38 protein-coding genes and 2 pseudogenes (1 of these 40 cut by a window edge) are annotated in these 43902 nt (G+C 73.8%); 21 read left to right on the forward strand and 19 right to left on the reverse strand.

All coding sequences use genetic code 11. The features are described 5' to 3' along the window. Nucleotides 1–393 carry the start of a S41 family peptidase gene (locus tag STBA_RS22235; RefSeq protein ID WP_077060930.1) on the reverse strand. The gene continues 3051 nt to the left of window position 1, outside the view, so 393 of the gene's 3444 nt are visible here — the first part of the coding sequence; it begins with the start codon at nt 391–393; its stop codon lies off the left edge, out of view. A gap of 182 nt (nt 394–575) precedes the next feature. Here STBA_RS22235 and STBA_RS22240 point away from each other — a divergent pair, with 182 nt between their 5' ends. Further along, nucleotides 576–2819, forward strand: coding sequence for an MMPL family transporter (locus STBA_RS22240; protein ID WP_077060931.1), 2244 nt, complete (start codon nt 576–578; stop codon nt 2817–2819). A gap of 186 nt (nt 2820–3005) precedes the next feature. After that, a complete protein-coding gene (locus tag STBA_RS22245) occupies nt 3006–3770 on the forward strand; it encodes a hypothetical protein (protein WP_143659550.1) in 765 nt (254 codons plus the stop codon). A 34-nt stretch (nt 3771–3804) separates the two neighbouring features. Here STBA_RS22245 and STBA_RS22250 read toward each other — a convergent pair whose 3' ends face one another. The 3 genes from STBA_RS22250 to STBA_RS22260 form a co-directional block, all read right to left on the reverse strand. Next, a complete protein-coding gene (locus tag STBA_RS22250) occupies nt 3805–4749 on the reverse strand; it encodes a ribose-phosphate pyrophosphokinase (protein WP_077060933.1) in 945 nt (314 codons plus the stop codon). Between the two features lie 97 nt (nt 4750–4846). Then, nucleotides 4847–6496, reverse strand: a complete 1650-nt coding sequence (locus STBA_RS22255) for a penicillin-binding transpeptidase domain-containing protein (RefSeq protein WP_107485096.1) — start codon at nt 6494–6496, stop codon at nt 4847–4849. A 140-nt stretch (nt 6497–6636) separates the two neighbouring features. Then, nucleotides 6637–8361, reverse strand: a complete 1725-nt coding sequence (locus tag STBA_RS22260; protein ID WP_077060934.1) for a phospholipid carrier-dependent glycosyltransferase — start codon at nt 8359–8361, stop codon at nt 6637–6639. Nucleotides 8362–8403: 42 nt separating this feature from the next. On the opposite strand from STBA_RS22260, the gene rsmI reads away from it, so the two are divergent. From rsmI to STBA_RS22315, 11 genes are all read left to right on the forward strand, one after another. After that, entirely contained in the window at nt 8404–9261 is an 858-nt protein-coding gene (gene rsmI / locus STBA_RS22265) for a 16S rRNA (cytidine(1402)-2'-O)-methyltransferase (protein WP_077060935.1), read from the forward strand. Between the two features lie 50 nt (nt 9262–9311). After that, a complete protein-coding gene (locus STBA_RS22270; protein WP_077060936.1) occupies nt 9312–10160 on the forward strand; it encodes a TatD family hydrolase in 849 nt (282 codons plus the stop codon). Beyond that, complete coding sequence (gene rsmA / locus STBA_RS22275; protein ID WP_077060937.1) at nt 10157–11041, forward strand: 16S rRNA (adenine(1518)-N(6)/adenine(1519)-N(6))-dimethyltransferase RsmA; 885 nt, start codon at nt 10157–10159, stop codon at nt 11039–11041. The genes STBA_RS22270 and rsmA overlap by 4 nt, the downstream gene beginning before the upstream one ends. Before the next feature lie 10 nt (nt 11042–11051). Continuing rightward, nucleotides 11052–11987, forward strand: coding sequence for a 4-(cytidine 5'-diphospho)-2-C-methyl-D-erythritol kinase (locus tag STBA_RS22280; protein WP_077060938.1), 936 nt, complete (start codon nt 11052–11054; stop codon nt 11985–11987). Further along, nucleotides 11980–13803: an ABC-F family ATP-binding cassette domain-containing protein gene (locus tag STBA_RS22285; RefSeq protein ID WP_077060939.1), complete on the forward strand. Its 1824-nt coding sequence runs from the start codon at nt 11980–11982 to the stop codon at nt 13801–13803. The genes STBA_RS22280 and STBA_RS22285 overlap by 8 nt, the downstream gene beginning before the upstream one ends. A 222-nt stretch (nt 13804–14025) precedes the next feature. Beyond that, nucleotides 14026–15906 (forward strand): PQQ-binding-like beta-propeller repeat protein, encoded by a 1881-nt coding sequence (locus STBA_RS39320; RefSeq protein WP_171987756.1) that lies wholly within the window; start codon nt 14026–14028, stop codon nt 15904–15906. Between the two features lie 36 nt (nt 15907–15942). Beyond that, complete coding sequence (locus STBA_RS22295; RefSeq protein ID WP_077060940.1) at nt 15943–16620, forward strand: response regulator transcription factor; 678 nt, start codon at nt 15943–15945, stop codon at nt 16618–16620. A gap of 99 nt (nt 16621–16719) precedes the next feature. Beyond that, nucleotides 16720–17772, forward strand: a complete 1053-nt coding sequence (galT, locus tag STBA_RS22300; protein ID WP_077060941.1) for a galactose-1-phosphate uridylyltransferase — start codon at nt 16720–16722, stop codon at nt 17770–17772. Continuing rightward, nucleotides 17769–18755, forward strand: a complete 987-nt coding sequence (galE, locus tag STBA_RS22305) for a UDP-glucose 4-epimerase GalE (protein ID WP_077060942.1) — start codon at nt 17769–17771, stop codon at nt 18753–18755. The genes galT and galE overlap by 4 nt, the downstream gene beginning before the upstream one ends. Continuing rightward, nucleotides 18752–19888, forward strand: coding sequence for a galactokinase (gene galK, locus STBA_RS22310; protein ID WP_077060943.1), 1137 nt, complete (start codon nt 18752–18754; stop codon nt 19886–19888). Before galE ends, galK begins: the two co-directional genes overlap by 4 nt. A 226-nt stretch (nt 19889–20114) precedes the next feature. After that, nucleotides 20115–20795 (forward strand): response regulator transcription factor, encoded by a 681-nt coding sequence (locus STBA_RS22315; protein WP_077060944.1) that lies wholly within the window; start codon nt 20115–20117, stop codon nt 20793–20795. A gap of 46 nt (nt 20796–20841) precedes the next feature. Here STBA_RS22315 and STBA_RS22320 read toward each other — a convergent pair whose 3' ends face one another. After that, nucleotides 20842–21339, reverse strand: coding sequence for a MarR family transcriptional regulator (locus STBA_RS22320; protein WP_077060945.1), 498 nt, complete (start codon nt 21337–21339; stop codon nt 20842–20844). A gap of 88 nt (nt 21340–21427) precedes the next feature. Here STBA_RS22320 and STBA_RS22325 point away from each other — a divergent pair, with 88 nt between their 5' ends. The 3 genes from STBA_RS22325 to STBA_RS22335 all read left to right on the forward strand — a co-directional run bounded on the left by STBA_RS22325 (nt 21428) and on the right by STBA_RS22335 (nt 23160). Continuing rightward, the gene (locus STBA_RS22325; RefSeq protein ID WP_077060946.1) at nt 21428–22258 is read left to right on the forward strand and encodes a trans-aconitate 2-methyltransferase; all 831 of its coding nucleotides are present in this window, start codon (nt 21428–21430) and stop codon (nt 22256–22258) included. 9 nt (nt 22259–22267) lie between these two features. Then, entirely contained in the window at nt 22268–22618 is a 351-nt protein-coding gene (locus tag STBA_RS22330; protein ID WP_077060947.1) for a glyoxalase, read from the forward strand. Nucleotides 22619–22755: 137 nt separating this feature from the next. Then, nucleotides 22756–23160: a rodlin gene (locus STBA_RS22335; RefSeq protein ID WP_077060948.1), complete on the forward strand. Its 405-nt coding sequence runs from the start codon at nt 22756–22758 to the stop codon at nt 23158–23160. Nucleotides 23161–23266: 106 nt separating this feature from the next. Here STBA_RS22335 and STBA_RS22340 read toward each other — a convergent pair whose 3' ends face one another. Continuing rightward, a complete protein-coding gene (locus tag STBA_RS22340) occupies nt 23267–23944 on the reverse strand; it encodes a TetR/AcrR family transcriptional regulator (protein WP_077060949.1) in 678 nt (225 codons plus the stop codon). A 7-nt stretch (nt 23945–23951) separates the two neighbouring features. After that, nucleotides 23952–24977 carry an acyl-CoA desaturase gene (locus tag STBA_RS22345; RefSeq protein ID WP_077060950.1) on the reverse strand — a complete coding sequence of 342 codons (1026 nt, stop codon included), beginning with the start codon at nt 24975–24977 and terminating at the stop codon, nt 23952–23954. A gap of 318 nt (nt 24978–25295) precedes the next feature. Between STBA_RS22345 and ppc the strand changes: the two genes are divergently transcribed. Beyond that, nucleotides 25296–27992, forward strand: coding sequence for a phosphoenolpyruvate carboxylase (gene ppc / locus STBA_RS22350; RefSeq protein WP_253195264.1), 2697 nt, complete (start codon nt 25296–25298; stop codon nt 27990–27992). Between the two features lie 30 nt (nt 27993–28022). On the opposite strand, the gene STBA_RS22355 is transcribed toward ppc, so the two are convergent. Continuing rightward, complete coding sequence (locus STBA_RS22355) at nt 28023–29045, reverse strand: helix-turn-helix domain-containing protein (RefSeq protein ID WP_077060952.1); 1023 nt, start codon at nt 29043–29045, stop codon at nt 28023–28025. 43 nt (nt 29046–29088) lie between these two features. On the opposite strand from STBA_RS22355, the gene STBA_RS22360 reads away from it, so the two are divergent. Then, nucleotides 29089–30387 (forward strand): MFS transporter, encoded by a 1299-nt coding sequence (locus STBA_RS22360; protein WP_077060953.1) that lies wholly within the window; start codon nt 29089–29091, stop codon nt 30385–30387. 13 nt (nt 30388–30400) lie between these two features. On the opposite strand, the gene STBA_RS22365 is transcribed toward STBA_RS22360, so the two are convergent. The 8 genes from STBA_RS22365 to STBA_RS22400 form a co-directional block, all read right to left on the reverse strand. Then, the gene (locus STBA_RS22365; protein ID WP_077060954.1) at nt 30401–30895 is read right to left on the reverse strand and encodes a hypothetical protein; all 495 of its coding nucleotides are present in this window, start codon (nt 30893–30895) and stop codon (nt 30401–30403) included. 42 nt (nt 30896–30937) lie between these two features. Continuing rightward, on the reverse strand, nt 30938–31525 hold the full coding sequence (gene pth / locus STBA_RS22370; RefSeq protein ID WP_171987758.1) for an aminoacyl-tRNA hydrolase: 588 nt from the start codon (nt 31523–31525) through the stop codon (nt 30938–30940). A gap of 34 nt (nt 31526–31559) precedes the next feature. Next, nucleotides 31560–32150 carry a 50S ribosomal protein L25/general stress protein Ctc gene (locus STBA_RS22375; protein WP_077060955.1) on the reverse strand — a complete coding sequence of 197 codons (591 nt, stop codon included), beginning with the start codon at nt 32148–32150 and terminating at the stop codon, nt 31560–31562. Nucleotides 32151–32368: 218 nt separating this feature from the next. Then, complete coding sequence (locus STBA_RS22380) at nt 32369–33346, reverse strand: ribose-phosphate diphosphokinase (RefSeq protein WP_077060956.1); 978 nt, start codon at nt 33344–33346, stop codon at nt 32369–32371. A 69-nt stretch (nt 33347–33415) separates the two neighbouring features. Continuing rightward, nucleotides 33416–34903 carry a bifunctional UDP-N-acetylglucosamine diphosphorylase/glucosamine-1-phosphate N-acetyltransferase GlmU gene (glmU, locus tag STBA_RS22385; protein WP_077060957.1) on the reverse strand — a complete coding sequence of 496 codons (1488 nt, stop codon included), beginning with the start codon at nt 34901–34903 and terminating at the stop codon, nt 33416–33418. A 98-nt stretch (nt 34904–35001) separates the two neighbouring features. After that, nucleotides 35002–35907: a hypothetical protein gene (locus tag STBA_RS22390; RefSeq protein ID WP_077060958.1), complete on the reverse strand. Its 906-nt coding sequence runs from the start codon at nt 35905–35907 to the stop codon at nt 35002–35004. Nucleotides 35908–36028: 121 nt separating this feature from the next. Further along, nucleotides 36029–38272, reverse strand: coding sequence for an SUKH-4 family immunity protein (locus tag STBA_RS22395; RefSeq protein ID WP_077060959.1), 2244 nt, complete (start codon nt 38270–38272; stop codon nt 36029–36031). Beyond that, nucleotides 38269–39243: an SMI1/KNR4 family protein gene (locus tag STBA_RS22400; RefSeq protein ID WP_077060960.1), complete on the reverse strand. Its 975-nt coding sequence runs from the start codon at nt 39241–39243 to the stop codon at nt 38269–38271. The genes STBA_RS22395 and STBA_RS22400 overlap by 4 nt, the downstream gene beginning before the upstream one ends. Nucleotides 39244–39395: 152 nt before the next feature. Between STBA_RS22400 and STBA_RS38935 the strand changes: the two are divergent. Further along, nucleotides 39396–39752 (forward strand): annotated as a pseudogene (locus STBA_RS38935) (YwqJ-related putative deaminase); the annotation flags it as partial. Between the two features lie 66 nt (nt 39753–39818). Continuing rightward, entirely contained in the window at nt 39819–40313 is a 495-nt protein-coding gene (locus STBA_RS38940; RefSeq protein ID WP_171987896.1) for an SUKH-3 domain-containing protein, read from the forward strand. A gap of 61 nt (nt 40314–40374) precedes the next feature. On the opposite strand, the gene STBA_RS22410 is transcribed toward STBA_RS38940, so the two are convergent. From STBA_RS22410 to STBA_RS22420, 3 genes are all read right to left on the reverse strand, one after another. Further along, on the reverse strand, nt 40375–41370 hold the full coding sequence (locus STBA_RS22410) for a MazG family protein (RefSeq protein WP_077060961.1): 996 nt from the start codon (nt 41368–41370) through the stop codon (nt 40375–40377). Next, nucleotides 41367–42041, reverse strand: coding sequence for a SurA N-terminal domain-containing protein (locus tag STBA_RS22415; protein ID WP_077060962.1), 675 nt, complete (start codon nt 42039–42041; stop codon nt 41367–41369). Before STBA_RS22415 ends, STBA_RS22410 begins: the two co-directional genes overlap by 4 nt. Before the next feature lie 62 nt (nt 42042–42103). Continuing rightward, a complete protein-coding gene (locus STBA_RS22420) occupies nt 42104–43396 on the reverse strand; it encodes a DUF6716 putative glycosyltransferase (protein WP_077060963.1) in 1293 nt (430 codons plus the stop codon). A 360-nt stretch (nt 43397–43756) separates the two neighbouring features. On the opposite strand from STBA_RS22420, the pseudogene STBA_RS38945 reads away from it, so the two are divergent. Further along, nucleotides 43757–43902, forward strand: a pseudogene (locus STBA_RS38945) (ABC transporter ATP-binding protein); the annotation flags it as partial.

The raw sequence follows: 43902 nt of genomic DNA on the forward strand, positions 1-43902 counted from the left end.
CGAGCCGACCGCGAGGATCCGGCTCTCGCCCGAGGCGTCCGGCGGGGTCCAGCCGCAGACCCTGGTGTCGTACGAGCCCCAGTGGCTGAGCTGGCGGACGGCGCCGCCGTCCACGGGCGCGAGGTGGATCTCCGGGTCCAGCGTGCGCCAGCTGGTGAACGCGATGTGCCGGCCGTCCGGGGAAAACCGGGGCGGTCCGGTCCGGGTACGATCGACAGTGAGCCGCCAGGCCCGGCCGGTCTGCCGGCCGTGGGCGGGCAAGGGGGCCAGCCAGAGATCATCTTCGGCGACAAAACACAGCAGTTCACCGTAAAGATGCGGGAATCGCAGATATCCGTCAGACTCCTGGGGTTGGCTCGGGGGTGCGGCAGATGAGTTGGGTTCGTCGCTCACGTCTCCATGCTTCGGCTCGCGGAATGCACCGGCAAGTCAGTCGCAAAGAGGCATGAAGTGTGATCTGAGCCACATTCCTCTCTCCGTGCTCATCCTGCTCGGCCCGCGCCGCGTCTCGGGGCATGAGCTGACACCTCACTTTTCATCGACTCCCATGACACCCGGACAGGAGAACCTGCCCCGTGGCTACGTTTCTGTACAAGCTCGGCCGCCTGTGCTTCAGGCGCCGCTGGTGGGCCGCGCTGCTCTGGGTCGCGCTGCTCTTCGGCATAGGTGCCGGCGCGGCCTCCTCCAGCGGGGCGGTGCCCGACGACTTCGCGCTGCCCGGCACCGAGTCGCAGGAAGCCTTCGACCTCATGGCGGAGGAGTTCCCCGAGGCGAACGCCGAATCGACCGAGAGCACCGTCGTCTTCCAGGCCCCCGACGGCGAGCAGCTCACCTCGGGCGCCAACCTTGAGGCCGTCCAGCAGGTGCTGGCGGAGCTCGAGACCGGCGACGAGGTCCTGACCGTCCTCGACCCGTTCGAGGTCGGCCAGGTCAGCGCCGACGAGTCCATCGCCTACACCACCATCGACTACGGCATCACGATGGGCGAGGCCACCGATGAGATGCACGAGCAGCTCATGGCGGCGCTGGACACCGGCCGGGACGCGGGCCTGACCGTCGAGGCCGCCGGCGAGGTCGCGCTCGGCCCGATGGAGATGGCCGGCGGCGAGATCATCGGCATCATCGTGGCCGCCATCGTGCTGGTGATCACCTTCGGCTCGCTGGTCGCGGCCGGTCTGCCGCTGCTCACCGCCCTGATCGGCGTCATGGTCGGCATGATGGGCATCACCGCCCTGAGCAGTGTGCTGGAGCTGTCCGAGACCACCGGCATCCTGGCCATGATGATCGGCCTGGCGGTCGGCATCGACTACGCACTGTTCATCGTCTCCAGGTACCGGGCCGAGCTGGTCGCGGGCCACAGTCACGAGGAGGCCGCGGGCCGGGCCACCGGCACCGCCGGCTCGGCCGTGGTCTTCGCCGGTCTCACCGTGATCATCGCGCTCGCCGGTCTCGCCGTCGTCAACGTGCCGATCCTCACCAAGATGGGCTTCGCCGCCGCCGCCAACGTGGCCGTGGCCGTGCTCGTCGCCCTGACCCTGGTGCCCGCCGCGCTCGGCATGGTCGGCAAGCGGATCTTCGGCCGCCGGCTGCGCAAGCAGAACCCGGAGACCGGCGTTCCCGCCTCGCTCAACAAGCCGGGCAAGGAGAACGGCGGCACCCGCTGGGCCCGTGCGGTCCTGCGCCGCCCGGCGCTCGTGCTCGGGGCTTCCGTCATCGGCCTCGGCATTCTCGCGGTGCCGGTGGCCAGCATGGAGATGGGTCTGCCCGACGACGGCACCCAGCCCGAGGACACCACGCAGCGCCAGACGTACGACCTGCTGAGCGAGGGCTTCGGCCCCGGGTTCAACGGTCCGCTGATGATGACGCTCGACGGCGGCGACGGCGTCGACCTCCAGAGTGCGGCGGAGACGGTGACCAACGAGCTGAGCACCCTTGAGGGGATCGCCGCCACGGCGCCGCCCAGCTTCAACCAGGACGGCACCATGGCCACGCTGCTGGCCTTCCCGACCACGGGTCCCTCCGACGCGGACACGGCCGACCTGGTCCACCACCTGAGGGACGATCTCGCCCCGCAGCTGGAGAGCCAGACCGGCGCCGACGTGCTCGTCACCGGCATGGCCGCGGCGAACATCGACTTCTCCCAGGTCATGACCGACGCGCTGGTGCCCTACCTGACGCTGGTGGTCGGGCTCGCGTTCATCCTGCTGATCCTCGTCTTCCGTTCGATCCTGGTGCCGCTGAAGGCCGCGCTCGGCTTCCTGCTTTCGGTGCTCGCCGCGCTCGGCGCCGTGGTCGCGGTCTTCCAGTGGGGCTGGGCGGCCAGCCTCATCGGGGTCGAGGAGACCGGGCCGATCATGAGCATGATGCCGATCTTCATGGTCGGCGTGATCTTCGGCCTCGCCATGGACTACGAGGTGTTCCTGGTGACCCGCATGCGGGAGGCCCACGTCCACGGCGAGGACCCGAAGCAGTCGATCGTCACCGGCTTCAACCTGAACGCCCGGGTGGTCGCCGCTGCTGCCGTCATCATGATCAGCGTGTTCGCGGGCTTCGCGGTCACCAGCACCGAGGCCATGGTCAAGATGATGGGCTTCGGCCTCGGCGCCGCCGTCCTGCTGGACGCGTTCGTGGTCCGCATGACCCTCGTGCCCGCCGTCATGGGCCTCCTCGGCGAACGGGCCTGGTGGCTGCCCAAGTGGCTGGACCGCATCATGCCGAACGTGGACGTCGAGGGCGAGTCGCTTGAGCGGTACCTCAAGGCCAACGGGAAGGGCCGGGAAGACGCTCGGCAGGAGCGTGAGCCCGCGTCCGTGAGTTGACCCCCGGCTCCGTGAGCCGCTCCGGGTGTCGTTGAGGGAAGCCCGGCGCAGGACCCCGTCAGGGGCCAGGCGCCGGGCTTCCGGCCGTCCGGGGGCCGCCGTGCCCGGTCTGGTCGGACCGCCGTCTTCCGGCTAATATGCGACGTCTTGCGCCATGTGGTCATATCGATAAATCGGGAGATGACGGTGCGACGCGGAGCAGTGCTGACGGCGGCGGCCCTCGTGGTGGCGACCGCCCTGACCCTGACCGGCGCCGCGGACGCGGACGCCGCCCCGGCCCCCGACGCCTGCGTTCCGGCGATCACCGTGGACACCGAGGCCGGCGCGGGCGACCTGCTCGCGCTGATCGACGGCCTGCGCACCGCGGGCGCGAGCCCCGCCGCGGTCGACGCCGCCCTGGCCGAACGGGCCTGCCTGACCCGCGGCGACGACCCGGGCCTGCCGCCCGCCGAGGACGTCGCCGTCGCCGCCCCCGACGTCTACTCGATCGGCGTGGTGAACGGCCGCGAACGCTGGGTCGCGATCACCACCTGGGAGTGGCAGGCCCTGCCCGGCGCACCGATGACCGGCAACCAGGCCGTCACCACCTGGTTCGACGCCCCGGTCAGCCCGGTGCTCCAGGTCGTCCACTACCAGGGCGCCACCGCCGAGTTCCCCAACACCAGCCGCGAGGACGCCGCCGCCGTCGGCCCGCACGGCGTCGGCTTCCTGCTCCCGCCGGAGAAGTCCGCCACCGACATGAACGTGGCAACCGGCCGCTCGGCGCTGGTCTTCGAGGGCACCGGCACCTGCACCGACCTGTCGGCGCACGGCGCGTTCGCGCACGCCTGGAACGACACCGGCGTCACCGGCCTCACCATCGACGCCGCCGGTGTGACGTTCGACTGGTCGCACACCGCCGACCGTGCCCTGGCCCGCAGCGAACCGGCCGAGGTGCCGGACGTCTGCTGACCGCCGCCCCCGCGCCGCGGCCCGGCGCCGCGCCTCACGCCTGGTCGAACAGGGCGCTGACGGACTCGCCGTTGTGGATGCGGCGCACCGCCTCGGCCAGGGCGGGGGCGATGGTCAGCACCCGCAGCTTGCCGGTGCGTTCGTCCGCCGGAATGGGCACCGTGTTGGTGCACACGATCTCCCGCACCCCAGGCTCCGCGCTCAGCCGCTTCAGCGCGTCGCCGGAGAACAGGCCGTGCGTACAGGCGATGCGCACCGAGGTCACGTCCATCTCCCGCAGCCGCCGCATCAGTTCGAGAACGGTGCTGCCCTTGGCGATCTCGTCGTCGAGCACGATCACGTCCTTGCCCGTGACATCGCCGATCACCGAGGTGATCGTCACCCGGTCGTCCGCGAACCGCTGCTTCGCGCCCGCCGCCACCGGTATGCCGAGGAGCCGCGCGAACGCCGCGGCCTCCTTCGCGTTCCCCAGATCGGGCGAGACCACGACGGCGTTGCTCAGGTCCTGGCCGCGGAAGTGCGCCGCCAGCTCGCGCAGCGCGTGCAGGTGGTCCACGGGAACGCTGAAGAAGCCGTGCACCTGCGGCGAGTGCAGCGTCATGGCGAGCACCCGGCTCGCGCCCGCCGTCACCATCAGGTCCGCGATCAGCCGCCCGCCGATGGAGATGCGCGGCGCGTCCTTCTTGTCGGACCGCGCGTAGGAGTAGTGCGGCATCACCACGGTGATGCGCCCCGCGGACGCGCCGCGCGCGGCGTCCAGCATCAGCAGCAGCTCGACCAGGTGCTCCTGAACGGGCCGGACCAGCGGCTGGATCAGGTAGACGTCGCGCTCACGGCAGTTGGCCTGCAACTGCACCTGAAGGCAGTCGTTGGCAAACCTGTCGACCCGCGCGGGCAGCAGCGGCACACCGAGGTGCGCGCAGACCTCCGCGGCCAGCTCGGGGTGGGCGCTGCCGCTGAAGACGGCGATCTCCCGCATGTCCGTTACCTCCTCGGCCGCCTCCCTGGCCGCCCGGGGCAACGTTACGGGGCGCCCCGCGCCGCGGCGCCGGGGTGCCCCGGCCGAACGACAGGGCCTAGGGGGCGGCGCGCAGCACGTCGGCCACCACGGGACCGGCGAACTCGCCGCCGTGGCCCGACTCAGGAACCACGGCCGCCACCGCCAGGTCGTTGCGGTAGCCGGTGAACCAGGCGTTCGGCTTCTCCTGCCCGTCGACCTCGGCCGAGCCGGTCTTCCCGCCGATGTCGCCGCCAAGACCTGACATCGCCTCGGCGGCGGTGCCACTGGTGGCGGTCCGGCTCATCAGGCCGCGCAGCTCGGCCGCGGCGTCCGCGGACAGGCCCTGCGGCGCCTGCGCGAGCTGCCGGTCGTCGAAGTCGGCGGGCACCAGGTAGGGCTGGCGGAACGTGCCGCTCTGCACGGTCGCGGAAACCGAGGCCATGGTCAGCGGGTTCATCCGGACGGCGCCCTGGCCGATCAGCGAGGCCGCCATCTGCGCGTCCGACTGGGTGGGCACCGTGCCGTCCATGGAGGTCACGCCGACCTGCCAGTCGAGGCCGAGGCCGAAGACGTCGCGGGCGTGGTTGCCCAGGTCCGCGTCGTCCAGCTCGGGCGCCTGGCTGATGAAGGCCGTGTTGCAGGAGGCGGCGAAGCTGTCGGCGAAGGTGCCGCCCTCGATGTCGAACTCGTCGAGGTTCTGGAACTTCCAGCCGCCGTGCTCGAAGAACTGCGGGCACGGGTGCGCGGCGCCGGCCGCGGCGAGGCCGCGGTCGATCAGCAGCGAGGCGGTGACGATCTTGAACGTTGAGCCGGGCGCGTAACTGCCCTCAAGGGCGGTGTCGAAGCCGTCCGCCGGGTTGTTGGCGATGGCCTGGATCGCGCCCGTGCTCGGCTGGACGGCGACCACGGCGGACTGGCCGCCCTCCGCGACGGCCGCCTCGGCGGCGCGCTGGATCTCCGGATCGATCGTCGTGGGCACCTGGCCCGCGGCGGGCTCGGACAGCTGGAGCAGCGAGGCGACGGTGCCGCCCTCCGCGTCCACGATCCTGGTCTCGGCGCCCGCGCTGCCACCGGCCTGCTCGCCGTACCGTTCGCCCAGCTCCGCGAACACCGGGGCGAGGGCGGGGAACTCCTCCGCGGTCAGCTCGGCCCCGTTGCGGTCGAGCACCTCCACCGGGGGCGCCTCGGCGAGCGGTCCCGTCTCGATCCGCAGGCCGTCCGCCAGGTCCGGGTGCATGACGGCCGGCTCCCAGGCCACGACGGGCTCCTCGGTGTCCGCGTCGCGGACGACGCTCAGCGCCGACTCCCAGGCCAGCTCGGCGGGCTCCTCCTCCTCGTAGGAGACGACCGCCTCCACCGCGAACGGCACCTGGTCGCCCGCCGGTTCGCCGGGCTCCAGGGTGAGGGCGGTGAACGCCGCGTCCGCGGACAGCGCTTCGAGGGCGGCCCGCGCCGCCTCCGGATCGTCGGTCAGCCGTGCGGCGTCCGCCGGCTCGCCGGCCGCCCACGCGGTGAGGAACGCCTCGGAAGCCGCGCGGATTTCCTCCTCGCTCGGCGGCCCCGCGGGCTCCTCGGTGTCGCCCGGCCTGCCGTCCGAGGCGGCGGGCGCGGTGCCCCGGCCGTCGTCCTGATCGTCGCCCAGCATGCTGTAGGCCCCGAAGCCGACGACCGAGACCACGGCCGCGCTGACGCCGGCCATGATCGCGATACGCTGCCCGTTCCGCATGTGCGCCTGCCCCCTTCGACCCCGCGACACGCTGCACCGCGCCGCTGTTTCCGCAGCCTACCGGCCACTCGGTGTATGGCCGACCGCTGCGGGCCGTCACCCGTGGGGCCGAAGGCAGCTGTAGCGAAACGGTGACACGGCTACACCCAGGTCCCCAGCCACATGCGGGCGCGCCAGCCGTCCAGGGGGATCTCCATGCCGGTGTAAATGGGGTAGAAGTAGATGAAGTTCCACGCGATCAGCAGCACCAGGACGCCCGCGCCGACGATGCCGGCCACGCGGCGGCGTTCCGAGCAGCCGGGCGGGCCGAGGATGGCGCCGATCATCATGGCCACCGCGAGGCACAGGAACGGCACCAGGATCACGGCGTAGAAGTAGAAGATCGTCCGCTCCTGGTACAGGAACCAGGGCAGGTACCCGGCCGCGACCGCGCACAGCACCGCCCCGGCCCGCCAGTCCCTGCGGAACAGCCAGCGGTAGCCCGCGTAGACGAGCGCGAAGCAGGCCGACCACCACAGCAGCGGCGTGCCCAGCGCGAGCACCTCGCGGGCGCAGCCGCTGGCGTGCTCGCAGCCGCCCTCGCCCGGCTCGCGCGAGGAGTAGAAGTAGGTGACGGGCCTGGTGGTGGCCAGCCAGGTCCACGGATTCGACTCGTAGTTGTGCTCCGAGGTCAGCTCCACGTGGAAGCTGTACACCTCCGAGGTGTAGTGCCACAGGCTGCGCAGCGGCCCTGGCAGCCAGGAGAACGAGCTGTCCGCGCCCGCCTCCTCGGCCCAGTCGCGGTAGTAGCCGCCCGAGGTGGCGAACCAGCCGCTCCAGCTGGCCAGATAGGCGCCCAGCGCGACCGGCACCATCGAGACGAACGCGGGCACCGCGTCGCGGCGCAGCATCGCCGGGTAGGCGCGGGGCGCCCCCGCGGTGCGGCGGGCGGCGGCGTCCCACAGGACGGTGAGGATGCCGAACGCGGCCAGCACGTACAGCGCGTTCCACTTCGTCGCGGCGGCCAGGCCCAGGCAGACGCCGGCCGCGATACGCCAGGGCCGCAGGCCGAGCCCGAGCCGTTCGCCGACGGCGACATCCGGGCGCAGCAGCCCGTCGCGGCCCACCGGGAGCGCGGCGGCCAGCCGCGCCCTGGCGGCGTCGCGGTCGATGAGCAGGCAGCCGAACGCGGCCAGCAGCCAGAACATCAGCACCAGGTCGAGCAGCGCGGTCCTGCTCATGACGAAGTGCAGCCCGTCGACGGCCATCAGCAGCCCGGCGAGGCAGCCGAGGACCGTGGAGCGGAGCAGGCGGCGGCCGATACGGCACAGCATCAGCACGGAGAGCGTGCCGAGCACCGCCACCATGAACCGCCAGCCGAACGGCGTCAGTCCGAAGAGCCACTCGCCCAGCGCGATGACCCACTTGCCGCCCGGCGGGTGGACGACGTAGGCCGCGCCCTCCGCCTCGGGTGTCTCGCCCGCCACGATCCGGTCGTTCGCGTTGTCAGGCCACTCGGTCTCGTAGCCGTGTTCCAGCAGCGACCAGGCGTCCTTCGCGTAGTACGTCTCGTCGAATATCACCGCATCCGGCGACCCGAGGTTGACGAAGCGCAGCACCCCGGCGAGCAGCGCGACCAGCAGCGGCCCGCCCCACGCGGACCAGCGGGCCAGCCGCCCGGCGGCGGCGGGGGACAGGCCGAAGTACTGCCACAGCTTTGCGCCCGGCTCCGGGTGCGGCGGCACCAGCCGCTCCCGGAGCCCGGCCCCGCGCCGCGGCGCGTAGCCGAAGCGCCGCAGGCGCTGCTCCCATGCGGGCGGCTCCCCGGCGGCCTGCTCCTGCGGTGCGTCGGTGACGGTCTGGCTGCTCTGGCTCATCCACGCCATCTTGGCATCCGGCCCCGGCCGCGCCGGGTGGCATGGGACAGGATGAGGGGCATGACAGGGACCCTCGTACTGGCCGGAACCCCGATCGGCGACCTCGCGGACGCCCCGCCGCGCCTGGGCGCGGAGCTTCTCGCGGCGGACGTCGTGGCCGCCGAGGACACGCGGCGGCTGCGCCGCCTCGCGCAGGGTCTCGGCGTACGGGTCGCGGGGCGCGTGGTGTCGTACTTCGAGGGGAACGAGGCGGCGCGCACGCCGGAGCTGGCGGAGGAACTCGCGCAGGGGGCGCGCGTTCTGCTGGTCACCGACGCGGGCATGCCGTCGGTGTCCGACCCCGGCTACCGGCTGGTCGCGGCGGCGGTGGCGGGCGGCGCCCGCGTGACGGTGGTGCCGGGGCCCTCCGCCGTCCTGACGGCGCTCGCGGTCTCGGGACTGCCGGTGGACCGGTTCTGCTTCGAGGGCTTCCTGCCCCGCAAGGCGGGGGAGCGGGCGGCCCGGCTCGCGGAGGCGGCGGACGAGCGGCGCACGCTGGTGTACTTCGAGGCGCCGCACCGGCTCGCGGCCTCGCTCTCGGCCATGGCGGACGTGTTCGGGCCCGACCGGCGGGCGGCCGTGTGCCGGGAGCTGACGAAGACCTACGAGGAAGTGCGGCGCGGGCCGCTCGCGGACCTCGCGGCCTGGGCGGACGAGGGCGTCCGCGGCGAGATCACGGTGGTGGTGGAGGGCGCCGCCCCGGCCGCCGCGCCCGCGGACCCGGCCGCTCTCGCCCGCCTGGTCGCGGAGCGCGAGGCGGCCGGGCAGCACCGCAAGGAGGCCATCGCCGAGGTGGCGCGGGCGGCCGGCGTCCCCAAACGCGAGGTCTTCGACGCCGTGGTGGCGGCGCGGACCGCGGACCGCACCTGAGCCGCGGACTGAGCCGATAAGACCGACAGGACAGGACCTAGGATCGGGGCATGCCCAAGTCCGCCAGGGCGAAGGCCCGGGAGACCGTCCCACCGCCGGTTCCCGAGCCGCTCGCCGTGCCCGTCGCCGATGCCCACACCCACCTCGACATGCAGGACACCGGCGTCGAGGAGGCGCTGGAGAAGGCCGCGGCGGCCGGCGTCACCCGCATCGTGCAGATCGGCTGCGACGTCGCCCGCGCCCACTGGGCCGCGAAGACCGCGGCCGAGCACGAGGCGATCTGGGCCGCCGTCGCCCTCCACCCGAACGAGGCGCCGCGCATCGAGCAGGAGGCGGGCCCGGCCGCGCTGGACGCGGCGCTCGCCGAGATCGTCGAGCTGGCCGCCCTGCCGCAGGTCCGCGCGATCGGCGAGACCGGACTCGACTACTTCCGCACCGGCCCCGAGGGCGTGCGGGCGCAGCAGCGCTCGTTCCGGCGGCATATCGAGCTGGCCAAGGAGCTGGACAAGGCGCTGGTCATCCACGACCGCGACGCGCACGAGGACGTGCTGCGCATCCTGGCGGCGGACGGCGCCCCGCGCCGTACCGTCTTCCACTGCTACTCGGGGGACGCGGCCATGGCCGAAGTCTGCGCCGCCGAGGGGTACTTCATGTCGTTCGCGGGCAATGTGACCTTTGCCGGCGCCCAGCCGCTGCGCGAGGCGCTGGCCGTCGCGCCGCCCGAACTGCTGCTCGTCGAGACCGACGCGCCGTTCCTGACGCCGGCCCCGTTCCGCGGCCGGCCCAACGCGCCCTACCTCATCCCGGTCACCCTGCGAGCCATGGCCGAGGTCAAGGGCATGGCAGAGGACGACCTCGCCCGGCACATCGCCGCCAACACCGAACGGGCCTTCGGGTGACGGCCGGCCCCGGCACGCTGCTCGGCCCCTCGGACGTGCGCGAGTTGGCCGCGGCGCTCGGGCTGCGCCCCACCAAGCAGCGCGGGCAGAACTTCGTGATCGACGCCAACACCGTGCGCCGCATCGTGCGGGCCGCGGACATCGGCGAGGACGACGCCGTCGTCGAGGTCGGCCCGGGCCTCGGCTCCCTCACGCTCGCGCTGCTCGACGGGGCCGGGCACGTCACCGCCGTCGAGATCGACGACGTGCTGGCCGCCGCCCTGCCCGCGACCATCGCCGCGCGCCTCCCGGCGCGGGCCGGCCGGTTCGCGCTGGTCCACGAGGACGCGATGCGCGTCACCGCGCTGCCGGGGCCGCCCCCGGACGCGCTCGTCGCCAACCTCCCCTACAACGTCGCGGTTCCGGTGCTGCTGCACATGCTCGCCACGTTCCCCAGCATCAGGCGCGGCCTGATCATGGTGCAGTCGGAGGTCGCCGACCGGCTCGCCGCCGCCCCCGGCTCGAAGGTGTACGGCGTGCCCTCGGTCAAGACCGCCTGGTACGCCGAGGCCCGCAGGGCCGGATCGATCGGCCGCAGCGTCTTCTGGCCCGCGCCCAACGTCGACTCGGGACTCGTCGCCCTCGTCCGCCGCGATCCGCCGCCCACCACCGCATCCCGCGCCGACGTCTTCGCCGTCGTCGACGCGGCCTTCGCCCAGCGCCGCAAGACGCTGCGCTCCGCGCTCGCGGGCTGGGCCGGTTCGCCCGCCGCCGCGGAGGCGGCCTGCGCCGCGGCCGGCGTCCCGTCCGGCGCCCGCGGCGAGGCGCTGAGCGTGGCGGACTTCGCGCGCCTCGCGGAGCACCGGCCGGTACGGAACGCGCCCTCGGCAGGCGGGTCCTAGAATCGGTCCGGTGTCAAAGCCCCAGCGGTCCGTCACCGTCCGCGTCCCCGCCAAGGTCAACGTCCAGCTCGCCGTGGGCCCGCCGCGGCCCGACGGCTTCCACGACCTGGCGAACGTCTTCCTCGCCGTCGACATCCACGACCGCGTGACCGCCACCCCGGGCGCCCCGGCCGCACCCGGCACCCCCCGCGTCAGCTGTACCGGGCCCGGCAGCGACCGCGTTCCCCTCGACGCGGGGAACCTGGCGGTACGCGCCGCCGTGCTGCTCGCGGCGCACCACGGCCGCGATCCCGACGTGCACCTGCACATCGACAAGGACATTCCCGTCGCGGGCGGCATGGCGGGCGGCAGCGCGGACGCCGCCGGGGCGCTGCTGGCCTGCGACGCCCTGTGGGGCACGGCGACCCCGCGCGCCGAACTGCTGGCCCTGTGCGCCGAGCTGGGCTCCGACGTGCCGTTCGCCCTGGTCGGCGGCGCCGCGCTCGGCCTCGGCCGCGGCGAGCGGCTGACCGGGCTGCCGGTCGGCGGCACGTTCCACTGGGTGTTCGCGCTCGCCGACGGCGGCCTCGCCACCCCCGACGTCTACCGCGCCTGCGACCGGCTGCGCGGCCGGTCGCCCGTGCCCGCGCCCGCCGCCGACCCGGCGCTGCTGGCCGCGCTGGAGGCGGGCGACGCGCGCGCCCTGGCCGCCGCGCTCACCAACGACCTCCAGCCCGCGGCCCTTTCGCTGCGCCCCGCGCTCGCGGACACCCTCGCGGCGGGCGAGAAGGCCGGGGCGCTGGCCGGCCTCGTCTCCGGCTCGGGTCCCACCTGCGCGTTCCTGGCCGCCGACGCGGCGGCCGCCGCGTCGCTCGCCGCGTCGCTGGCGGACAGCGGCACCTGCCGCACCGCCCGCGCGACGACGGGGGGGGTGGCCGGGGCGACTACCATCGAGTCCCATGCCTGAACCCGCCAAGCCCGCCAAGCCCGCCAGGAACCTGGCGAACCTGGAGTCCGTCCGGAAGGTGTACGGCACCCGCGCGGTCCTCGACGGCGTTTCGCTGGGTGTCGGCGAGGGCGACCGCATCGGCGTCGTGGGCCGCAACGGCGACGGCAAGTCGACGCTCGTGCGCGTCATCGCCGGTCAGGAGCCCCCGGACGAGGGCCGCGTCACGCTCTCCGGCGGCCTGCGGCCCGGCGTCCTCACCCAGTCGGACACCCTCGATCCCGCGGCCACGATCAGGCAGGAGGTCATCGGCGACCTCGCCGACCACGAGTGGGCGGGCAGCGCCGCCGTCAGGTCCGTGCTGACCGGCCTCTTCGGCGGTCTCGACCTGCCGGGCTTCCCCGACGGCCTCGACACGGTCATCGGGCCGCTGTCCGGCGGGGAGCGGCGGCGCATCGCGCTGGCCAAGCTGCTCATCGCCGAGCAGGAGCTGCTCGTGCTCGACGAGCCGACCAACCATCTCGACGTCGAGGGCATCGCGTGGCTGGCCGGCCACCTGCGGGCCCGCCGTTCCGCGCTGGTGGTCGTGACCCACGACCGGTGGTTCCTCGACCAGGTCTGCACCCGCATGTGGGACGTGCAGCGCGGGGCGGTGCACGCGTACGACGGCGGCTACAGCGACTACGTGTTCGCGCGCGCCGAGCGCGAACGCATCGCGGCGGGGGAGGAGGCCAGGCGGCAGAACCTGATGCGCAAGGAGCTGGCCTGGCTGCGGCGCGGCGCCCCGGCCCGCACCAGCAAGCCGAGGTTCCGCATCGAGGCCGCCAACGCGCTGATCGCCGACGTGCCGCCGCCGCGCGACGAAGCGGAGCTGACGCGCTTCGCGGGCGCGCGGCTCGGCAAGACGGTGTACGAGCTGGAGAACGTCACGGTCGCCGCCGGCGGCCGGGAGCTGCTGACCGGCCTGACGTGGCAGCTGGGACCGGGCGACCGCGTCGGGCTCGTCGGCGTCAACGGCGCGGGCAAGACCTCGCTGCTGCGCGCGTTGCGCGCGGGCAGCGCCGCGGCGGGCCGGATCACCGTCGGCAAGACGGTGCGGCTGGCGCACCTCTCCCAGGAGGTGGACGAGCTGGACGCGGACTGGCGCGTGCTCGAGGCCGTGGAGCGCGTCCGGGCCCGCGTCGACCTCGGCAAGGGCCGCGAGATGACGGCCTCGCAGCTGTGCGAGCGCTTCGGCTTCGGCAAGGAGCGGCAGTGGACCAGGATCGGTGACCTCTCCGGCGGCGAGCGGCGGCGGCTCCAGATTCTGCGGCTGCTGATGGACGAGCCGAACGTGCTGTTCCTCGACGAGCCGACGAACGACCTGGACATCGAGACCCTCACGCAGCTGGAGGACCTGCTCGACGGCTGGCCCGGTTCGCTCCTCGTCATCAGCCACGACCGCTACTTCCTGGAGCGCACCACGGACCAGGTGTACGCGCTGCTGGGCGACGGCGCGCTGCGGATGCTGCCGCGCGGCATCGACGAGTACCTGGAACGCCGCAGCGCGCGGCTGGCCGCGTCCGCACCCGCTCCCGCGCCGCCCGCCCGTTCCGCGTCGGCCGCGCCCCCGGCGGCGAAACCCGCGCAGCTGTCGCGCACGGCGCAGAAGGAGATCCAGCGCATCGAGCGGCAACTGGACCGCATCGGAGCGAAGGAAACGGAGTTGCACGCCGAAATGGCCCAGCACGCAACGGACTTCACGCGCATGGCGGATCTCGACGCCCGGCTACGCGAGCTGGCGGGGCAGCGGGACGACCTGGAGACCCGCTGGCTGGAGCTGGCGGAGGGCGCCTAGGAAGCGCCGCGGCGCCTCCGTTCCGCGCCCGTTCCGTGCCGCGTCCGGCGGGGGCGGAAGCGGAACCGGAGGAACCGCACCGGTGTCCGATGGTAGAAAGAGCTTCGCTCCAAAGGAGTAGCGGCCGCACACGCGCGGGCCGCGACCACCGACCACAGAACACCGACCATTGATCACCGGCCACGGGGTGCTGCTGCCGTGGCCGGCGGGCCAGGGGGATTCATGTCACAGCCGCCGCCACCGCCGAACCCGCCCTCCGCGCCGCCGCCCGAGCCAGGCGGCGAGGGAACGAACGGCGGGTTCGGCCCGCCGCCCGCGGGCCCGCCGGCCGGACCGCCCGCCCCCGGCGCGCACAGTCCCACGCTCGGCGCCGGTGTTCCGATGCCGCCGCCCGGTGGCGGGCCGGCGCCCGGCACGCCGCCGTCCGCGCCGCCCGCGGTGCCGGGCGGCGCGCCGGGCCAGCCGGGCTACGGGTATCCGCAGCAGCCGCAGCCCACGGGCGCCTCCCCCTACCAGTCGCCTTACCAGCCGGCCGGGGCGCCCACCGACGGCGCCGGTTTCGGCGCGCCGACCCCGCCGGGGCCGTACGGCGCGGCGACCGGCAGCTGGGCCGGGGCGCCGCAGGGCGGGCCCCCGGGCGGCCCGCCCCCGCCGCCCGGGCCCGCGAAGGGCTCCGGCGGCCGGCGGGGCGGGAACCGGCGGCTCGTCATCATCGCGGCGGTCGCGGCGTTCGCGCTGCTGGTCGGCGGCGGTGGCGCCGTCTGGCTGCTGTCCGGCGACGACAAGGAGACCACGGCGGAGGACGACGCGGGCGGGGACGGCGAGGGCGGCGACGCCGAGGAAGGTGAGGGCGGCGAGGGCGGCGACACGGCGGACGGCGGCGAGCCGCTGCCCAGCGAGCCGATCGCCGCGGGCCTGGCCTGGGAGCTGCCGTCGCCCGAGGTCTCCGAGGAGGAGAGCATCATCGACGCGCGCGGCACCTGGCTGACGGAGGACGCGTTCGTCCGGGTCACGCCGGACGCGCTGGTGTCCTACGACCTGGAGTCGGGCGCGGAGAACTGGAGCCTGCCGTTCGAGTTCTCCGGCGGGGACTGCCTGCCCTCGCGCAACGTCTCGGAGAACCGCATCGCGCTCCTCCAGGGCCGGGACTGCGAGGTGCTGACGGTCGTCGACATCGTGGCGGGCACCGAGGTGATGACGGTGCCGATCGAGTCGGAGTGGCCGACCTACTCGGACTCCGTTCCCGCCATTCTGGGGGACACGGTGGCGGTGGGCACGGGCGTCGCGGGCCTCGGGTTCAGCATCAGCCAGGAGAAGATGATCTGGCAGCCGCAGTCGTCCGCGGAGTGCCGCGAGTCGGCGTACACGGTGGTCGACGAGATGTTCGTCTCGCAGCTCACCTGCGGCTTCGCCGGGGACGAGGGCGGCAGCATCCGCGCCACCGACGCGGCCGGTGAAGAGCTGTGGGAGTGGCCGTACGAGGCGACGTACGAGGAGGAGCCGTTCGAGGTCGACTCGGTCGTCTCGGTCGATCCGCTCGTGGTCCAGGCGACCGTGGGCGAGGATCTGATGGCGCCGGACACCACGCGCCTGCTGGTGGTCGACGAGAACTACCAGGAGATCGTGACGGAGCTGGATTTCGACACGAACCGGCACCTGACACCGTGCGAAACGGGCACGTTCGACAACTGCTGGCTCGGCGTCGAGCACGAGGGCTTCCTCTACCTGCCCAGCAACGTGCCCTACGGGGACAACGCGGTGGAGGCGTTCGACCTGAGCACGGGCCGGCCGCTGTACGAGGTGCCGGCCATCAACGGTGGCCAGATCCTGCCGTTCGGTGTGCAGGACGGCCAGATCCTGGCGTATCAGGTAGCCAGTGACGCCCTGGAGGGCATGGTGGTGGCGATCGATCCGGAGACGGAGGAGGCGAGGCCCATCATGGCGCTGGACCGGGCGGCACGCCCCCAGGAGTACGCGCTCATGGCGGGCATTTTCGTGCACGATCAGCATCTTCTCTGGCAGAACAACACGCTCGTGCTGGCCAACCGGTCGTTCTACAGCAGCGATGCACCGGAGGTCCGTTCGGCCCTCGTCTACCGGTAACGAGGCCGGGCGGCGACTGCGATGGCGGGAGACGTGATGAGCGTACGGGTCGTGGTCGTCGACGACAGAAGGCTGGTCGCCGAGGCACTCGCCTCGGCCCTGCGGGTGCGCGGGCACCGGGTGCTCGGTGCCGGCGCACCCATCGGCCGGGCGGCCGATCTTGTGGTGGGCAAGCAGCCGGATGTCCTGCTGCTCGGCTCGCTCGAGCCGGACGCCCCCGGCGCGCTCGACCCGGTGCTGCGCATCCGGCGCGAGTGCCCGCGCGTGGCCGTCATCGTGCTCGGCCCCGTGCCCCGCCCGCGCGGCGTCGCGGCGGCGTTCGCCGCGGGCGCGCGGGGCTACGTGCGGCACGACGAGCGCATCGACGGCGTGGAACGCGCCATGGTCAAGGCGAAGGCGGGCGAGGCGGCGGTGGCGCCGCAACTGCTGCGCGAGGCGTTCGCCGAACTGCTGAACCCCAGGTCCGGCGCCCAGGCCGAGGGCGCGCGGCTCGCGGCGCTGCTCACCGAGCGGGAGGCCGACGTCCTGGTGCGGATCGTGGAGGGCGAGGACACCCGGCGCATCGCGGCCGGGCTCGGCGTCGCGCCGAGCACCGCCCGCACCCACGTGCAGCGGCTGCTGACCAAACTGGGCACCGCCTCCCGCCTCGAAGCCGCCGCGCTCGCGGTCCGCACGGGCCTGATCGAACACCTGCCCGCCGCCCGTCGGCCCTGAGGCCGGGCGGCCGCTCTTCTCCAGGACGTTGACGCGCACGACAACGGTATGCTTCCTTATGTTGGTTTCTGTTTGAGTGCGCTGGATCTGGATTGGGTGATGAAGAGAACCACGACCCGGCTGGCCGACGGCCGCGAGCTGATCTACTACGACGCCGGGGACGACGCCGGCGACGCCGTCCGAGATTCCCCCGACCGCCGCCCGCTCCCGCCCGTCCAGGCCTCCGCCGAGATCCGCCACGACCCGCTCCTCGACGAGCGCGTCGGCTACGCGGCCCACCGCCAGACGCGCACCTACCACCCACCGGCCGACCAGTGCCCGCTGTGCCCCTCCCGGGGCGAGCAGCTGAGCGAGATACCCGCCGACAGCTACCAGGTCGCCGTCTTCGAGAACCGTTTCCCCTCCTTCAGCGGCACCTCCGGGCGCTGCGAGGTCGTCTGCTTCACCTCGGAACACGACGCGTCGTTCGCCTCGCTCACCGAGGAACAGGCCGCCCTCGTGCTCCACGCCTGGACCGACCGCACCGCGGAGCTGTCCCGGCTGCCCGGCGTCACGCAGGTGTACTGCTTCGAGAACCGCGGCGCCGAGATCGGCGTCACCCTGGGCCACCCGCACGGCCAGATCTACGGCTATCCGTTCGTGACGCCGTTCACCCGGCGCGCGCTGCGCAGCGTCGCGGAGCACAAGGCCCGTACCGGCGCCAACCTCTACGACGAACGGCTCGCCGCCGAGCGCGCCGACGGCCGGCGGATCGTGCTGGAGACCGCGCACTGGACCGCCTTCGTGCCGCACGCCGCGCGCTGGCCCTACGAGGTCCACCTGTACCCGCGGCGCCGGGTGCCGGACCTCATCGGGCTCGGCCCCGAGGAGCAGGCGGAGTTCCCCGGGGTCTATCTGGAGCTGCTGCGGCGCTTCGACCGCATCTTCGGGCCCGAAGCCCCGCCGACGCCCTATATTTCCGGCTGGCACCAGGCGCCGTTCGGCATCGAGACCAGGGAGGACTTCGCCCTCCACCTGGAGCTTTTCACCATCCGGCGCAGTCCGGGCAAGCTGAAGTACCTGGCCGGTTCCGAGTCGGGCATGGGTGCTTTCGTGAACGATGTTCTGCCGGAGGCGGCGGCCGACCGGCTGCGAGAGGTGGCGAGCCGATGAGCAAGTACCTGGTGACGGGCGGCGCGGGATACGTGGGCGGCGTGGTGGCCGCGCACCTGCTGACCGCGGGCCATGCGGTGACCGTGCTCGACGACCTGTCCACCGGCTTCCGCGCCGGCGTCCCGGCCGGCGCGGAGTTCGTCGAGGGGCGCGTTCAGGATGCGGGCAAGCTCCTGGACGCGTCCTACGACGGAGTGCTGCACTTCGCCGCCTTCTCGCAGGTCGGCGAGTCCGTCAACGACCCGGAGAAGTACTGGCGCAACAACGTGGGCGGAACGGTCGAGCTGCTGCGGGCCATGCGCGACGCCGGGGTGCGCACCCTCGTCTTCTCCTCCACCGCGGCCGTCTACGGCGAGCCCACGACCGTGCCGATCATCGAGGACGCCGCGACCGCGCCGGGCAACCCGTACGGCGCCTCCAAGCTCGCCGTCGACCACATGATCGGCGGCGAATGCGCCGCCCACGGCCTGGCGGCCGTCTCGCTGCGCTACTTCAACGTCGCGGGCGCCCACTCCTCGGACGCCGGCTTCCAGGGCGAGCGGCACGACCCGGAGAGCCACCTCATCCCGCTGGTGCTCCAAGTCGCCCTCGGCACCAGGGAGTCGGTCTCCGTCTTCGGTACCGACTACCCCACGCCGGACGGCACCTGCATCAGGGACTACATCCACGTCGACGACCTCGCCGACGCCCACCTGCTGGCCCTCACCGCGGCCAGGCCTGGCGAGCACCTCGTGTGCAACCTCGGGAACGGCAACGGCTTCTCCGTCCGCGAGGTCATCGAGACCGTGCGCCGGGTGACCGGCCATCCCGTGCCCGAGACGCCCGCCGCGCGCCGCGCGGGCGACCCGGCCGCGCTCGTCGCCTCGGCCGACCGCGCCAGGGAGCGCCTCGGCTGGCACCCCACCCGCACCGACCTGGCCGACATCGTGGCCGATGCCTGGGCCTTCGCCCGGCGCGACGCCTCCGGAGGGAACGACGCATGACCACGCACGAGGAGCTGTTCGGCGCCGCGCCGGACGGCCGGTGGGCCGCGCCCGGCCGCGTCAACCTGATCGGCGAGCACACGGACTACAACGAGGGCTTCGTGATGCCCTTCGCGCTGCCGCACACCGCGCGCGCGACGGTGACCCGCCGCGCGGACCGCACGCTGCGGGTGCACTCCCTCGGCACGGACGGCAGGACCGTCGAGGTGGCCCTCGACGGTCTCGCGCCCGGCGGCGTGCCCGGCTGGGCGGCCTACCCGGCGGGCGTCGCCTGGGCGCTGGCGGAGGCGGGGCACGAGATCGGCGGCGCGGACATCCTCTTCGACTCGGACGTGCCGACCGGCGCGGGCCTTTCGTCCTCCGCGGCCCTCGAAGTGGTCACGGCGCTGGCGCTGAGCGATCTGAACGGCCTCGGCCTCGAACCCGAGGAGCTGGCGCGCTTGTCGCAGCGGGCGGAGAACGACTTCGTCGGCATGCCCTGCGGGATTCTCGACCAGATGGCCTCGGCCTGCTGCTTTGCCGGGCACGTCCTGTACCTGGACACCCGCGGCCTGAAGCGCCGCCAGGTCCCGTTCGCGATGGTCCTGGAAGGGCTGCGCCTGCTGGTGGTGGACACCCGGGTGAAGCACGCGCACGCCGACGGCGCCTACGCGCGGCGGCGCGCGGAGTGCGAGGCGGGCGCCAAGGCGCTGGACGTGCCGTTCCTGCGCGACGTGCCCCACGCGGAGCTCGCGGACGCGCTGGAGCGCGTGGCGGACCCGGTCGTGCGGCGGCGCGTGCGGCACGTCGTCACCGAGAACCGGCGTGTGGAGCGCGTCATCGAGCTGCTGGACGCGGGCCTGGCCCGGGAGATCGGCCCGGTGCTGACCGAGGGGCACGCCTCGCTGCGCGACGATTTCGAGGTCTCCTGCCCCGAGCTGGACCTGGTGGTGTCGGCGGCCGGCGCCGCGGGGGCGCTGGGGGCGCGGATGACGGGCGGCGGGTTCGGCGGCTCCGCCATCGTGCTGGTGGACGAGGCCGCGGCGGGCGCGATCGGCGCGGCGGTCACGGACGCCTTCGGCGCCGCGGGGCATCGCCCCCCGCGCATCTTCGAGGCGATCCCCTCGCCGGGCGCCCAGCGGCTCCCACTGTGATCGCTTCGATATCGGCTCTTCGGCGAAACCACTTCCTCCTCAGCCCCTCGGCCGTAGTCTGAAGGACAGCACCGGTGGGGGCCGGTGCTGTTCAGGGGGCGAGACAGGTGGGTGCGGCGCCCACGGCCAGGCACCGTGCCGCGCGGCGGCGGCCGTGCGGCCCTCCCGGGGCCGCGGCCCCGGGCGCCGCGCCCGCCGAGCCCGTTGTTCAAGCCGAGGGGCTGCTGTGGACCGTATTCGGGTGCTGGTCGTGGACGGGCACCGGATCTTCGCCGAGTCGCTCGCCACCGCGCTCACCGCGGAGCAGGACGTCGAGGCGACTGCCGTCGGCAGCGTGCCCGCAGCCCTGCATCTGCTGGGGCGCGGCCGGCCGAACGGCGAGCCGGCGTTCGACGTGCTGCTGCTCGACGTCGATCTGGACGGTGCGGCGCCGGGCGAGGAGTCGCTGCTCACCGCGGCGCGCGAACGCTTTCCCGGCCTCCACCCTGTCATGCTCGCGGCAGATGATGACGCCCGGCAGGCCGCCCGCACCCTCACCGCGGGCGCCTGCGGCTGGGTCGCCAAGGACAGCTCCCTCGCCCGCCTGCTCCAGGTGGTCCGCGGCGTGCTCCGCGAGGAGACCCACGTGCCGCCCGCACTCCTCACGGGCGTGCTCCGCGAACTGCACCGCGACCGCCACCACCGCACCGAGCACCAGCGCCTCGTCGAGTCGCTGACCCCGCGCGAACTTGAGGTGCTGCGCTGCATGCTGGCGGGCCTGGGGCGCAAGGCCGTCGCCGAGCGCCTGTTCCTCTCCCCGCACACCGTCCGCACCCACATGCAGAACGTGCTGGGCAAGCTCGGCGTGCACTCCACCCTCGCCGCCGTGGCCCTGGCCCGCCGCGCGGGCATTCCCCCCGTGGAATAGCGGGGCCGCGGCCCGCGCCGGCGGCCGCCCCGCGCGGGATGTCCGGTCAGACCGGGGTGTTGTCGAACGGGGCGGTGAGCGCGCGCAGCAGGGCGGCCAGCTCGCGGCGCTGCGCCGTGGTGAGGTCCCCGAGCAGTGCGCGCTCCTGGGCCAGCAGCCCGGCCAGGGCCTCGTCCGCGTGGCGCCGTCCCGAGTCGGTGAGGCTGACCAGGACGCCGCGCCGGTCGCTGGGGTCGGGCTGCCGCTCGACCAGGCCGCGCTTGGCCAGCCGGTCGATGCGGTTGGTCATGGTGCCGGAGGTGACGAGCGTCTGGGTGAGGAGCTGCCCGGGGGACAGCTGGTACGGGCTGCCGGCCCGGCGCAGGGCGGTGAGGACGTCGAACTCCCACGACTCGAGCCCGTGCTCGGCGAAGGCCAGCCGGCGGGCCCGGTCGAGGTGGCGGGCCAGCCGGCTGACCCGGCTGAGCACCTCCAGCGGCTCCACGTCGAGATCGGGGCGCTCGCGCCGCCAGGCAGCCACCAGCCGGTCAACCTCGTCCTCCATGCGTCCAGTCTAGTAGTTGTGTCGACATGAAGTCTCACGACATAGAGCCTCTTGACATCAAGATACTGGCGGTATCAGGATCATTGCCATGCCTCATGCGACCCCTTCGCCCACGTGGGACCCCGCCCAGTACGAGCGGCACAGCGGCCACCGGGCCCGGCCGCTGTACGACCTGATGGCCCGCATCCCCCCGCTGCCCGCGGCACCGCGCATCGCCGACCTCGGCTGCGGGCCGGGACGCCCCAGCCTGCTGCTCGCCGAGCGCTGGCCGGCCGCCCGCATCACCGGCTACGACAGTTCGCCCGCCATGCTGGCCGAGGCCGCCGCCCACGCGGGACCCGTGCCCGGCGGCACCGGCACGCTCGCCTTCCAGCGGGCCGACCTCACCGACTGGCGGCCCGGTGAAACGTTCGACCTCATCGTGTCCAGTTCCGCGTTCCAGTGGGTGCCCGAGCACGTGGAACGGTTCGCCGGCTGGCTCGACGCCCTGGCCCCCGGCGGGGTGCTCGCCTTCCAGGTGCCGGGCAACCACGGGGCCCCCAGCCACGTGCTCCTGCGCGAGCTGGCCGCCGGGCCGCGCTGGCGCACGCGCCTCGCCGGGGTGCTCCGCGACGCCGAGCCCGTCCTGACCCCGGCCGGGTACTTCGAGGCGCTGGCCGCCCTCGGCTGCCCGCCCGACGCCTGGGAGACGACCTACCTGCAGCTGCTGCCCGGCGAGGACCCGGTCCTCGACTGGATGAGCGGCACGGGGCTGCGCCCGGTGCTGACCGTCCTGCACGACGATCCCCAGGCGCGCGACGCCTTCCTGGCCGAGTACCGGCAGGTGCTGCGCGCCGCCTACCCCGCGGGCCCGCACGGCACCCTCTTCCCCTTCCGGCGAGTGTTCGCCGTCGCCCGCAGGCGAGGGGCGGCGCGGTGATGCCCGGGCCTGGACCACGTGCTGCTCGCCGTGCCCGCGGGCGCGGAGGACGCGCTGCGCGCGTTCTACGGCGGCGTCCTCGGCATGGCCGAGCTGCCCGAGCCGCCGGGGCTCGCCGGTCGCGGCGGCTGCTGGTTCGCGGCGGGGAGCCGCGTGCTGCACCTCGGCGTCCAGCGGGAGTTCCGGCCCGCCTGTAAGGCGCACCCCGGGATCACCGTGACGGGGATCGATGCGCTCGCCGCCCGGATCGAGGCCCACCGCAGCCCGGTGACCTGGGACGGCGATCTGCCCGGCCACCGGCGCTTCCACGCCTGGGACCCGGTGGGCAACCGGCTGGAGTTCCTGGAACGCGCCCGCTGAGCCCATTCGTCAACACCGGCTGAATGAGCAACAAGATTGGGCGATTCGGGTGAACGGCGGCAACCGAATCCGCCCAGACGCGTTGTGCAGGTCGCTCCAATGAACAGGGCATCCCAAGTACCCGGAAGGACAAGCCAGTGATCAAGAAGTCGCTTGCCACGGTCGCCGTCGCCGCCTCGGTGTTCGGCGCCACGGGCATCGCCGCCGCCCCCGCCATGGCCGTCGGCGGGGACGACGAGCACGGCACCGCCAACTCCGCCAACGGCAACGGGTCGGTGCAGGCGTACGGCAACACCACCACCGGTGGCTACATGAGCCCGCAGATCGGCCTGATCAACGGCTCGTTCAACAAGTTCTGCATCCCGATCCAGCAGATCGACGTCCAGGTGCCGATCATCGGCGTCGCGGTTCAGGACCTGCTCAACAGCGAGCCGTCGCAGAACTGCTCGGACTACTCGACGCAGGTCGACGGCGACGACCCGCTGTCGCACGTCCTGTCGGACATCCCGATCCTGTCCGAGAACGGCGCCAGCAGCCACTGACCGGCCGCGAGGCCGACTGGTCCGCGGACGCCGGGTTCTTCGGCCTTCTGACCGGTGGTCCGCACCCGACGACCCCCTCCCCGGCACCGCCGGAGAGGGGGTCGCCTCATGTCCGGCGGCGGCCGACCAGCGTCGGGCGGTGTTCGAGCCCCTGGAGCCCGTGCCAGGCCAGGTTCACCAGGTGCGCCGCCACCTCGGCCTTCTCCGGTTTGCGCACGCTCAGCCACCACTGGCCGGTCAGCGCCACCATCCCGACCAGCGCCTGCGCGTATATGGGCGCCATCTTCTGGTCGTAGCCGCGGGCCGCGAACTCCTGCCCCAGGATGTCCTCGACCTGCGTGGCGATGTCCCCGATGAGCGAGGCGAACGTCCCGGTGGACTGCGCCACCGGCGAGTCCCGCACCAGGATGTGGAAGCCGTCGGTGTACTGCTCGATGTAGTCGAGCAGGGCGAACGCCGCCTGTTCGCACAGCTCACGCGGGTGGCCCGCGGTCAGCGCGCCGGTCACCATGGACAGCAGCCGGCTCATCTCGCGGTCCACGACGACCGCGTAAAGCCCCTCCTTGCCGCCGAAGTGCTCGTAGACCACGGGTTTGGAGACCCCGGCCTTGGCCGCGATCTCCTCCACCGACGTGCCCTCGAAGCCGCGCTCGGCGAACAGCGTGCGTCCGATGTCCAGCAACTGCTCCCGGCGCTCCGTGCCGGTCATCCGTCGGCGGGTCCGCCGCGCGGGGCGCGCCGGCCGTTCCTTGTCACTGCTCTTGATGCTGTTGTCGGTCGCCACCTCCCCATCATGCCGCGTGGACGCCGGACGTTTCTTTCCGGTTTTCCCCCCGCTTTGTGTCAGGAGTGTTCCGCTTGGCATCGATACGTGACTGTTTCGGCCAGCGCACGTCGTACGCCCAGCCGGCCTTCTCGAACCAGCGGATCATCCGGGCGCTCGAATCCAGCTGCCCGCGGTCCACGCCGTGGCGCGCGCACGTCGGATCGGCGTGGTGCAGGTTGTGCCAGGACTCGCCGCAGGACAGCACCGCGAGCCACCACACGTTGCCCGAACGGTCACGCGACCTGAACGGCTGCCTGCCGGTGGCGTGGCAGATGGAGTTGATCGACCACGTGACGTGGTGCAGCAGCGCCACGCGCACCAGCGAGCCCCAGAAGAACGCGCTCACCGCCCCCTGCCAGGACCAGGTGACAAGACCGCCGATCACCGCCGGCGCCCCGAGCGAGACCGTCGTCCACAGCACGAACTGCCGCGAGACCCGCCGCAGGTCCTGGTCCTTGAGCAGATCCGGCGCGTAACGGTGCTGCGGGGTCTGCTCGGTATCGAACATCCACCCCATGTGGGCCCACCACAGGCCCTTGATCAGCGCGGGCACCGTCTCCCCGTACCGCCACGGCGAATGCGGATCGCCCTCGGCGTCCGAGTGCTTGTGGTGCTTGCGGTGGTCGGCGACCCAGCGCACGAGCGGGCCCTCCACGGCCATCGACCCGGCGATGGCCAGCGCGATCTTCAGCGGGCGCTTCGCCTTGAACGAGCCGTGCGTGAAGTATCGGTGGAAGCCGACCGTGATGCCGTGGCAGCCGATGAAGTAGAAGACGGCGAGCAGCGCGAGATCGAGCAGGCTCACCCCCCGGCCCCAGGCCAGCGGCACGGCCGCGAGCAGGGCGAGGAAGGGGACGGTGATGAAGAGGAGCAGGGTGATCTGCTCCACCGAACGGCGCCGCTCGCCGCCCAGCGTTCCGGAAAGCGGCAACTCGTCCGCCGCGGGCGTCGTCTGCCGCGGGGCGGGTACGGGACCTGGGGATGCGGGCATGGGCGGTTCCTCGGGGAGGGCATGTCAAGGAAGGCTTCAGCCACCTACGGGACCGTAACCTACGGCAACGTAAGTATCGCCATTCGCTTCGTGGTCACCATGTCCTTGTTCCCCGGCGACACGATGTGACCCTGCCGTAGCCCCGCCTCATTACGATGGTGCATGTCGGACAGCGCGGTCCGCGACGTGCCAACGACCAGCCATCCGAGTCCGCCACGAGGAGCCGCCGTGAGCAGTCCCGACAGCCAGAGCCACCCGCAGCCGCCGACCAAGGCCGAGGTACCGGACGCCAAGGGGGCGCCGGAGAGCAGCAGCGCGCTGCGCGCCGACATCCGCCGCCTCGGCGACCTGCTCGGCGAAACGCTGGTCCGGCAGGACGGGCAGGACCTGCTCGATCTCGTCGAGCAGGTCAGGGCGCTGACCCGCAGCGACGGCGAGGCCGCCGCCACCCTGCTCGGCGACACCGACCTGGCGACCGCGGCCAAGCTGGTGCGCGCGTTCTCCACCTACTTCCACCTCGCCAACGTCACCGAGCAGGTGCACCGCGGCCGCGAGCTGCGGGAGCGGCGGGCCGCCGAGGGCGGGGAGCTGTCGCGCACCGCGGACATGCTGAAGGACGCCGACCCCGGTCACCTGCGGCAGACCGTGGCCAACCTGGGTGTGCGCCCGGTGTTCACCGCGCACCCCACCGAGGCGGCCCGCCGGTCCGTCCTGACCAAGCTCCGCAAGATCGCCGAGCTGCTCGACCATCCGGAGTCCGAGCACGGCGGCGACCGGCGGCGCACCGACCTGCGGCTGGCCGAGAACATCGACCTCATCTGGCAGACGGACGAGCTGCGCGTGGCCCGTCCCGAGCCCGCCGACGAGGCGCGCAACGCGGTGTACTACCTGGACGAGCTGCACGCCGGCGCCGTCGGGGACGTGCTGGAGGACCTGGGCGCCGAGCTGGAGCGGGCCGGCGCCCCGCTGCCCACGGGCAGCAGGCCGCTGACGTTCGGTACGTGGATCGGCGGCGACCGCGACGGCAATCCGAACGTCACGCCCGGCGTGACCTGGGACGTGCTGCTGCTCCAGCACGAGCACGGCATCTCCAGCGCGCTTGCGCACATCGACGAGCTGCGCGGCGCGCTGTCCAACTCCATCCGCAACAGCGGCGCCGGGCAGGAGCTGCTGGACTCGCTGGAGCGCGACCTGGCGGCGCTGCCGGAGATCACCCCGCGGTACAAGCGGCTGAACGCGGAGGAGCCGTACCGGCTGAAGGTCACCTGCGTCCGGCAGAAGCTGGTCAACACCAGGGCCAGGCTCAAGGACGACAGCCCGCACGTGCCGGGCCGCGACTACCGCGGCACCGGCGACCTCCTGGACGACCTGCGGCTGGTGCAGACCTCGCTGCGCGAGCACCGCGGCGGGCTGATCGCGGACGGGCGTCTCGAACGGCTGATGCGGACGCTGGCCGCGTTCGGCCTCCAGCTGGCCACGATGGACGTGCGCGAGCACGCGGACGCCCACCACCACGCGCTCGGGCAGCTCTTCGACCGGCTCGGCGAGGAGTCCTGGCGGTACGCCGACATGCCGCGCGAATACCGCCTCAAGGTGCTGGCCAGGGAGCTGCGTTCGCGCCGCCCCCTCGCCCCCACTCCGGCCCCGCTCGACGCCGCGGGCGCCAAGACGCTGGGGGTCTTCTCGACGGTGCGCCGGGCGCTGGACACCTTCGGGCCCGAAGTCATCGAGTCGTACATCATTTCCATGTGCCAGGGCGCGGACGACGTGTTCGCGGCGGCCGTGCTGGCCCGCGAGGCAGGCCTCGTCGACCTGCACGCGGGCTGGGCCCGCATCGGCATCGTTCCGCTGCTGGAGACCACCGACGAGCTGCGGATCGCCGACGAGCTGCTCGACGCGATGCTCTCCGACCCCTCCTACCGCCGCCTGGTGTCCCTGCGCGACGACGTGCAGGAGGTCATGCTCGGCTACAGCGACTCCTCGAAGTTCGGCGGGATCACGACCTCGCAGTGGGAGATCCACCGCGCCCAGCGGCGGCTGCGCGACGTCGCGCACCGGCACGGGGTGCGGCTGCGCCTCTTCCACGGCCGCGGCGGCACCGTCGGCCGCGGCGGCGGCCCCACGCACGACGCGATCCTCGCGCAGCCGTGGGGCACCCTGGAGGGCGAGATCAAGGTCACCGAGCAGGGCGAGGTCATCTCCGACAAGTACCTCGTGCCGTCCCTGGCCCGGGAAAATCTGGAGCTGACGGTGTCCGCGACCCTCCAGGCGTCCGCGCTGCACACCGCGCCCCGCCAGTCGACGGAGGCGCTGGCCCGCTGGGACGCGGCGATGGACACCGTGTCCGAGGCCGCGCACACCGCCTACCGCGGGCTGGTCGAGGACCGGGACCTGCCCGCGTACTTCTTCGCCTCCACCCCCGTGGACCAGCTCGCCGACCTGCACCTCGGCTCCCGCCCCTCCCGCCGCCCCGACAGCGGCGCTGGGCTCGACGGGCTGCGGGCCATCCCGTGGGTCTTCGGCTGGACGCAGTCGCGGCAGATCGTGCCCGGCTGGTTCGGCGTGGGCTCCGGGCTGCGGGCCGCCAGGGAGGCCGGGCTCGAGGATGTGCTCGCCGAGGCGTTCGAGCACTGGCACTTCTTCCGCAACTTCCTGGCGAACGTGGAGATGACGCTGGCCAAGACGGACCTGCGTATCGCCAGGCACTACGTGGAGACGCTGGTGCCCGACGAGCTGAAGCACGTCTTCCACACCATCGAGACCGAGCACGCGCTGACCGTGGCCGAAGTGCTGCGCATCACCGGCGAACAGGAGCTGCTGGACGCCAGCCCCGCGCTCCAGCGCACCCTGCGCATCCGCGACGCCTACCTGGACCCGATCTCCTACCTCCAGGTGACGCTGCTGCACCGGCAGCGGGAGGCTGCCGCGCGCGGCGAGGAGCCCGACCAGCTGCTGTCCCGCGCGCTGCTGCTCACGGTCAACGGCGTCGCCGCCGGGCTGCGCAACACCGGCTGACGGAACGGTCCTTTCGCGTCCCGCCCGCCGTCAGTCGCCCGCACGGAACGTGCGGAACGTGCGGCGGTAGGCGGTGGGCGAGACGCCGAGGACGGCCTGGAGGTGCTGGCGCAGCGACGCCGCGGTGCCGAAGCCAGAGGCGTGCGCGATGCGGTCCACCGGCAGGTCGCTGTCCTCCAGCAGCTGCCTGGCCCGTTCGATGCGCTGCCCGGTCAGCCAGCGCTGCGGCGACACCCCGGTCTCCTCGCGGAACCTGCGGGTGAACGTCCGCACGCTCATCGCCTCCTGGTCGGCCAGCTCGGCCAGCGGCAGCGGCCGGTCCAGGTGCGCGAGCGCATAGGCGCGGGCCCGGCCGGTGGAGTGCACCCGGGGGGCGGGCACGGGACGTTCGACGAACTGTGCCTGCCCGCCGTCGCGGTGCGGCGGGACCACGGTGCGGCGGGCCACCGCATTGGCCACGGCCGCGCCGAAGTCCGTGCGCACCATGTGCAGGCACAGGTCGATCCCCGTGGCGACGCCCGCCGAGGTCAGGACGTGGCCGTCCTCCGCGTAGAGGATGTCCGGGTCCAGCCGCACCCGCGGGAACAGCGCGCGGAACCGGTCGCACGCCGCCCAGTGCGTCGTGGCGCGGCGGCCGTCCAGCAGCCCGGCGGCGGCCAGCACGAACGCGCCGGTGCAGATCGAGGCGATGCGCGCGCCCGGCCGTATCCGGCCGAGGGCGGCGGCCAGCGGCGCCGGCAGCCGGTCCGTGCCGTACGTCTCGTCCCGCTCGTGCGCGGCCGGCACGATCACGGTGTCGGCCTCCGCGAGCGCCTCGGGGCCGTGCCGCACCTCGACGGCGAAGTCCGCGTCCGTGCGCACGGTGCCCGGGGTGACCGCGCAGGTCACCACGTCGTACAGCCGGGCGCCCGAGGCCGACTTCGCCATGCCCATGATGCGGTGCGGGATGCCGAGCTCGATCGGCAGCAGCCCGTGCCGCACCAGCACGGCGACCCGGTGGCGGCCCGTCGGACCGAAAACGCTCATGGCCCGATCCTTGCACATGATGGCCATCGGGCCACTCGTTCCGGCCGGGCCCGTGCCGCAGGATCGGCGGGTGACCAGGACCGCCGCACCCACCGCCGCCGCCGCGCGACGTCGTCGCACGGCCCCGCCCCGCGTGCACCCGGCCTGGTGGGTGGCCGCCGTCGCGTTCCTCGTGCTGATCGGCGCGGCCGGCTTCCGCGCGGCGACCGGCGTGCTCATCGACCCGCTGCACGAGGAGTTCGGCTGGTCGCGGGGCAGCATCTCGTTCGCCGTCTCCGTCAACCTGCTGCTGTACGGCTTCACCGCGCCCTTCGCCACCGCGCTGATGGAGCGGTACGGCATCCGCCGCGTCGTCGCGGGCGCACTGCTGCTGATAGCCGCGGGCAGCGGGCTGACCGTCTTCATGACCAGCCAGTGGCAACTCGTGCTGTGCTGGGGCGTCCTCGTCGGGCTCGGCGCCGGCTCCATGGCGCTGGCGTTCGCGGGCACCGTCGCCGGGCGCTGGTTCGTCGCGCGGCGCGGCCTGGTCACGGGCATCCTGACGGCCGGGGGCGCCGCGGGGAACCTGGTCTTCCTGCCGCTGGTCGGCATCCTCGCCGAAGGCCCCGGCTGGCGGTTCGCCTCCCTCACCATCGCCGCGTGCGCGGTGGCCGTCGTGCCGCTGGTGGTGTGGCTGCTGCGCGACCGGCCCGAGGACGTGGGCGTGCGGCCCTACGGCGCGGGCGCGGACTGGACCGCACCGCCGCCCGTGCCGCCCGGCGCGGCCAGGCGGACGCTGCGCGCGCTCGCCCGCGCCGCGCGCACCCGCGTGTTCTGGCTGCTCGCGGCCTCGTTCGCGATCTGCGGCGCCTCCACCAACGGGCTGATCGGCACACACTTCGTGCCCGGCGCCCACGACCACGGGATGCCCGTTCCGGTGGCCGCCTCGCTGCTCGCGCTCATCGGGATCTTCGACCTGGTCGGCACGGTCTGCTCCGGCTGGCTGACCGACCGGTACGACGCGCGGCGGCTGCTGGCCGTCTACTACGGGCTGCGCGGCCTGTCGCTGCTGTTCCTGCCGATGCTGATGGCCGGGAACGTGCACCCGCCGATGCTGCTGTTCGTCGTCTTCTACGGCCTCGACTGGGTGGCCACGGTGCCGCCGACCATCGCCCTGTGCCGCGAGCACTTCGGCGCCGACGGCGGCGTCGTCTTCGGCTGGGTGCTCGCCTCCCACCAACTCGGGGCCGCGCTCGTCGCGTTCGGCGCCGGCCTGGTCCGCGACGCCACCGGCTCCTACGACCTGGCCTGGACGACGGCGGGCGGTCTCTGCGCGGCGGCGGCCATCCTGGTCATGGCGGTCCACCGCCCCCCGCGCCCCGCCGCGTAGGTGGTGTGCTGGGTCAGATCCACAGGGCGAACGTCGCCGCGATCAGCGCGAGCGCCGCCGCGGCGGCCGACGCGGCCGTGCGGTACATGCGCAGGCCGCCGCCGATGACGAGGGAGGCCAGCAGCAGCGCGCCGAACAGCGGCAGGCTGCCGTACAGCGCACCGGCCCAGCCGGTGCGCACCACTTCGTCGCCGCCCGGGATCAGCGCCACCGCCAGGTGCTCGCCCTCCTGCCGGGCCACGGTCTGCTCCAGCACGACCGTCTCGCCGGTCCCGTCGAACGGCCCGCGGCACGACTGGCGGTCGCAGTCCGCCAGGAGCATCGTGCCGCGCTCCCGCCCGTCGGTGACCACGGAGTGGCGCGCGGTGTCGAAGGACGCCCAGGCACCGGCGACCACGAGCAGCAGGGCCAGCAGCCACATGACGGCCAGCCGTGCCAGCAGCAGCGCCCCGAACGCGCGCTCCCCGGCCCGGCGGACGCGGCTGCGCTTCGCAACGGCGGACGACATGCCGCAGATCTTTGGCCACAGGCGTACGCGCGGTCAAGCCCGTCAGCTGTTGTAGGCGCTCTGCGCCCGTTCGAGACCCTGGGTGACCAGCGCCTCGGTCGCGTCCGCCGCGCGGTCCACGAAGTAGTCCAGCTCCTTGCGCTCGGCCGTGGCGAAGTCCCGCAGCACGTACGCCGCCACGTCCATGCGCCCCGGCGGCCGGCCGACGCCGAAGCGGATGCGGAAGTAGTCGCGGCCGAGCGAGGCGGTCACGGACTTCAGGCCGTTGTGCCCGTTGTCCCCGCCGCCCCGCTTCAGCCGCAGCACGCCGTAGCCGATGTCCAGCTCGTCGTGGATCACGACGAGGCGGTCGGGCGGCACCCGGTAGAAGGCGCACAGCGCCGAGACGGGGCCGCCGGAAAGGTTCATGAACGAGAGGGGCTTGGCCACCACGACCCGCGGCCCGCCCGCGCCCGGCGCGCCGAGGCGCCCTTCGAGCACCATCGCGCGCGCCTTGTGGGACTTGAACGTGCCGCCGATGCGGTCGGCGAGCAGGTCGGCGGTCATGAAGCCGACGTTGTGCCGGTTGCCCGCGTACTGCGGCCCGGGGTTGCCGAGTCCCACGATGAGCCAGGGTTCGTCCACGATCACAGCCTTCCCTACGCCGCCTTCCGCCGGACCGGGCTCAGGCGCCCGTCTCGCCCTCCGCGGCCGAGCCCTCCGGCGCCGGCTCCTCGGCCTGCGGCTGGAGCACCTGGAGCACGACGTCCTCGCCGTCGATGGCCAGCGTGGTGCCGGCCGGCAGCGGAACGTCCTTGGCGAGCACGGAGGCGCCCGTCTCCAGGCCCTGGACGGACACGGTGAAGAACTCGGGGATGTGGGTGGCCTCGGCCTCGACCGGCAGCGCGTTCAGCACGTGCTCGATCAGGCCGCCGCCCGGGGCCAGCTCGCCCTCGGTCTGCACCGGGACCTCGACGGTGACCTTCTCGCCGCGCTTGACGGTCAGCAGGTCGATGTGGACGAGGAAGCCGCGGATGGCCTCGCGCTGGACGGCCTTGGGGATCACCAGCTCCTGGCGGCCCTCGACATCCAGGGTGATCAGCACGTTCGACGTCTTGAGGGCCATCATCAGCTCGTGGCCCGGCAGCGTCACGTGCACGGGCTCGGCGCCGTGCCCGTAGATGACGGCCGGCACCTTGCCGACGGCGCGGATACGGCGCGACGCGCCCTTGCCGAACTCCGAGCGGGGCTCGGCGGTGATCTTCACATCAGCCATGGCTGCTGCACTCCTCGGATGGAACTGGGCCGGATCGGAAAGCCGGGAACGGCTCTGAGCGTCACCCGGCCCGGACAGGACCTGCCACAAGGAGCGCGTCGATAACGGATGAGCCACCGGGGCCCTCCCTCGCCGAGCAACCCGGCGAGTGTACCCGCCGGCCGGGCCGCCACGGAAAACGGCGGCGGCCCGGCCGGCGGCCCGGCCGGCCGCGGGCCCTACGCGTCGCCCTCGAAAAGGCTGGTGACCGAGCCGTCCTCGAAGACTTCGCGGACCGCCCTGGCGATCGTCGGGGCCATGGACAGCACGGTGATCTTGTCGAGCGACACCTGCCGGGGCGTGGGCAGGGAGTTGGTGAAGATGAACTCGCTCACCTTCGAGTTCTTCAGGCGGTCGGCGGCCGGGCCGGAGAGCACGCCGTGCGTGGCCGCGACGATCACGTCCTCCGCGCCGTTGGCGAACAGCGCGTCCGCCGCCGCGCAGATGGTGCCGCCGGTGTCGATCATGTCGTCCACCAGCACGCACACCCGGCCGCGCACGTCGCCGACGACCTCGTGCACCGTGACCTGGTTGGCCACGTCCGGGTCGCGCCGCTTGTGCACGATCGCCAGCGGCGCCGCGAGCCGGTCGGCCCACCGGTCCGCGACCCGGACCCGCCCGGCGTCGGGCGAGACCACCGTGAGCTTCTGCCGGTCGACCCGGCCCGCGATGTACTCGGTGAGGAGAGGCAGCGCGAACAGGTGGTCCACCGGGCCGTCGAAGTAGCCCTGCACCTGGTCGGCGTGCAGGTCCATGGTGATGATGCGGTCGGCGCCCGCCGTCTTCAGCATGTCCGCCATCAGCCGCGCGGAAATCGGCTCCCGGCCGCGGTGCTTCTTGTCCTGCCGCGCATAGCCGTAGAAGGGAATGATCACGGAGATGCTGCGCGCGGACGCCCGCTTCAGCGCATCAATCATGATCAGCTGCTCCATGATCCACTTATTGATCGGCGCCGTGTGACTCTGCATCAGAAAACAGTCGGCACCGCGCACCGACTCCTGAAAGCGTACGTAAATCTCGCCGTTCGCAAAGTCCTGGGCCTTGGTGGGGACCAGTCCCACCCCCAATTCGCCGGCGACTTCCTGCGCCAGCTCCGGGTGGGCGCGGCCGGAAAAGAGCATGAGTTTCTTCTCGCCGGTCGTCTTGATCCCGGTCACAGTACGTCTCCTTGGCATCCGCGTCGGCGCTCGTTCACCCCACCGGGGCACCTCTACGGTACGCCCCTCTCACTTCGGCTCCTCCTTGTGCTCCGTCGCAGCTAGAGCCGCATCGGCCGCCTGTGCGGCCGCGGTGCCGGGGCGCTTGCGCGCGACCCAGCCCTCGATGTTCCGCTGCTGGCCCCTGGCTACCGCGAGTGACCCCGGTGGCACGTCCTTGGTGATCACGGAGCCCGCCGCGGTGTACGAACCGTCCCCTACCGTGACCGGTGCCACAAACATATTGTCCGAGCCGGTCTTGCAGTAGGAACCGATCGTCGTGTGATGCTTCGCCTCGCCGTCGTAGTTGACGAACACGCTTGCCGCACCGATGTTCGTGTGATCGCCGATCGTCGCGTCGCCGACGTACGAGAGATGCGGCACCTTCGTGCCCTCGCCGATCGAGGAGTTCTTCATCTCCACGAAAGTCCCCGCCTTCGCCGCCCGGCCGAGGACCGTACCCGGCCGCAGATAGGCGAAGGGGCCGACGTGCGCCTCCGCCCCGATCTCGGCGCTCTCCGCCACCGTGTTGCTCACCACCGCGCCCGCGCCCACCACCGTATCCGTGAGGCGGCAGCCCGGGCCCACTTCCGCGCCCGCGGCCAGGTGCGTGGCGCCGAGCAGCTGTGTGCCCGGGTGCACCAGCGCGTCCGGCTCGAACGTGACCTGTGCGTCGATCCACGTCGTCGCCGGATCGACGATCGTCGCCCCCGCCAGCATGGCCCGCTCAAGCAGCCGGTCGTTCAGCATCCGCCTGGCCTGCGCCAGCTGCACCCGGTTGTTGATGCCCACCAGCTCCCGGTGGTCCGCGGCCCGTTCGGCGCCCACCCGGTGGCCCTCGTCGCGCAGAATCCGCAGCACGTCGGGCAGATACTCCTCGCCCTGGCTGTTGTCCGTACCCACCCGGCCCAGCGCCTCGGCGAGCAGGCGTCCGTCGAACGCGAAGACCCCCGAGTTGACCTCCCGCACCGCGAGCTGCGCACCCGAGGCGTCCCGGTGCTCCACGATCTCCGTGACCGAACCGTCCGGACCGCGCAGCACCCGGCCGTACCCGGTCGCGTCGGGCAGCTCCATCGTCAGCACGGTGACCGCGTTGCCCTGCGCCTGATGCGCCTCGGCCAGCGCCCGCAGCGTCTCCGGGGTCTGCATCGGGATGTCCCCGCACGTCACGAGAACCGTCCCGGCGACGCCGTCCGCGCCGTCCGCGCCGTCCGCGCCGTCCGCGCCGTTCAGCGCTCCGAGCCCGGCGCGCACGGCGTGCGCCGTGCCGCGCTGCTCGTGCTGCACCGCGGCGCGCGCGCCGGGGTCCGCCTGGGCCAGGTGCGCGGTCACCTGCTCCCGGCCGTGGCCCACCACCACGACCAGCTCCTCGGGCGTCAGTTCGCGGCAGGCGGCCACCACGTGCCCCAGCAGCGAACGGCCACAGATGTCGTGCAGCACCTTGGGCGTCGCGGACTTCATGCGGGTCCCCTCGCCCGCTGCGAGAACGATGACGGCTGCCGGGCGGATGAAGCTCACGAAGATCGCGTCCTTCGGTCCAGGGATCGGGACTCACGAGGATACCGACGCCCCCGGGCCCGCCCCCCTGACCTGGGCCGCACCGCCCGCCGGCCCCGCTAGGCCCTGTCGTTCGGGGCCTCCGGGTCCTGCGGCGCCCGGCGGCGCGGGGTCCTGCCGGTCAGCGCCGCCAGCGTGGTGCGGATGTGGTCCAGGTGCGCCCGCACCCGCTCGGACTCCTCGGCCAGCTCCTCCGCCAGCCGTTCGCTCTCCCGCTCCACGCGCTGCCTGCGCACGCGGGCGTCCGCCAGCAGCTCCGTGCGCCGTGCCTCCGCCGCGTCCTCCCGCGCGCGGGCCTCCGCCTCCGCCTCCTCAAGACCGCGGCGCGCCTCGGCCAGCGTGCGCTCCGCGCGCGCCGTCAGCTCCGAGACCCGCGCCTCGACCACGCGCTCACCGGCCGCCAGCCGTTCGTCCAACGCCCGCTGCGCCGCGGCCTGTTCCCGCCGCTGCTGCTCCGCGAGCCGCGTGCAGCGCTCCCGCACCCCGGCGAGCACCCCCTCGGCCTCCGCCCGCAGCGCGTCCGCCTGGGCGCGCGCGTCGCCGATCAGCCGCGCCGCCGCCGCCTGCGCCGCGGCCACCACGCCGTCCGCCGCCGCGTCCGCCTCGCCGCGGCGGCGCGCCGCGTCGGCCCGCGCCGCGTCGCGCAGGGCGGCGGCCGTCGCCACGGCCGCGTCGAACAGCCGCGACGCCTCCGCGTCCGCGGCACGGCTCAACTCCGCGGCCTCCGCCTCGACCTCGGCGAGCAGCTCGGCGGCCCGTTTGCCCAGCGTGTCGAACGCGGGCGGCGGCAGCGCCGCCACCACGGCCGCCAGCCGCGCGGCCTCGCCGGTCAGCTCCTCGACCCGCGCGCTCAGCTCGGCCACCCGGCGCCACGCCAGATCCCGGTCCGCCGTCAGTTGCGCAAGCACCCGGTCCACTTGCGCCGGCCGGTATCCACGGCCACGCGCCATGCCGAAATCCGTCATGGGGAAAGGGTCCCCGCTAGGGTCCGTCTTCAAAGGGGCATCCGATCAGCGAGCGGCGGACGGCGCCCGGCCGGCAAGGCGCCGGATCGCCCCCGTATGTGGGTCCCTTTGAAGAAGGGCCCTAAAGCAGACCGTCCCACATCTGTTCCAGAAGAACGGACCACCAGCTCTCCGGATCGGCCACCGCCATCGGGTCGAGCGAGGCCAGCTGCATCTGGAAGTCCGTCGTCCAGCGCCCGGCCTGCTCCGAGTTCAGCCCCAGGCGCAGCCGCCACATCCGTCCAAGCAGCGCCATGCAGCGGGCGAACTGCGGCAGTGAGGCGTTGACGAACTGCGGCGGCACCACCTGGCCGCCGGGGCCCGCCTCCAGCGGCACCGCGACGATCGCGGCCGTCCCGTACTGCACGCACAGCTGCCGCCCGAAGTCGGTGCCCATCACCAGGTAGGAGCCCGCGTCCGGCGCCGGCTGGATGCCGCGTTCCATCGCCAGCTCGCCCAGCGTGGGCACCGGCCGGCCGGCCTGCGCCTGCGCCCAGAAGAACGGCCCGATCTCCAGCGGCAGTCCCGACCACACCAGCGTCTGCGCCACGATCTCGGGAACGCCCTGCCGCGACACCGTCTGCGGCGTGTACCGGAAGACGCCCTGCGGGCCGAACGCCTGCGCCAGCTCCTGGCCGATCACGTCGAGCCCCACGGCGGGCGCCGGCTGCTGCTGCGGCAGCGGCGCGCGCACCGGCGCGGAACGCGGCGGCCCGTCGGCGAACTGCTGCAACTCGTCCTGGTGCTCCACCAGATGCCGCACCCCCGTCTGCCGGGACGCCAGGTCGCGCCCGTACGCGGCGGTGTGGGTGATCCGTACCTGCGGCCATGTCTCGCGGATCATGCGCGCGCAGTAGCCGCCGGGCAGCTCGCAGGACTGCAACTCGGTGTGCAGCTCGATGACCTGCTGCGGCGGCACGTTCATGCTGTGCAGCTCGTGCAGGATCTGCCACTCCGGATGCGGCATGCCGGGCGCGGAGCGGCGGATCAGCTGCTGCTCGGAGCCGTCGGGGGCGCGGTAGCGCAGCACCGCCATGTAGCCGGAGCCGACCGCGGGCTGCCCGGGCTGCGGGTAGCCGTACCCGGCGCCGGGCGGCGGCGGCCCCGCCGCGGGCCCCGGCGGCGGGGGCGGCATGCCGCCGGGCGGCGGCGCGCTCGCCGCGGGCGGCCCGGGGGCGGGGGGCGGCGGCGGAGGCTGTTGTCCCGGGTTCCGCAGGGCGGCCACGACCTCGGGGTCGACGGTCTGCGTCGGCACGTACGCGGGGCCCGCGCCGTCCGTTGCCGCCGCGTCCGGCGGCTGGCCGCCCGCCGGGCGGCCCCCGCCGGGGGCGCCCGGGGCGCCGGGCGGCGGCGGCACGCCCGCGCCGCGCCCGCCGCCGGGGCCCGGCGGCTGGCCGGGCAGCGACCTGTCGGTGTCGGCGGTCGCGAGGTCCGCGGCGCCGTGCGGTCCGGGGAACGGCGGCGGTCCCGGCGTGGGCGGCGGGCCCAGCGGTGTGCCGGGCGGGGCCGAGGGCGGCGGGGGGGACGGCGGCGGAGTCGGCGGCCCGGCCGCGGGCGGGGCCGGCTCGTGCACGCGGGTGCTCGGCAGCGCGCTGCCCTGCGGCATCACGGCCGTCCGCGCCTCCGACGAGGGCGCGGCCGGCGGCGGCGTGCTCTCGTCCTCGTCAAGCACCACGGGTGACGAGAAGACGGTGGCGGGCGGCGCGACGGACTCGGCGTCCGTGTCGCTGCCCGAGGTGTCGGTGCCCGCCCACGGCGAACTGCTCGGCTCGGGCCGCACGTCCTTGCCCGCCCACGGGCTGCTGGCGGGCGGCGTGGTGTCCTTGCCGGCCCACGGCGAGGCATCGGGCGGCGCCTGTGCGGCGGCCGCGGGCTCGGGAGCCGGAGGCGTGGCGGGCTCGGGCGCCTGGGGAGCCGCGGGCTCGGGCGCCGCGGGCGGCGGGGCGCCGCCGGGCACGCCCGCCCGGTCGGCGGCCTCCTGGAGCCACTGCGGCGGCGTCAGCAGGAACGACGTCGCGTTCAGGTCGACGGACTGCGCGGGCGCGGGCGGCGGCTCGGCCGCGGCTCCCGCGCCGTACTCCTCCTCGTAGCGGCGGATGACCTCGCCGACCGCGAGCGCGGGCCACAGCGTGGTGTCGCCGCTGTCCCTGGCGATCACCAGCTTCCCGCCGCCGGCCGTCCCGCCGCCCGGGTCCTCGGCCCAGGCGACGAATCCGAGGTCGAACTCGCGGATGCGCACCTCGTGGCGCGGCTCCGCGGACGCCGAACCGTTCACCCAGCGCTCTGCGCGCTCCTGCGCCTGTGCGAACGTGACCACTTCGCTCATCCCTCCACCGGGACGGCGTTCGCGAACCCGCCGTCCACCATCAGATCGGCCACGGTCGTCAGCTCGGGCGGGCTGCCGGCGAGCCGCAGCAGGAAGTCGTCGAAGTCCGCGCCGCACGGCATCAGCAGCTCCGCGACCCGCTGGGCGACGGTCAGCCCGTCCCGGTCCCTGAAGTCGTCGTAGGCGCACAGCCACACCGAGCCGGCCCCCTCGCCCTTCACCCGCACCGCCAGGATGCCGCCCTGCACGAAGGCGATGGCCAGATAGTCCTTCGTCAGGTGGTCGCGCAGGCACTTGTTGATGTAGACGAGGTCATTGACCGCGGCCTCCTCGCGCAGGGTGAAGAACGGCTGGTCGACCAGCAGCCCCAGGTCCGCGTCGAGCGCCACGCCCACCGGGGCGCAGCCGCCGCCGGCCTTGAGGAACGAGCGGTACGCCTCGGGCAGCCGGTAGCCGAGGCGCTCCTCGGCCGCGAGGACCCGGTCCTCCGGCACCGCGACCGTGTGCGGCACCGCGAAGTGCACCGGCTTGGTCTCGGCCAGCGGCCGGGTGCCGCGCTTGGTCTGGTCGACCTGTGTGGTGGCGAGCCCGCCGTGGTGCCGCAACAGCGCCTTCACCTCGACCGGCACCAGCTCAAGGCGCCTGGATCTGGCCACGTGGTGCCACGTCCAGCCGTGCGGCGTCGCCACGTGGGGCAGATCCGCCCACAGCTCGTGTCCTGACGCGTGCAGCGCGGCGTTCGCCGATACGTAGTCCGTCAGCCGCAGCTCGTCGACGCCGAAGCCCTCGGGGGGCTCGGCGATCTCGGCCGCCGCTCTCGCGTAGGGCGAGAAGTCGGGGAAGCCGTCCGCGTCGACCCGGATTCCCTGTGGAAAGCGGGCGGCCCGGACCGGGTCGGGGAATTGCACGACCTGTCCGGCATAGGCCCTGTTCGGTGGCGCGGCCTGCTGCCCGAGCCGACCTGTCGTCATGGCGGTACGCCCCCTGCTGTTACGTCACGCTGTTGCCGCACAGCCTATGGGGTGAGGATGACGGTGGCACGATCGTCCACGTGATATCGGATACCCACGGCCAGCCGCCGGGCGATCCCGGCCAGCAGCGGGGCCCCGCCGGGGCGCCCCCCGTGCTTCTGCACCGCCGCGACGGCATCCTGCCGACCACCGCCGCCGCCCTGTCCCTGCCGGTCAGATCCCAGGCCCTGACCGGCACGGCCAGCCGCGCCCCCGCCGTCCCCGACCTGCACCCGCTGGTCGCCGAGATCCTCGGCGACCTCGGCGCCGCGCAGCGCGAACGCCACCTGGGCCGCTGCCCCGAGCCCGCGCTGCTCTCGCGCTGCCTGCTGGAGGCGGACGCACACACGCTTCCCCAGGCCCGTGCCGCGCTGCACGACGCGGGCATCACCACGCGGCACATCCGCGAGGACGGCGACCCGCAGCACGGCACGTACGCGCCGCACTGCCGCTCGTGCACCGTGCTGCTGGCGCGGCTCGGCGTGCGCAGCATCAGTGCGGCGCCCGGCGCGCCCGCGGGTGCCGGGGCGGACACCCTGGCCACCGGCGGCCCCTGGTCGGCCGGCACCGTCGACCAGGCCCTGGCCGCGGCGGGCTGGGAGCCGGGCCGCCGGCACACCGCGCAGGCGGAGAGCTGGGCGGACGCGCTCAGCGGTCACCGTTCCCCGCAGGGCCATCCGCACAGCCTGTTCCCCGCGGCCTTCGAGACGTGGGCCGAGCTGGGCGCGCTGCGCCTGCATCCGGTGGGCCCCGGGCGGGAGTTCGCCGCCACCGCGGTCGTCATCGACCCGCTGGCAGGACTGCACTGGGCGCGAACGCTCGGGGACCTCGGCCGCGCGCTCGACACCCGGCTCTGCCCGCTGGGCGAGGAGGGCGGCGGCACGGCGCTGCTCGCGGTGGACCGCGAGGGGCGGCTGTACTGCGTGGACCACACCGGCGACTGGTACCTCGGGCAGGACGTGCTCAGCGGCCTGGCCACCCTCCTGACCGGCGCGGCCCCCCACCGCCTGCTGCCGCCCGAGGGCATCTGACCGCTGCCGCCCGGGGCGCGTCCGCGCGGCGGACGCGCCCCGGGCGGCAGGGCGTGCGGCGTCAGGCCGTGCGGCCCGGCGCCGCGCCGGTCTCCGCGGCGCGGATGGCGTCGCGGTAGGCGCGGGCCGCGCCGCGCAGGGCGGTCTCCGGGTCGACGCCCGCCGCCTCCGCCTCGGCGGCCAGCGCGAGCAGCCGGTGGCCGAACCCGTCCGCGGGGCCCGGCAGCGCCGCGTCCAGGCCCGCGGTGCGGGCGCGGGCGGCCAGCTTCGCGGCCAGGGCCAGTCCTGGCTGGCCCAGCGGAACGCCGTCCGTCACCGACTCGCGCCGCTTCTCCGCCGCCTTCTCGCGCAGCCAGAGCGCCTTCACGTCGTCCGCGGTCTCGGCCCGTTCCCCGCCGAAGACGTGCGGGTGGCGGCGGATCAGCTTGGCGACGATGGCGGCGGCCACGTCGTCGATGTCGAACGCCTCGTCCGGGGCTTCCGGGTCGTCCCGCGCGATCGCGGCGTGGAAGACGACCTGGAGCAGGACGTCGCCCAGCTCCTCCCGCAGCTCCGTGCGGTCGCCCGCCTCGATGGCCTCGACCAGCTCGTACATCTCCTCCAGGCCGTAGCGCGCCAGGTCCCGCGCGGTGCGGGTGGAGGCCCACGGACAGGTGGCGCGGATGCGGTCCATCACCTGCACCAGGTCGATCAGCCGCGCACCGGGGAGGTCGTAGGAGCCGGGCAGCAGCTCCAGCTCGGGCAGCGCCGCGGCCCGGCCGGAACCGGCCAGCGCGGCGAGCCCGCCGGTCAGCAGCGGCTCGCCGTCCGCCGCGGCGATCACCACGACCGTGCGCCCGCCCGCGCACGCGGCCACGAGCGCGGGCGCGTCGGTCAGCTCGGGCGCCCCGGTCTCGACGGAGACGCCCGCGTCGGCGAGGTACGGCAGCTGCGGGTGCGCCGCGTCGCGGCACAGCACGCGGTCCGCGCCGCGCAGCGCGTCCCAGGCGGCGAAGGACAGCAGCCCGGGGGCCACGCGGTCGGTGGTGGTCAGCAGAACGATGCGGCCGTCGGTCACCCGTCGAGCGTAACCGGCTGCGTCTGCGCCTCCTCGCCGCCCGCGTTCAGCCACGGCGCGGGCGCGTCGGCCAGCACGACGGCCTCCGCGTCCCACGTGCCGTACCGCGGGTTGATCTCGACGCCGACCTCGTCGGCGGTCTCGGCCAGCGTCGCGGCCACCTGCTGCACGCCCGAGGCGTCGGGCGCCGCGCCGAGTGCCTGCGCGAGGCCCTGGAACAGCAGCTGGATGCGCAGCATCCGGTCGATCTGCTCGTCCCCGGCCATCGGCGTGCCGCCCTGCGGCATCAGCGCGGCCTGTTCGAGCGCGTCGGCGCCGCCGATGCTCTGCTCGGTCTGGGCGCGCGCGGCCTGCACGTCGCGCCGCGTCACCTCGACCCCGGCGTCGCGCGCCGCATGTTCGAGCACCTGGGCGTAGACGAGGAACTCGACGGTGTCGCGGGTGAGTCCCGGCGTGGCCGAGACCAGCTGGTCGCCCTCCGGCTGTGCGCGCTGCGCGTCGCGGACGGTCTCGACCTGGGACTGGACGGTGGAAACGGTGATCTTCTCGTTGCCGACGACGGCCGCCGCGCCGGGGTGGGCGTCGGTGGAGCAGCCGGTGAGCAGCAGGGCCCCGGTCACGGCGAGGGCGGCGGCGGAGACGGACAGTGCGGACGTGCGGCGGCGCTTCACTGGGCCACTCCCGTGGGCGTTCCGGTAGGTCGGTCGATCTTATGCAGCCGCACGTGGCCCTGTCAGCCCTGGGCCAGGCGGCGGATGACGGGGGCCACGCGCTTGCGCCCCACCCGGTAGAGGCCGCCGGCGCCGCGCTGGATCAGCTTGCGCACCGCGGTCGGGTTGGCGGGCGAGCCGGCCGGCAGCGGCCGCCCGCTCAGGCCGAGGCCGTGGCGGCCGAGCAGCGCCTCCAGGTAGTCCGAGGCGTTCTGCGGCGTGTAGTAGGGGCGCATGCGCGGCAGCGGCGTGACGCGGTCGCGCAGCTGGTCGAACCTGGTCTTCGCGGCGGCGAACGGGTCGCGGCGGCCGATGCCGTGCTCGGCCGCCCAGCCGTGGTCGGCGCGTGGGATCAGGCCCTCGTCGAGCTGTGCGAAGGAGGCGAGGGCGCCGGAGGCGACGAAGAAGTGGTTGCCGTGCGCCTCGCGCACGCCGTAGTCGGTGAGGATCGCGGTGGGTATGCCGCGGTGGATCGCCTCCATGGCGGCGGTCGAGCTGATGGTGACCAGCAGGTCGGTGCGGTCGAGGACTTCGCCCATGTCGCCGTGGACGGCCTTCAGGTTGGGCGGCGGGTCCGGCAGCTCGTCGAACAGCACCTGGTACGGGTGCCGTTCCAGGCGGGTCGCGGTCTCGCCCTCCCGGGCGCGCAGCTTCAGCAGCACCTCGCGGTCGGGATGGCGCCTGGCGTGCCGCTGGAGCTTGTCGAGCAGGCCGAAGCGGGCGGCGCGGCCGGCGGGCACGGTCGGCTGCACCGCGAAGCAGACGGTGAACGGCCGGTCGCGGCCGGCGGCGGACGGGTCGTGGCGCGCGCCGCCGAGGAACGGCAGACCGGCCTCGACGATGCTGTACGGGTCGGCGCCGACGCCGCGGTACACCTCGCGGAACCGCTTGGCGTCGTACGGGCTGTTGGCCAGCACGATGTCGGAACCGACGCGCAGCAGCAGGCCGTCCACCACGTTCTCGTAGACGACGCCGACGTAGCCGGAGACGACGACGGGGCGGCGGGACGCGCCGTCCCACGCCATCCCCAGGCTGTGGACGAGGGCGAGCACGGTGCCGCCGATGGTCCCGAGGATCACCAAGTCGGCCTCGGCGACGGCCGGGTCGTCGAGCAGCTCCGCGTACGTGACGACCTTGCTGGTGTCGGGGACGACCCCCACCTCCGAGATCTGCCGCTCGGTCGGCGTGGTCGAGGTGTGCAGGAAACGCGCGTCGAGGGCATGCTTGGGCGCGAGCTGCCTGGCGACGAGGGCGGCCCACTTCCACCGGCTGTCGGAATCCGCGAGCACGAGGGCCCGGGGAACGGCGCTTCCCATCGCCTGCATCCTCTCGACGGGACCGCATGTCCCGGATTGCGCTTGAGGGTTGATCGGGGGGAACGGGGTGGCCCCGCGCGGAGAGGCCAGAGTACCGCCTGCCTGCGGTTTGTCGTGCCGGACGGCCCCCGGGCGGTGCCGGGGCAGACCCCGGATACCGGCGTCCCCTACGGCATGCCTCATCCTCGTGGTGCGTCCCCTAAGGGCGGCGTCCGACTTTGCGCCTACTCACGCCTCCTTCCCTGGGGCGACGAGTCGGCCTCTGGGCGTCCTTAGGCTTCTGGCACCAACACTTTTCCGTGCACAGCTTTCCGTGCACCTCCCCACAGAATTTCCGACACGCTCCAGAAGGAGATCAACGTGACAACGGCTGTAGAGGTTCCGACGACCGGGGGCAGCGGAGGCCACTCAGCGGTTGCCGCGCGGGCCGAGAGCGTCGTGAAGGCGTACGGGTCCGGCGAGACGCAGGTCCTGGCCCTTGACAACGTGAGCGTGGACATCGAACG

It is taken from the genome of Streptomyces sp. MP131-18 (assembly GCF_001984575.1).
Lineage (GTDB): Bacteria > Actinomycetota > Actinomycetes > Streptomycetales > Streptomycetaceae > Streptomyces > Streptomyces johnsoniae.

Bases quoted from the DNA above. Each gene is read 5' to 3' on its own strand.
- STBA_RS22260 (WP_077060934.1), bottom strand. From the start codon at position 8,361: ATGGCGTGGATGAGCCAGAGCAGCCAGACCGTCACCGACGCACCGCAG.
- STBA_RS22395 (WP_077060959.1), bottom strand. From the start codon at position 38,272: ATGAGCGAAGTGGTCACGTTCGCACAGGCGCAGGAGCGCGCAGAGCGC.
- STBA_RS22270 (WP_077060936.1), top strand. From the start codon at position 9,312: ATGCCCAAGTCCGCCAGGGCGAAGGCCCGGGAGACCGTCCCACCGCCG.
- STBA_RS39320 (WP_171987756.1), top strand. From the start codon at position 14,026: ATGTCACAGCCGCCGCCACCGCCGAACCCGCCCTCCGCGCCGCCGCCC.
- STBA_RS22285 (WP_077060939.1), top strand. From the start codon at position 11,980: ATGCCTGAACCCGCCAAGCCCGCCAAGCCCGCCAGGAACCTGGCGAAC.
- STBA_RS22250 (WP_077060933.1), bottom strand. From the start codon at position 4,749: ATGCGGGAGATCGCCGTCTTCAGCGGCAGCGCCCACCCCGAGCTGGCC.
- STBA_RS22420 (WP_077060963.1), bottom strand. From the start codon at position 43,396: ATGGGAAGCGCCGTTCCCCGGGCCCTCGTGCTCGCGGATTCCGACAGC.
- STBA_RS22320 (WP_077060945.1), bottom strand. From the start codon at position 21,339: ATGGAGGACGAGGTTGACCGGCTGGTGGCTGCCTGGCGGCGCGAGCGC.
- STBA_RS22400 (WP_077060960.1), bottom strand. From the start codon at position 39,243: ATGACGACAGGTCGGCTCGGGCAGCAGGCCGCGCCACCGAACAGGGCC.
- galT (WP_077060941.1), top strand. From the start codon at position 16,720: ATGAAGAGAACCACGACCCGGCTGGCCGACGGCCGCGAGCTGATCTAC.
- STBA_RS22390 (WP_077060958.1), bottom strand. From the start codon at position 35,907: ATGACGGATTTCGGCATGGCGCGTGGCCGTGGATACCGGCCGGCGCAA.
- rsmI (WP_077060935.1), top strand. From the start codon at position 8,404: ATGAGGGGCATGACAGGGACCCTCGTACTGGCCGGAACCCCGATCGGC.
- STBA_RS22375 (WP_077060955.1), bottom strand. From the start codon at position 32,150: ATGGCTGATGTGAAGATCACCGCCGAGCCCCGCTCGGAGTTCGGCAAG.
- STBA_RS22365 (WP_077060954.1), bottom strand. From the start codon at position 30,895: ATGTCGTCCGCCGTTGCGAAGCGCAGCCGCGTCCGCCGGGCCGGGGAG.
- galE (WP_077060942.1), top strand. From the start codon at position 17,769: ATGAGCAAGTACCTGGTGACGGGCGGCGCGGGATACGTGGGCGGCGTG.
- STBA_RS22255 (WP_107485096.1), bottom strand. From the start codon at position 6,496: ATGCGGAACGGGCAGCGTATCGCGATCATGGCCGGCGTCAGCGCGGCC.
- STBA_RS22355 (WP_077060952.1), bottom strand. From the start codon at position 29,045: ATGGCCATCATGTGCAAGGATCGGGCCATGAGCGTTTTCGGTCCGACG.
- STBA_RS22295 (WP_077060940.1), top strand. From the start codon at position 15,943: ATGAGCGTACGGGTCGTGGTCGTCGACGACAGAAGGCTGGTCGCCGAG.
- galK (WP_077060943.1), top strand. From the start codon at position 18,752: ATGACCACGCACGAGGAGCTGTTCGGCGCCGCGCCGGACGGCCGGTGG.
- STBA_RS22345 (WP_077060950.1), bottom strand. From the start codon at position 24,977: ATGCCCGCATCCCCAGGTCCCGTACCCGCCCCGCGGCAGACGACGCCC.
- STBA_RS22325 (WP_077060946.1), top strand. From the start codon at position 21,428: ATGCCTCATGCGACCCCTTCGCCCACGTGGGACCCCGCCCAGTACGAG.